The organism is Nocardia sp. NPDC057440, assembly GCF_042802915.1.
Lineage (GTDB): Bacteria > Actinomycetota > Actinomycetes > Mycobacteriales > Mycobacteriaceae > Nocardia.
In genome coordinates this window covers 630,574-687,136 of the sequence record NZ_JBHVDF010000002.1, presented here as the reverse complement: position 1 = coordinate 687,136, position 56,563 = coordinate 630,574, and the positions used below count along the sequence as shown (strand labels likewise).

Genomic DNA, 56,563 nt, shown 5'->3' with positions numbered 1-56,563 from the left:
CCTTCTCCGCGAAGAATTCGTCATCGGCCCAGATCACCGACCCGCCGAGCGGTCGGACCGCCAGGTCCGGCAGCAGCGTGAAGTCCGTGTCGTGCACTACGCCTCCTGTTCGGGCCGGAGCCTGGTTGTTCATCTACGCCTCCTGCGGGATCGGCGTGCGCGAGACCAGCGCTCGCAGCACCTCGCTGGTCAGGTCGCCGAGCTCACCCGCGCCGAGCGCGCCGCAGTGCACGCCGCGTAAGACGGTGGCAGCCAGAGCTTCCGCCGTGGCGGGCTCGTCCATGACCCCGCCGGATCGTCGCTCGAGATAGGCCCGCAGGCGCGGGACCGCGATGGCGGTGGCCTGCCGGAAGAACTCGTAGGTGGCAAGCCAGCGGGTGATCAAATGCCCGGGGTGCATGTCCCAGCCCTGGTAGTACCCGCGGCGCAGCGATCGGGTGACCAGCCGATGATGGTTGCGCAGTGCGGCTTCGGGTTCGGTGTCGGGCACGATCTGGGTGGAGCCGTCACAGATCCACACGCCGGTTTGCGCCGCGGCCACCTGCATGACGGACTTGGCGTAGTCCGCGGCCGGATGATCGAGCGCCTGATCGGGCGCGGCGATACCGCATGCGGCCGTGTAATCGTAGGTGCCGAAATGCAATCCGCTGCAGCGACCATCGGCGAGGCCGATCATCCTCGCTATGGGTGTGCTGCCGTCGGCGGCGATGACGGCCTGTGGACTCTCGATCTGGAGCTCGAAACGCACTGTGCCTTCAGCCAAGCCATAGCCCCGCTCCAAGGCTTCGGAGAGTGCGACGAGGGCCGAAACCTGTTCCGCCGCTCGTATCTTGGGCACAGTGAATACGAAGCCTGCTGGCACGCCGCCCGCCGCGTCGAGCACCAACTCGAGCGTGCGCAAGGCTCTGCGACGTTCAGTGCCCGCAAGACCCTTCGTCCGAATGCCGGAACTGACCGGGCCGCCGGATTGTTCGGCCCAAGCCGACAGCGCCGCGCCCGCGGTCATGGCGGCCTTGTCTTCCTCGTCATCGGAACGGAATCCGTAGCCGTCCTCGAAGTCGATGCGCAGATCCTGGATGGGGTTGCGCTGGAGGCGGTCGCGCACAGCGGGCACGGACTGGGTGCTGTCGAGCTCGGCGAGCAGGTCGTGGTGGCGGTCGAGCAGTTCCGTTGCCGCCGCGCCCCATACCGCGGGCGTCTCGGCGGTGACGCGATCAGCGGACACGTATGCCGTGTGAATCGGCTGCGCCCGGCCGTCGGAGCCTGGATAACGCGCAAGCAGTTCGGTGTCGACCGGGTCGAGCATCGCGTCGATTCGGGCACGAACGTCCTCGGGTAGCCGGGTCACCCCTGTGCTCCTTTCTGAATGACATGCCAGATCCGGTCGGCCGTCATCGGCAACCGGTCCAGTCGTACCCCGACAGCATCGCGGATGGCATTCGCCAGGGCGGGGGCGACCGGGTTGTACGGCGACTCACTCATCGACTTGGCACCGAGCGGGCCCAGGTCATCGGCGGTTTCGGCGAAGTACACCTCAGTGCGGGGCAGGTCGGCGAACTGTGGGATGTGGTAGTGCCGCAAAGTCCGGGTGGTCACCACGCCGTGGTCGCTGCGCATATCCTCGTAGAGCGCGGTGCCGATGGCCTGCGCCGCGCCGCCCTCCACCTGCCCGCGGCACTGCACGGGGTTGAGCACGGTGCCCGCGTCGGCGGCCTGGATGGACTGCAGGATGCGCACCGATCCGGTGTCCGGGTGAACCGCGACCCGGAAGGCGTGCACGTTGAAGCTGACCGAACGTGGGCTGCCGTCATGCTCGCCGCGGCCGGACAGCTCACCATCGGCCAGGAGTTCGGCCGCGACGAGCAGCCGATCACCGCAGCGGACGCCGCCGGGGCGCAGTTCGCATTCGGACGCCGGCCGTCCGGACAGCTCGGACGCTCTGGCCAGCATCCGGTCACGCAGCGACAGCGCCGCCGAGTAGCAGGCTTTGCCCGCCACCGTTATCCCGGTCGATCCGAACGCGCCGGTGTCATGTCCGACCAGATCGGTGTCCGACTGCCGGATCACCACCTGCCGCACCTCGGCATTCAGCGCGGTGGCCGCGAGCTGGGCGTGCACCGTGGTGGTGCCATTGCCGAATTCCGCAGTGCCGACCCGGATCTCGTAGCGCCCGTCGGGCAGCAAGGCGGCCGTGGCTTCGGAGCGATGTCCGCGCGGCGGGATGGTGGCGATCATGGACAGCGCCATGCCCTCGCCGACGCGCCATTCCGGGCCGGGAGCCGCAATACCGTTGCCGCGCAGCAGCGCTCGTTCGGCCAGGTCGATGCACTGGTCAAGGCCGTAGCTGCCGAACATCAGGTCGCTGTCGTCGACTTCCGCGCCGACGAGCCGATCCCCTGGCACCACCACGTTGCGTCGGCGGAACTCGAACGGGTCGATACCGGCGGCCCGCGCCAGCTCGTCCAGCGCCGACTCGACGCCGAAGATGATCTGCCCGAGGCCGTAGCCACGGAATGCGCCCGAAGGAATGTTGTTGGTGTACACCGCCTGCGCGTCGACCCGTTTGGCGGCGCAGCGGTAGACCTCCACCGACTCGCCGACACCGTGGAACATCACTCCCACGCTGTGATTGCCGTAAGCGCCCGCATCGGAGAGCACATCGACGGCGAGGGCGGTCAACGTGCCGTCGGCGTCGGCGCCTGCGGTCACCTCGACGCGCATCGGATGCCTGGTCGTCGCCGCGGTGAACTCGTCGGACCTGGTGAACTCGTACTGAACCGGCCGCCCGGTGCGCAGCACCGCCAAGGCGATGAGATCCTCGGCAAGCATCTCCTGCTTGGCCCCGAATCCGCCGCCGACCCGGGTCGCGAACACCCGCACTCGTTCCCGGGGCAGACCGAAGACTTCGCACAATTCGTCCCGCACCAAGAACGGCACCTGTGTGCTGCACCTGATCACCAGCCTGCTCTGCTCGTCCAACCAGCCGATGCCGCCGTGCGTCTCCAAATGCACATGCTGGGCGCGCGGCGAATGCCACACCCCGTGCACCACATGGGCGGCCGCGTCCAGCGCCGCGGCCACATCACCCACCTCGCCGTGCACCTCGGCGACCAGATTCCGCTGCGCATCCGCGATCCGAGCCGAATTCGGTTTATCACCATGTAGTTTCGGCGCCAGCGGGGTCAGCGCCCGCGCCGGCTCGAAGACCGCGGGCAGCAACTCGTATTGCACCCGCAATGCCCGGCACGCCGCCCTGGCGATATCCAAGCTCTCGGCGACGACAGCGGCTACCCGCTGCCCGACGAAGCGCATGGTCCGGTCGAGCACATAGGTGTCATCGGGATCGTCCATCCGGAACTCATGGCGCGCCGTCGAGAACGCGACATCCGGTGCGTCGGCCCAGGTGAGCACCGCATGCACGCCGGGGAGGCCTTCGGCGGCCGAGGTATCGATCGAGACGATCCGCGCATGTGGGTGCGGACTCGGCAGCACCGCGATATGCAGTGGCGCGGTCGGCGGAGACATCGCCGGGTCGGCCGTGGGGTCGGCATCGCGGGCACGGACATCGAAGGTAAATGCTTCCGTACCGGTCACGACACGAGCGGACGCCGGTGCGGCGGTTCCGGTTCCGATGTGGCCCAAGCCGCGGTCGGGAGATGCACCGGCAGCGGGTGTGCACAGGTCAGCGGCCGCGCCGAAGTCAGCAGCGGCCCGCCGATCAGCGGCCGCATGGGAGTCGGCGGCCGTCCCCAGGCCGGGGGCCGCACCAAGGTCATCGGCCGCACGCAAACCAGCGGCCGATCGCAGGTCAGCGGTGGTGCCGAGGCCAGCGGACGGATCGAGACCGGCAGCCACCCCCGAACCAGCAACTACTCCGAGGTCAGAGGCCGCGGAGTCAACAGCCGGGCGGGGGTCGACCTGGCGCTGGGCGGGGGCGTCGGATCCAGCTTCCGGCGGCACGATGTGCGCTGCTGTGTCGGGCTCGGGGATCGCGGAGGCGGCGGTCAGCGCGTCGGTGACGGCGCGATATCCCGTGCAGCGACAGAGGTTTCCTTTCATCAGCTCCGGTAGGTCGGCCGGGTCGGGCGTTGTCGATCGGCTGCCGCAGCCGAGGCCCGCGGCGGTGACCACCATGCCTGCGGTGCAGAAGCCGCACTGGAAGGCCGCCGCGTCGACGAATTGCTGTTGCACGGGGTGTAGGTCGGTGGTGACGCCGAGGCCGGAGGCCGTGGTGATGGCGCGGTCGGCGGCGCGGTAGGCGGGGATGATGCAGGAGTGGACGGTCATGCCGTCGAGCTGCACCGAGCAGGCTCCGCAGTCACCCGCGTCGCAGCCCTTCTTCACCGCCAGATTGCCGGTTTCGCGCAGCAGGGTGCGCAGGCACTGGCCGGGGCGGGGGTCCGCCTGCACGAGCTTGCCGTCGACCTCGAATTTCATTGTGGCTCACTGATTTCCGCGCACAGCTCCGCGGCGACCTGCATGGCCAGCCTGCCGGTGACGTGGCAGCGCCAGTCCGGTGCGCCGTGCGGATCGTCGAACCAGAGCGCCGGATCGATCGACTCGATGGCCGTGCGCACCTGAGCAGAGCTCGGCGGCTCGGCGAAATCCAGCACAATCGGGCGGTCGGTTGCCCCGGTGACGGTGAGCGCGCACCGATCCCCCGGCTCGCGCCGTCCCATGACCACCGCCCCGGAGCGGCCGAGCGGCGACAAGGCGATTTTCCGGAAAGCAGTGCGCGACAGCAGGCTTCGCGTCGGAATAATGATCGAGCGCAGCACCTCGCCGTGCCGCAACACCTGGACGCCCGGGCCGATTACGAACTCCCGCAACGGGATACGACGATCGGTTCCGTCCGGCGACCACACCAGTGCGATCCCGTCGAGTGCGGTCACCGCGCCGAGTACCCCGCCCGCGGGCAATGCCAAGCACACGTTGCCGCCGACAGTCGCGGTCCGCCAGATCTTGTGTGAGGCGAGCAGCGCCCGGCATCCCTGCGCGAACAGCGCCGTCCCCGGCCACTCGTTGCGCAACGTCGGCGAGCCGAGTTCACGGCCGGGTCCCGCACCGGCGAACTCGGCCAATGTGCAGGTAGCCGCGATCTCCAAGCCTTCCGGCGTCTCCGACAACGCGGCCCAGCCGAGCGCGGTGATGTCGACAAGCCGCTCCAACTGCTCCTGCGGCTCGGAGAACAGGAAAGTGCCCCCGGCGAGAACCCCGCACGAGCCGCCCAGCACCCCGAGGTCAGCCCGCTCCCGCGCCACCGTCACCGCCCGGATCGTATCCAGGTCCACGTCTCACCTCACTCCACTACCGCTGCCGCCACAGTAGAAGCCGAGAGTTGCCGCAGTGTTGCGCGACACCCGCTCCACATTGCGCCACCGTTACCACCACGCCACAGTCCCCGTCCCCGGCTCCCGGCGTGCCCCGCCGTGATTGCGCCACACACCCTCGGCGGCCGTCCCAGATCGCCTCCGTGCAACCAAGCCGACCGCCGGAACCGGACATCATCCAGCCTGCCACCCCACCCTTGTCGCTGCTACCTTCCGGCCACGTCCGCCAGGATGCGTCCACTCCCGCGCAGACTGTGTCTGCCTCAGTCCGCGTTCGCGACGGATGCCACCGATGCCCGGGCTATCCGGCTGCAGATTCGGCCCGCTTCCGCATCGAGTCGCATCCGCTGTGAACGTCACCGCTCCCGCGCAACCGGTCGGATCAGCCCGCCTTCGCGACCAACGCCGCCTGTGCCCGGGCCACCTGGGCTCCGACCGTCTGCTCGTCGACGGTCCGGACCTCATCGTCGCGAACGACCTCGCGTCCGTTCACGATCAGTGCGGCCAGCGGTGGGGCCGAGCCGAGGATCAGCGCGGTGACCGGGTCGTCGATGCCCGCGTGGGCGGGGGTGTCGAGTCGCCACAGGGCCAGGTCGGCGAGTTTGCCCGGTTCGATCGAGCCGATCTCGGTATCGCGGCCGAGTACCCGGGCGCCGCCGATTGTGGCCAGCGCCAAAGCTGTTCGGACACTCAGTGCGCGTGGGCCGCCGATGGCGCGGGCGTACAGCAGGGCGTTGCGTGGCTCCTCGATCATCGAGCTGGACTCGTTACTGGCCGCACCGTCCACACCGAGGCCGACGGCCGCGCCCGCGGCGACCAGGTCGGCGGTGCGGGCGATACCTGCGCCGAGACGGCTGTTGGAGGTGGGGCAGTGCGCGATGCCCGTGCCGGACCGCGCGATAGAGGTGATGGCCGCGTCGTCGAGGTGCACGGCGTGCGCGAACCAGACGTCGGGGCCGATCCAGCCGAGTTGTTCCATGTATTCCGCTGGGGTGCAACCGAACTGCGCAGCACAGAAGTCCTGCTCATCGACGGTCTCGGCCAAATGGGTGTGCAGGCGCACCCCGTAATCGCGGGCGAGCGCGGCGGATTCCCGCATGAGGTCCGTGGTGACCGAGAACGGCGAGCAAGGAGCGAGCGCGATGCGCAGCATCGAATCGAACGACGGATCATGCCAGCGGCCGATCGCCTCCGCGCTCGCGGCCAGCACGATGTCCAGCGATTCCACCACGCGATCCGGTGGCAGCCCCCCGGAACTCGCGCCGAGGTCCATCGAGCCGCGACACGGGTGGAAGCGCAGCCCGACCTCCTCGGCCGCCGCGATTTCCGCGCCGAGCAAGTCACCGCCCTCATGCGGAAAGACGTAGTGGTGGTCGGACGTGGTGGTGCAGCCGGAGCGCGCCAGCGCCGACAACGCTCCGGTCGCCGCGACCCGCACTGCCTGCTCGTCGATGCCCGCCCAGATCGGATAGAGCGTGGTGAGCCACTCGAACAGGGTGTTGTCCGCCGCCAAACCCCGAGTGATCCACTGGTAGAGATGGTGATGGGTGTTCACGAGGCCGGGGGTGAGCAGACAGCCACGCCCGTCGATGCGCGGCGTGCCACCGAAATCGGGGGCGTCACCCGCGGCGACCACGCCTATCCGGTTGCCGTGCACTGTCACATAGCCACGACGAAACTCGGTGCCCGCCGCATCGACCGTCGCGACGGCGCACCCGTCGATGACCAGCGTCGGTTCGCTCATGCCCGCCATGCCGGTCCCCCCTCAGGCGCGTCTTCGCGTGACACCGTGGCGTGGATCAACCCGTAGGGCCGGTCGTCGGCATGGAACACCTCGCCGTGCGTGTCGATCCCGAATCGGCCCAGGTCGTAGTCGAAGTGGTGTTTGTTCGGCGCGGCCAGCCGGATCTCGGCGAGCACCGGATAAGCCTCCAGCGCGGCCGACCCCATCGCGAACAGCGTCTGCTGCAACGCCTTCGAATGCAGTGTCGCGAACGCCTCGACCAACCGGGCGCGGACGCCGGTGTACACCGCGTCCCAATCGACGCCGACGGTGGTCGCGAAGCGCCACTGCACGACCAGCGAGGTGGCCAGCACGCGGTCGTGGGTCGGTGCGAGCACGGTGAATTCGTCGGTGAGGAAATCGGCGAACTCGGAGCCGGTCGACTTCAGGATCACGAGGTCCCGCACGCCACCGATCACCCAGGCCCGCTGGTCGCTGCCCTTGCCCGCGACCGTGACGGCTGCCGTGCGCACCTCGGGGCCCGATCTGGTCCAGGTGTAGTCGTGTTCGCTGCCGTCGACCGAAACCCGCTGCCAGGCATACTCTTCGACTTCGATGCGCGCACTGTCGACTGGCTCGATGTCGTCGACGAAGTGTCCGGCCAACGCGAGCGCATAGTCCTCGATGGTCTGGATCCCCGGCTTCTTCGCATACGCGTAGGCCGTGTGCTTCTGAGTGTCGGTGGGCAGCACCTTCGACTGGTCACCGCTGATGTAGGCGTCGGCGAAATCACCACGCAGCACCGTGGATACGTTCAGGTCGCGGATCTCGTGACGCGCCTGGTCGCGATAGATCCGCACGACGCGGTTCTCGGCCTTGCCGTACCGGTTGTCGGACAGCACGATCGGCCCGGTCAGTTCCATGAATGGATCAGCTCCCTCGATAGGTGGAAAAAGCGAAGGGCGACAGCAACAACGGGACGTGGTAATGCCGCTCCTCGGTAACGACGAACGTGACCGAGACCTCGGGAAAGAACGAATCGACTCGCAGCCGCGCGAAATAGGATCCGGTGTCGAACACCAGCCGGTACGTGCCTGCGGCGAGGGTCCCGCCGAGTGCGCCGATCCGGCCGTCGGCATCGGTCACGCCCGCATCGAGCCGCTCCCGGCCGCCGTGCAGCGCCACCGCGACGCCTGTCGCGGGCACACCACGAACCGCGTCGAGCACATGGGTGCTCAGTGTGCTCATGCGGCGGCACCGAGCATGCGGCACAATCGGATTCGATTGATCTTCGCCAATTCTGTTCGCATCACGCGCCTTTCGGTCTGCGGATCGTTGCCGAGCCTGGCATGCAGCAGTCCGAGCAGCTCGGCCCCGGACTTGCCGGTCGCGCACACCAGGTAGATGTGACCGAACCGCTGCTCGTAGGCGTGGTTGCCCTCGGCGAGCGCGGCCCGTATCGAATCCGTCGCGGTGGCCACGGCGGCCTGCTCACGCGCCGACGCCGCGGTGTCCGGCCGGTCCCCGATCTTTGGGTGCCCGTCGAGTGCGCGGTCGATCTCCGATTCGGGCAGTTCGGCCAGTACCGCATCGGCCGTTTCGAGGAGAACTTCGACGGTGGCGTACGGTCGCCCGGAAGCCACCGCGCGGGCCCACGCGGGCGCCGAGCAACAATCGAGCAATGCCGAGACAGCATCCTTCTCTGATAGCGCGTTGAACGGCGCGAGGCCCACCCCGTTCTGTGTCATCGGTCCAGCATCGAATACGAACAGCCCGGTTGCCACTCGAACGAGAGAGATCGACTCCGGCGTGTCGTGTAGATGCGCCGAGATAATTCGACGGATGCGCACCACCTGCGGGAAACCTGCTGGCAATGGACGCGGACTACCGTTCTCTCTATGGGTGTTCCCAACCACGGCGCCTGCACCGAACACGGCGCCGAAGCAGCACGTGGTGCGGGCCGGGCAGGCGCCGCCGAGTGCGTAGGCATCGTGCTCGCCGCGGGCGCGGGAACGCGCTACGGAATGCCGAAAGTGCTCGCCGAAGACGGCGCCTGGCTGCGTGCGGCAGTGACCGCACTGCGCGATGGCGGCTGCGATCCGATCATCGTGGTGCTCGGCGCGACGGGCCCGTCGCCGGACATCGTCGACCTGCCCCCTGGCGTGCGCCACGTGTGGGCGGCGGATTGGGCCACCGGACTGGGCGCATCGTTCCGGGCCGGGCTGATCGCCGCGGCGGACACCGCCGCCGGGTACGCGGCGATCATGCCGGTGGACACCCCCGATGTCGGAGCCGATGTTGTCGCCAGGGTCACCGCCGCCGCCTTCGCCGCACCGAGCGGCCTGGCTCGCGCTGTGTTCCACGACACACCGGGGCACCCCGTCGTGCTCGCGCACAAGCACTGGACCACGGCGTGTACGGAAGCTGTAGGAGATTCGGGCGCCCGCACCTATTTGTCCGGTAAGAACGATATGGTGTGCGTCACGTGCGACGATTTGGCGACGGGGAACGATCGTGATTACCCGGCCTCGGTCACACGGTGATCGGAGCTAACTGATGCGTGACATTGTCGAAGATTTACTGCGACTATGGCATTCCGGACGTACCGGAGGGCTGGCCACCATCGTGCGCACCATCGGTTCCGGTTCGCTGCCAGTGGGCTCGGCGATCCTGGTCGACGCGAACGGTTCCATCTACGGCTCGGTACTCGGCGGCTCCGTCGAATCGACCATCTACGACGCCGCCGTCGAGGCCGCCCGCACAGGCAGGCGCGGACTACACCGCTTCGGTGTTCCCATCGGTGAGGCAGGCCTGGACTCCGGCGGCATGATCGATGTGTTCATCGAACCGTTCTCTCGCCGGGATTTCCCCGAATTCCCCACTGTCGCAGCCGAAATCGCGGCCCAACGCCGGGTCACCGTATTCACGGTGGTGTGGAATCCGGACGCGGACCTGATCGGCCAGCATCTGGTCACCGACAAGCGGCACGCCACCGAGTTGGTCGCGCTGCCCGAATCGGATCTGTTCGTCGCCTCGTTCCCGCCCCCGCCGCGATTGCTCATTTTCGGCGCCAACGCCTTCGCCGCCGCGCTCACCGTGCAGGCGAACCTGCTCGGCTACCGCGTCACCATCTGCGACTCGCGTGACAACGTCGCCACCCCCGATGCCTTCCCCGGCGCCCAGGTGGTCGTCGACTGGCCGCACCGCTACCTCAACACCCTCTCCGCGGCGGGTGAAATCGACAGCAGCACTGGGATCGTCGTGCTCTCGCACGATCCGAAGTTCGAGATCCCGCTGCTGACAGTCGCATTGCGACTACCCGAGCTCGGCTATCTCGGCGCGATCGGCTCGAGAGCCGCGCACGTCCGGCGCATCGAAGACCTCCAGGCAGGCGGCTTCGACAATGCCACCCTCGCCCGCCTGCACTCCCCCGCCGGACTCGACGTAGGCGCACGGACCGCCGCCGAGGTCGCGGTCTCGATCGCCGCGCAGCTGCTTGCCGCCCGGTCCGGTCGAACCGGACGGCACTTATCCGAAAGCAACGACCCCCTGCACACCGAGCAGGCATTCGCCTAGAGGCGCAGTCGGCCAAGTCCGTCCCCAGACCGCGCATGGCCGGACCGAAAGCCAAGGTACCGCGCACCGCCGGACCGTAGACGGACCTACCGCGCACCGCCGGACCGAAGGCGGACCTACCGCGCACAGCCGGGCCGAATGCCGAGCGAGCGCGCACGGCCGGACCGAATGCGGAGCGAGCGCGCACGGCCGGAGCGAAGGCGGAGGGAGCGCGCACGGCCGGAGCGAATGCGGAGGTACGCCTACTTCAGGCCGGGATTCTCGGCGTACACCTCGCGCAGCACGGACAGATCGAACAGCTGATCGGCCTTGATGTCGATCTTGGCGGTGCGCAGCGCGGCGATGTTCTGCTCGATCAGATGATCGGTCATGCTCAGCAGCCCGTTGGCCGTCGTGTCCTGTGAAATCACCAGACCGTTCTGCGCGACCGCCTCCTTGGTCTGCTCGGCGAGATCGAGCTTCTGATCCTTGCCGTACACCTCGACGGCCAGCCTGGCCGATTCCTCCGGGTTCCCGATGGCATCTTTCCAGCCCTTGATCTCGGCGATCAGGAAGGCCTTGAGCTTGTCGCGCTCCTTGTCGATGGTGGACTGCTTGACCGTCAACGTCTCGGCGACCAGCGGCAGATTGTAATCGGCGAACAAGAAGTGGTTGTTCTCGAATCCCTTGGCGGCCAAGGTAATCGGCTCGTTGGTCACATAGCTGACCCAGCCGTCGACCTCGCCGTTGGCCAGCGGAGTCGGGTCGAATTGCGCGGGCACGATAGTGACATCGCTCGGCTTCATACCGTTGGCGGTCAGCAGCGCGCCGAAGATGAGCTGGTTGGTGTCCTGCACACCGATCTTGCGGCCCTTCATGTCCTGCGGCGTCTTGATCGGCTTGGCCGCGGAGCTGACGATCGCGAAGGGGTTCTTCTGATAGGTGGTCGCGATGATTTTCGCGGGCAGGCCCTCCAGGACCGCGGGCGCGGTGGTCTGCGGCGCCGAGAGGCCGAGCCACACTTTTCCGGTGTCGAGCCCGGCCTCCACCGAGGTGCTCGCGGCGCCGCCCGCGATCAGGTTGACCGACCCGAAACCGGCTTCCTTGAAATAGCCCTTCGAATCGGCGAAGTATTCACCGGCGAATTCGATGTTCTTCAACCAGGAGAGCTGGATGGCGACGGTGCCGTATTTGGAACCGTCGTCGGTCGAGCCGCCCGATGAGCTGCTGGAATCGGAGCCACAGGCGGCCAGCAGCCCGGTACCGCCCAGCACGGCTCCGGCAAGCGCGGAGTAGCGGAGGAACGAACGGCGGTTCAGGTGCTGCGGCCCGAACGAAGAGCGTTGTGCGGGTGTCATGCGCCGAATGTAGGTCGATTCCGTTTCGATTTCTTTACTTTGAGGTTCCGAGCATTGATTTGCCTGAATTTGCGATCAACGGCGACCGGCTTCCGGTCCGAATCGGGCAAGCACGAGATTTTCGATCACTCCGACGATCGCGTACAGGATCACCGACACGATGGTGACGATGACGATCGACGCCCACAGCTTGTTGTACTGGAATGTCGGGATGGCGCGGATCAGGCTCGCGCCGAGACCGGTGCCGCTGCCGAGCCATTCACCCAGCAGAGCCCCGATCAGTGCGCCGGGCACCGAGATTCGGGCCGCGGCGAACACCGAGGGCAGCGCGGCCGGGACCGCGACCATCCGCAACCCGGTCCAGCGCGAGCCGCCGTAAGCGGTCACCAGGTCTATCGCATGCTGTGGCGCGTTGCGCAATCCCGCCATGATCATCACCAGCGCCGGAAAGAACACCACGATCGCGGCCATCACCGTGACACCGGCGAGCCCACGCCCGAACACCAGCACGATGATCGGGGTGAGCGCCACCAGCGGCACCGACCGCAGCAGCATCGCGACCGGCAGGAAGGTCTGCTCGACCGCCGCGAACGACACGAACAGCGCGGCCACCACCAGCGCCGCCCCCATCCCGAGCCCGAACCCGATCGCCGCGTCACGCAGCGTGATCTGCAGATCGTCGAAAATCGCCTGCCGCGCCGTCCCCGCGTTCTCCGAGGTGACGAGGTATTTCCAGATATCGCTCGGTGTCTTGCCGACCCGCGGCCCGACCTGCGGGAACGCCTTCAGGAAGACGTACCAGATGGCGAGCATCAGCAGCAGCGAGGTGAACAGCGGGAACAGGAAACGCCCGATCCGCCGCAGCACGTCGATGGTTCCCGCGGCAGCGCCCGGCCCCGCCGCCCGGGTGTCGGCGGTGACCGCTGTGGCCGTGGCCTCGGTCGGGTTCTGGCCGGCTCGGTCGCTCATCGGGCCTCCTGTGTCGTCCACGGCGCGACCAGCCGGGCGGCCAACGCGACGATCGCGTAGCCGAGTCCGGCCAACGCTGCGGCGGCGAGTGCCATCCCCCAGGTGCGCGGCACGTTGTACGCGGTTTGGGCGGCGGTCAGCGCGACCCCGATGCCGCTGTCCACCCCACCGAGGTATTCACCGATGATCGCGCCGAGCACGGCGGAGGGCGCGGCGATCTTCAACGCCGCGAACGTATTCGGCAGCGCGGCGATCGCCTGCACCCGATACAGCTGCTGCCAGCGCCCGCCGCCGTAGGCACGCACCAGGTCGAGGCTGGTCTGATCGGCCGACCGCAGACCGGTCACCGTTCCGACCATGGTGGTGAAGAAGCAATACATCGCGGCGAGGAACACCGTCGGGGTGCGACCGCCGAAGACCACCAGAATGATCGGTCCGAGCGCGAGCAGCGGCGTGCAGTAGCTGAGGATGGCCAGCTGGGTGGCCAGCGGTTCGATCGGCGGAATCAGCATGATCAGGATGGCCAGCCCGATGGCGAGCGCATTACCCCAGACGAAGCCTTTCAGCGCACCCCATGCCGTGATCCGGAAGTTGGGGCCGTAGAGCGCCCAGCCGTCGTTGTACATGGTGTCCAGCACGTGCCACGGGCTCGGAATGGTGCCGCCCGCCACACCGAGCGCCGCGAGCAGCCACCAGATCGCGATCAGCCCGACGATGCCGAGCAGACCGCCCGCCCGTTTCATGCGACGCCGCCCTTACCCGACTTCCCGAACAGCAGTTCCGAGAGATAGTCGTGCAACTTGTGGAACTCGGGGGTCCGCATCATCTCGGGGGTGCGCGGGCGCGGCAGATCGATTTCCACCAGCTCGAGCACGCGACCGGGCCGCGGGCTCATCACCGCGACCACATCGGAGAGGAATACCGCCTCCGCGATGCCGTGCGTGACCATCAGCGTGGTCGCGGGCTTCTCGGTCCAGATCCGCAGCAGCTCCAGATTGAGGCGCTGCCTTGTCATGTCGTCCAGCGCGCCGAACGGCTCGTCCAGCAGCAGCACCGTCGGCTTCACCACCAGCGCCCTAGCGATCGAGACTCGTTGCCGCATACCGCCGGACAGCTGCGCGGGTTTGGCCTTCTCGAAGCCGTCCAGCCCGACCAGCCGGACCAGGTCGGCGATCTGGTCCGGGTCGGGTTTGAGACCCGCGACCTGCAGCGGCAGCTTGATATTGGACTCCACCGAGCGCCACGGCAGCAGCGCCGAATCCTGGAAGGCGATGCCGAGCTCATGATGACCGCGCAACTCGGCGGGCGTCTCACCATCGATGAGCGCCTTACCCGCCGTCGGCGTCTCCAATCCGGCCAGGATGCGCAACACCGTCGACTTGCCGCACCCCGACGGCCCGAGCAGCGAAAGAAACGCACCCTGCTCGGTATGCAGATCCACCGAATCCAATGCGTGCACTGTGCGCCTGCCGACGCGGAAGGTCTTCGTCAACCCGCTGATGTGGATGCCCGTCCCCCCGATGGGCTCCTGCTCGCCGGTCTCGCTCGCCGTGCTCATATGACAAACCCTAGGAGCAGGTCGTTGCACGGATATTGCGAATCGCCACCCCAGATTGCGCAATCGTTACGCGCGGCTCGTCCGGGCCGTGTTCATTCGAATCCGGCTGAACGCAATACCGCCGTGCGGATGAGAATCCGCCCGCCGACGGTTACACCGGTCGTGAACCCGATGTATGCGCTGCTCGACGCCAAGCTGCATATCGCAGGCTCGGAGATCCTGTGGCGCGAGGTGATCGGCAATGGCTTCGGTCTGGCCTCGGCGATCGGCGGCATGCGGCGGCGGGTCTGGGCCTGGCCCATCGGGATCGCGGGCAACGCCCTGTTGTTCACGGTTTTCGTCGGCGGCATCTTCCACACACCTCAGCACTTGAATATGGCGGGCCAGGCCGGCCGCCAGCTGATGTTCGTCGCGGTCAGCGTCTACGGCTGGTGGAGCTGGTACCGCCATGCCCGCATCGAAACCGGGCTGGAACATCGCGGCGTCGAGCCGCGCTGGGCCAGCACGCGCGAGCGATGGCTGCTCGTCGCGGCCATGCTGATCGGCACCGCCGTCTTCGCCCAGCTCTTCGCCCTGATCGGCTCCTATGGGCCGTGGGCCGAAGCGTGGATCTTCGCCGGCTCGGTGCTCGCCACCTACGGCATGGCCCGTGGCCTCGCCGAATTCTGGCTCATCTGGATCGCCGTCGACCTGGTCGGGGTACCGCTGCTGCTGAAGGCCGGCTACTACCCGTCGGCGACGCTGTATCTGGTCTATGCGGGTTTCGTTGCCTGGGGCTTCGTCGTGTGGGCGCGAACGTTGCGTCCGGTCGTCGAGCCGACGCACCCGCATGACGCGGTGCCGCTCACGCGTCTTCCGTAGCCGCAGTCGCTTCGCCCGGACCCGAGGCAAATTTCTTCGCCAACTCCGATGAGTCTGCACGCCGGCGCAGGTAAGTACTCGCGAAACCCCTTCGGAGGAGGAATTCGCGATGAACATGACCGCCGGTCAGCGCTGGGTACTGGCGCTGACCTCGCTTTCCGCATTGATGATCACCCTCGATTCCCTGATCGTCACCACGGCGCTGCACGCGATCCAGCTCGATCTGCACGCGTCGATCGCCGAGCTGGAATGGACGATGAACGCCTACACCCTGAGTTTCGCGGTGCTGCTGATGGCAGGCGCGGCGCTCGGAGACCGCTTGGGTCGCAGGCGGGTGCTCGCGACCGGGCTGATCGCATTCAGCGTGGCCTCTGCCGGGTGCGCGCTGGCACCGAGCCTGGGCTGGCTGATCGCGGCGCGAGCCGCGCAGGGCGCAGGCGCCGCGGCCGTGCTGCCGGTGGCCATGGCGTTGCTGTCGGCGACGTTCCGGCCGGAGCAGCGGACGCGGGCGCTCGGATTATTCGCCGCCGTAACCGGATTGGCCACCCTCGGCGGTCCACTGGTCGGCGGAGCGGTGGTGCAGGGCTTGGCCTGGCAATGGATCTTCTGGCTGAACATCCCGATCGTCGCGGTGCTCGTCCCGCTGGTGCGCACGCGGCTTTCCGAAAGTTTCGGCGCCGCGCGCACACTGGACTACCTCGGCATCGCGCTGGTGAGCGTCGCCGCGCTCGGCCTGGTGTGGGGCCTGATTCGGGGCAACGAGTCCGGTTGGGTCAGCGCCGAAGTAGTCGGCGCGTTCGTCGTCGGCGCGGTGGGGCTGTTCGGGTTCGTCCGCTGGGAGTTGCGCACCGGCACACCGCTGATACCGATGCGGTTCTTCTCGTCCCGAGCCTTCTCCGCAGGAAATGCGGTGGGATTCTTACTGTTTGCCACGGTCTTCAGTGGCGCGTTCTTCTTCGCCCAGTTCCTGCAGGTGGTTCAGCAACAGGGTCCGCTCGGTGCGGGCGTCCGGTTGGCGCCGTGGACGGTGACACTGTTCCTCGTCGCGCCGGTGGCGGGTAAACAGATCAACAGATTCGGCGAACGCCCCCTCATCGTCACCGGATTGCTCATGCAGGGTGTCGGTTTCGGCTGGATCGCGCTCATTGCCGACCCCGATCTGCGCTATCCGGCCATGATCGCGCCGTTCGTGATCATGGGTATCGGCGTGTCCATGGCGATACCTGCGGCGCAGAGTGCGGTGCTGCGCGCCGTGCCCATGTCTGCGGTCGGGGCCGCGTCGGGCACCTTCAACACTGTGCGCCAACTCGGCGGCGCTTTCGGCATTGCCGTGCCCGCAGCGGTCTTCGCGGCAGCGGGAGGGTTCGGATCGGTGCAGACGTTCAGCGACGGATTCGCCGCGGCGATCGGAACAGCGGCAGCGCTCTCGCTCGCAGGTGCGGTGATCGGCCTGCTGATTCCCGGAGGTGCGCCGGTTGCACCGGGTCCGGCCGAATCGTCGAATTCGGCAGGCGCGCCTGCCGCCGCGGGCGGGTCGGTGTCCGCCGACTCGCCGGTCCCCGCTGATAGCACGGGAACCATCGCATGACCCGCATCGACCGACGCGAACCGAGCTCCGGCTCGGTAGGTTGTGCACCCATGACGATCGGTGCGGACTTCGCGGCGCGGACGATGCCCTACCGCCCGGAGCTGCTGGCGCACTGCTATCGGATGCTCGGCTCGATCCACGACGCCGAGGATCTGGTGCAGGAGACCATGTTGCGCGCTTGGCGGGCCGCGGACCGCTTCGACGAGCAGCGCGCCTCGATGCGCACCTGGCTGTACCGGATCGCGACAAATGCCTGCCTGACCGCGCTCGAGCAGCGCGGCAGGCGGGCACTGCCCACCGGGCTCGGCGGACCGAGCGCGCAGCTGCCGAACCGTCCCGAGAAGCACCCCGAGATCTCTTGGCTGGAACCGATTCCCGATGCGCTGCTCGGCACGTCGGCCGACGACCCGGCGACCGTGGTGGCCGCACGCAGCGGCATCCGGCTCGCGTTCATCGCGGCCCTGCAATATCTGCCTGCCCGCCAACGTGCGGTACTGATCCTTCGTGACGTGCTCGCCTGGTCGGCGGCCGAGGTGGCCGACCTCCTCGAAACCTCCCCCGCCGCAGTCAACAGTGCGCTGCAACGCGCACGCGCCCAGCTCGACAAGGACGCCCCGATGCTCGATCGCATGTCGGAATCCCTGAGTCCGGCCGAACGCGCGATGGTCGACCGCTACATGTCCACCTTCGGCAATGCCGACATGGACGAATTCGCCAAGCTATTGCGCGACGACGTGACACTCGAAATGCCACCCGCCCTGATCTGGTTCGCCGACCGTGCCCACGTCGTCAAGTTCTACGCCGCCAGGTGCGCAACGGACCCGAGCCAGTGGCGCGCCATCCCGACGGCAGCAAACACACAGCCGGCCGTCGCCTACTACCTCCGCGACGAAACCGGTTGCTACCGTGCGCATTCCATCCATACCTTCACGCTGAAGGACTCGGTGATCCATCGAATCACAGTCTTCGTGGACCCAACCCTCTTCCCCCGCTTCGGCCTGCCCGTGGTCCACTGACCACTGAGGTCAGCGATCGCAGCGGCGACACCGGAGCAGCGGGCTGCTCAGCGTCTGTCATAACGTGCTTACAGAATGCGCCACGTGGTCGGGGCATCGGCGCGCAACGCCTCGATCCTTCGCAGGACCTCGGCGGCGGTGGTCGAGCCTGGAGCCGACTTCCGGGCGTTGGTGGTGATCATGCGCAGTTCCCGAAGATCTCGCAGCCATGCGTAGCCCGGCCATTCCCGGATATCGAGCCCATATCCGCGACAGAACTGCTGGTACTCGTCGGGTGGATGATCGAAGCGGCGGCAATGAACTTCGATCGTGACGAGGTCCCATTCGGGCGGACCTATCGCAGCGTTCTCCCAGTCGCACAATACGGCTCGTCCGGATTGCTGATCCCATAGCGCATTTCGATGATGCGCGTCGCCATGGATCACACCGGAGGACAGCTCGTATCGAATCTCGGGTGCCTGCAGGGCCAGTTCTTCTTTTCGGGCGTGCAGCAGCGCGCGATCACCGGCCGACAGGATGGTGCTGGTGTCGATCGAGTTACCAATCGCGACGAGCGTATTGCGAATTTGATTCTCTAACAGTCGGATCGGCGGTCCCGTCGAAACCGAATGAAGCTTGGCCAGTGGCTCGGCAAGGTCTGCTGCGCTGACGATTCCGCTTTGGTCGAGATAACGCCAGAAGGTGACCGGACAACCTGCGATCTGGAGAGGCTGATCGGTGTCGATAAGAGACACGGTCGGCACCGACTCCCGCTCGAGCCATCGCACAAGTCCGACAACATCGATGTGCCCGTTGTGATCGGGCCTACCGATCTTTACAACCACTGGCGTGCTGGCGAGCGCATAGACGGCGTTGGTGTGGTGACGCAGCAAGTTTGCGCCGCCTGCATCCAATCCGGCTATACGGCAAGAGGATTCGAGGACAACTCGTGTTCGGGCGGGGGTGAAGGCGGATTCGGTGAGACGAGCGGGTTCGATGCTTCCCCGTGTCATTGTGCAGTCTCCGTGCTGACGAGTTTCACCAGCCACCGCGCCCGCTGAGCATCAGCTCAATCTCAACAACCCGCCGCTCCAACCGCGCTGAATGAATACCATCCGCAGCCGTCCGAGCTGCCCCGATCGTCTCCTGCGCCGCGTCGAAATCCCGGTTCCGCGCATACGACTCCGCCAACCAAGTCTGATAGAGCGCGACCTCCCGCGCTCTATCCTTCGGATAGCTGTCGATCGCCTGCTGCAACAGTGGCCGGGCGCGCGACGAATCGCCGAGTTCAACGAAGCACCGACCCGCCATCACGTCGATTTCGGACCGGTCCACCCAGTACACCCATTCAGGTTCCTCGACGCCAGCTATCCGACCCTCGTAGGTGTCGTCCACGATGTCGAGGGCGCGCATCGCCCCGTCACGATCACGGGCGCGCGCCGCGGCCCACGCCACTCGCTCGGTAAGCAGCGCGGCCACCACCGGCGTCGCCCCGTGCGCTCCTCTGACCGCGGTCCGGGCAAGAAGGACTGCATCCTCCGGCTGGCCAACGTTCGCGATCTGATAGCTCAAGCTCGAGAGCAGTTGGCCGGTGAGTACGCGATCCCCCGCCTGACTGGCCGCTTTCGCTCCGTCCAAGTAGGTGTGTTGGGCGTGCCCGTAGTACCCGGCATCGCTGGCGACCCAGCCGACGAGCTGTGACAGCTCGCCGGCCGCCACCAGGAGGCGACGGCCGATGTCGTCGGTATAGCTGCATTCGTTGATGACCGTTCGGAGGTCTTCGAGTTCCTTGATGACAAGCGGAAACAGGTCCTTGCCGCCGACCGTGTCGTCGAGATGGCGAAGGTCGATGACACGCTGCTCAACGTCGTTCGCGAGCGAACGCCCAACTCGGCGCCCTACCGCCGAGTGAGTGACCGGGGCGGAATCGGACACCAGCCACTCATGAGCCAGACGGATCGGGTCATCCGGCGGTGCCATCAAGGCTGATATGGGGATGTTCAACGCCCGCGAGTAAGCAACGATGTGCTCCGGCTTCACGTCCCGCTGATCATTCTCCAGCATCCCAAGCATCGATTTGGAGAAGTGAGTCCTGGCCGCGACAGCCGACAGGCTGACCCCTTGCGATTCGCGGGCCAGCCGAAGCAGAGAGCCGGGGTTATCCATGGATCTGCGGTACCGATCTGTGGACGTTTGTGGACGCTGAACTTGTTCTGTGTCAAGCCTTCTGACACGAGACTACTACTCAGTGCACGTCAGCGGCGTTTCGCTCAAGGGTCCCGACGCCGTGCACTGCGCCCGCAGCCTCATGTCGGCCGATTCCCGTGCCCCACATCGGCACGCCGACGTTTGAGGCCGGGCGTGCCCATCGCCGTCGAAACACGGGAGGTCGGCAGATGCCGAGCCAAGAACTACCGAAACGTACCGGGTTTGTCGGGCCGCAGGGGCCGGTCCGTTGCGATGTGCCGACTTATGTGATCGGGCAGTACCTAGAAGCCCTCCAGGCATGGGCGCCCCCTGTACGGCCCGGTGGCGGGGTGTCGTGTCCCCTGCCACTGATGCCAACCGAGGCGGTGCAATGACCCTTACCTGTCGAACTCGTCGGACTCGTTGCGGACGCAAATGGGATCCCAGCACCTTGCCCCGAGTTGCCGATGCCCCGGTCTCAGCCACCGACCACAACTCCGACCGCGACCCATGGGATTGAACTCAATGGAGCACATACCTTTTGGGGATACCCCGACATCCCGCTGCATCTTCTACAGGCGAGTATGCGATCTGCCCGCGACCGTCGACCCACCGAGCCTGGGCCGCATCATCATGAAAGCCACCCACGTCGGAGGGCTCACCATGCCCGCACCGCTGGGCCAATCGGTGAAACATGACATGAGTCAACGCGGAGCCGGCATCGGTCCGATCCTGTCGCATCCACGATCGAACCGCTGGACATTCTTGATCCGACCCGACATACCCGACGATGTGCCGTTGTTCGCTGATCTGTTCCGCCACAACGTATCTGTGGTCCGCGACGGCGGAACAGTGGCGTTGCCGTCACCGACCACGCAATCCGGAGCCATCAGGCAGTGGATCGAACCACCACATGACACCTTCCGCCCCTCCGGCCTCCTGGTCATCGAATCGGTTCGCGCGTGCGTGGGACCGCGCCGGGTGCGGGCGGTGTCACATGCCTGAATGCGGCTGCGGCCCTTCAATCACCGTCTCCATATCAGATATCGCTGCCGATCCGTCGAACAGCGAACCCCATGACTGCTAAAGCGATCGGGGTGCTACTACTAGATGTCAGCGGCCCGCACCTCTTGCGAGACGAACGCGTGATCACCGCGTTGGCCAACCGGCACGGCTACACCCTGATGCGGCTGGTCACGATCGCGCACGACACGTTCATGCCCACCGTTCTGATCGTCACCACAGCACACAAAATGGGCGCCTCCGCAATTATCGCGCCGAGCGCCGACCACATCCAGCACAACGCCCGGGCGATCGCAGTCGTGTGCGACCTGATCACCCCGACCCACCGGATCCCCCGCACATCCCCTGACCGACGAGGAGGCATGTCATGAACACCCCGGACAACGAATACACAGCTGCCCTCAAAGAGTTCCGCCGCGTCTCCGACGCGTTCCACAACGCGGGTGCCCCCCAAATCGGGGAGCTGGCCGACGGTTACAACGCGGCTGCGGCACGCCTGAAAGAGGCGGCAGCCCACCGGTGCAACACAGACGAGCCGACTAGATTCGATGCACCGTGACCCCAGACAGCCAACACGAGAGGAAGTCAGTGGACGACGAACAGATGACGATGGACCTCGGCGTACCTGTTGAGCAGACCGCATGGGGGAAATGGGTCGACCCACAGCGCCGCGCGGCACAAGCCCAGAAGTTCATGGACCACGCAGGCATAAACCGCATTCCTTCGGAGCCATGGCCGGAAGGTTCAACGGAGGTAAAACGCCTCGATCCCGTCGTCGCAGAGTTGTTTCCAGATATGACCGCAGCGACGGCCCCCGAGAATGCTGACATGACCGATGCTTTCATTTGTTTCGTGGGCGAGTGCTTTAACAGATTCGCTGGCGCTGAATGGATCGAATACAAATGGTTCGGTCGTGATTATTCATTTTATGATCACGTGAATCCAGCCCTGCGATTCGACACTTTAGACGAAGATGTAGACACAATATGGGGCCTGATCGAAAGCATGATCGAATACGACTCGGATGCCCATGACGGAATGTTCTCGACAATGGCTTCAATCTTCCGCGAATATGCAGGCTATCACCAAGAGAAGCTTGACAATGAAGCGTCGACCGCTCCGTAAGAGCCGCTGAGACTTTTTGACCATTACGTTTCGTGCACCGGGGGGGTGTGGCTATCTATGCCAGACGAATACGACAGAGACCGAGACCAGGTCCCGAACCATGAGCGCGGCAGGATATTTGAGAACGGCGCTGACCGATTCTTTCGCGACCACGAGAACGGGTATGTTCGGGGGTCTCGCGTATACGAAACTACGAAGGGTCGAATCCAGTTCGACCATGCCAAAGAAGCCCACGGGCAAACGTTCTCCATAGAAGACAAATCTGGTCGCATCGAAGGACAGAAAGACAAAAAGCAACTGAAGGCGTTGCGAGAGATCCTCAAGGACAATGACAAGCATCAGCATATGTTGCGATCTGTCGAAGGCGAGCCGGTAGCGAAGGATCTGCAAAAACTGATCGACGGCTTGATTCGTGATTTCCCTACCCAATTTCAGCACAAGGCGATATCGAGATCCGACGCCCGGGAAATCTGGGCGCGGGGTCTGGAGCTGGAACGAGGGAAACAGATCGAACTGCCCGGCGTCCGGGACAGAGCCCGAGCGGGAAAGGCTCAGGCCCTAGAGCTTCGGCGGGAGAGAATCGCGGAGCTGGCGAGAGCACGGGAGCGTGCCGAGAGGTTCCGCGCGATGGAAGTATTCCGCCAAGCCGCTGCACGTGGCCGGGCGGAAGCACCACAGCAAGTACAGGCCGAGCGTACTCGTCGGGCAGCCGAACCAGCCGTACTTGCCAAGCCAGCACGCGAAGCATCGGAAGCGGCGAAACGTGCCGAACGCGCGCGGGTTGAGCGGGAAGCCGCCGAACGAGTGGCGCGAGAGTTCCCGGTACCCAGTCAGCTCCCGGGGAGGGCCGTCGATGCTGAGGAACCTGATAGGGCACGGGCTGAGCGTGACACCGCCGAGAAGGCTCGCAAGGCACGAGAAGCGGAGCGTCCAGCTCCTGAGCAAGCTGAGAAGGCACGGGAAGCCGAAGCAACGGCGCGGGTACAACAACACCGGGAATTCTTTGCGGCGCAACGTGAACGGGCCGAGCGAGCGGGCATCTTGGATTCGGTACGCGTTGTGCAACTCCAGTGGGATCAGCCGGGGGAACATCGTCAGCTGGAACCGGCGGATCGGGGAGTTACCGACGCTAGTCGTCATCACCACGGGGCCAGGGAACGCGAACGTGTCGAGGAGCGAGAACGTCAGCGCACCCTTGGGCGCGAACCCGACTAGAAGGGTTTGGGGTGCTGCCCACTGAGACTACAAAGCCCCCAAAGCGCCGCCGACCACCTGCCGCCGCAGTGGTCCCCACGGCGTAGAACAGCCCGACGACCGAATGGTCGCCGGGCTGTGCCGAAGAAATCGAAAGCCGTCCGGAATCGGCTACACGACGTCCACCCGCACGCCTGCGGCACGGATCGTCGCGACGGCCGCGGGATCGGCAGCGGAATCCGTGACGAGCACATCGATCTGCTCGATGCCGCAGATCCGGGCCAGCGCGGATCGTTCCAGTTTGTCTGCGGTGGCGACCACCATGACGTAGCCGGAACGGCGCACCATCTCGGTCGTCACCCCGGCCTCGTCGATATGCCTGCATTGCGCGCCGCCCTCGGCGGAGATCGCGTTCACCCCGAGGATCAGCGAATCCAAGCGCAGCTCGGCCAGGGCGCGCTCGGCCAGCGGTCCGTGCAGCTCGTAGGATTCCCGGCGCGCCACCCCACCGAGGCAGATGGTGCGCAGATGCGGGCGCAGCACCATCTCGCCCGCGATATTCAATGCGTTGGTGACGATCGTGAGCAGATCGCCGCCGGCGTTCACCAGATCGGTGCGCCCCGCCAGCGCCCGCGCCACCGCCGTGGTGGTGGTGCCGCCGTTCATGCCGACCACCGCGCTCGGATTGACAAGTGTCGCAGCATGTTCGGCGATCCGCTGCTTGGCCTCGCCGCCGGTCTGCCGATAGCGCGCGGGCAGGTCGTAGGCCACGGTGGTCGCCACAACCCCACCATGCGTCCTGGTGGCCAACTGCTGCTCGGCGAGCGCCGTGAAGTCGCGGCGCACTGTCGCCGGTGATACGCCGAGACGTTCGGCGGCTTCTTCCACCGAGAGCCGCCCCGAGTCGGCGAGCAGCTCGAGCAGCCGATTCCACCGCTGCGGCCGATCTGTCGGTCCGGTCATCTCACCCGATCCCAGTCGAGCGGACGACCTGCTGTTTTTCCAGGCACGCGAACAATATGACCACAGGCACGCTGCCGACCGTAGAGATTCCGGACGGGTATTGCCAAGCTTGGCGACAACCACTCGGCCACTCTCACCCCTTTCCCGGCGTCGCCCGCATGCCGTCCAGCACGATCTCCACCACCCGATGGACGGCCTCGGCATACGACTCGTTCGCTCGGGTGTAGATCTGCAACGTCATCAGCGCGGCCACGTCCTCGGTCTGGATATCCGCGCGCACGGCCCCGGATGCCTTGGCCTGCTCGGTCATTCGCGCGACGAGGTCGACGACCTTGCCGCGCACTTCGCGCAGTCTCGGGTCGGCCTGAATCTCCGCGTGCAGCGCCGGCTCGATGGCCGCGGCAAGTCCGCCCACCTTTCGTTCCACGCATTCGCGCAGGAATCGGCGCAGCGCGGGCCACGCGTCGACCTCCTCCTGCCAGGAAGTGGCGGCGGTCTGCGCCAGGTCCGCGAGGTAGGAGTGGGCGGTCGCGGCGATCAGCGCGTCGCGGTCGGGGAAGTGCCGATACAGCGTGCCGACGCCGACGCCGGCGCGGTCGGCGATCTCTTTCATGGATACGTCGATGCCTTGTTCACGGAATGTCACCAGTGTCGCGGCGATGATCTGGTCGCGATTGTTCCTGGCATCTGCCCGCTTGGCCGGGGTCGTGGCACTCACCTCCCACATTAAGTGGACGAAATCCTTCCGCTTACCGTACCCTCTCCTAATCGGACGAAATTCGTCCGCTTATCCGGAAGGCGTTGCCATGAACAAGACGGTTCTGATCTCGGGCGCAGGCATCGGCGGCTCGACGCTCGCGTTCTGGCTGGCCCGCAGGGGCTTCGAGGTCACGGTGGTCGAACGGGCCGCTGGAGCGCGTTCCAGCGGCAATCCCGTCGACGTCAAAGGGCCCGCGGTCGACGTGGTCGAGCAGATGGGCGTCATGCCGCGACTACGCGCGGCCCGGTCCGATGTCTCCCGGATGAGCTTTGTCGACAGCCGCGGCCTTCCGGTCGCGCACGTCGACCTGAAGGCCTTCCAGGGGTCGGCCGGTGCGCGCGAAGTCGAGGTGCCCAGAGCCGATCTCGCGAACATCCTGCTCGACGCGGGCCGCGAGCAGTACGAGCTCCTGTGGAACGACACCATTACCGATCTCGCCCAAGACCCCGACGGCGTATACGTCACCTTCGCCGCCGCGCAGCCGCGCCGATTCGACCTCGTCGTCGGCGCGGACGGACTGCATTCCGCGGTGCGGCGCTCGACCTTCGGCGCGGAGTCCGAGTTCCTCGCACACCAGGGGATCTACGTCGCGACACTGCGGATCGCCGAACCCTTCGGCAGCGACAGGGAGGTCCTCATCTACAACACACCGGGGCGGGCCCTGGCGGTGCACCCGACGCGCGGCCGGGCGGTTGCCGCATTCATGTTCCGCCACCGAGGCATTCCCGGCTACGACCACCGCGACACCGAGCAGCACAAGCGGACGCTCATCGAAGCGTTCACCGATCAGGGCTGGCGAGTGCCCGAACTGCTGGACCGGGTCCGCGACACCGATGACCTGTTCTTCGACTCCGTCAGCAAGGGCGAGTTGCCGCATTGGTCCGACGGGCGCATCGCGCTGCTCGGCGACGCCGCCTCCTGCGTATCGCTGTTCGGCGACGGCACCACGCTCGCCATCGCCGGTGCCTACACCTTGGCGGAACCACTCACGGCCGATCCCGGCGATCACGAAGCCGCCTTCCGGAACTACGAGCGGCAGCATCGAATATTGGTGGAGCCCAAGCTCAATGGCGTCACCGCCGCGGCGGCCCTCCTGATCCCCGCGACCAGAGCCGGGATCGCGATCCGCAATGCCGCCACCCGGGTGCTGCCCGCGGTCACCGCCGTTCGCGGCCTCCTGCGGCCCGTGGCATGACAGCGGACCGCTCAGGTACGGCTCGGACAGGTCGAGCGACTTTCCGGTGCTGGTGCGCGGCCGACTTCACGGTGGAACAGAAATCAGTTCAAGGCAAGTCCGGAATTGACGAAATACGCGATCTCCTCGCATATCTCATCCAGTGAGATCACCGTATCGGGCAGTGTGTGTACCACCAGCTCCTGCGCAAGCGAGTTCACCGCGCCGATCACCGCGAGCGCGAACAGATCGAAACGCCGCGGCTTCGTTTCGCCCCGTTCGACCGCGCGTTCCGCTTCGCTCATCAGCAGTGCCGAAAGCAGGCGTCGCTGCTGCCTGCGCCAATCCTCCACGGCCGGACTGACTCCGACCACCTCGACATAACAGACCCGCGCGGCGCGCTGATCGTGGCAGGTCACTTCCAGATAGGCGCGGATGCCGTCGACGACCCTTGTCGAGAGCGGTTCGCCCTGCGCCTTTTCCAATGCTTCCAATGCTCGCTCGACCGCATGCGAGGTAACGCGATTGACCAGCGCGATCAACAGAGCCTCGCGGCTGCCCATATCTTCGTAGAAGCTGCGGGTGGAAACGTTGGCGGTGGTGCACAACCGCTCGATCGGGGTCGCGGCATAGCCATGGGTGCCGAACAACTCCAGCGCGGCATCGACGAGCCGTTGCTGCCGCTGCGCTACCCGCTGCTCCTTGGACAAGCCGCCGTAACTGCGACCGTCTCTTGGTTCGTCATCCTGCCGTGCCACGCTTCGATGCTACCGGGCAGGCGCGGCCGAACCTCCGCGCGGACATCCGGCTGAACCCGTCGGCGCCGGGGGTGCGAACCGGCTACCGCTGCCGCCCGATGGCCTACCCGGCAAGGGCTTGGGCCTTGGGCGGCAACAGATCTGAGAGACCCTGCGCGAACTGCGGCTCGGCCACGGCGCTGACCGGATCTGACGAGCCCGCAGGATCTCACCCGGCTGCGCCTGCGCGACGCCGCCGGCTGACGGCCGGAAGAAGTCGTCGAGTTCGGGCGGCAAGGTGAGCAGAGGCGCGGGACCTCGATCGATGCGTCCGGCAGGGCTTGTCGCCGTTCCGGATTCGTCCGCGCCACTTGACACCACTCCATCTGTAGTACTATCTTTCAACCAGTTCACGCAGAGTACTACAACTGAGGTGGTCAAGATATGCGGACGCTTTCGTCTTCTCCACCACCCTGGAACCCGTCGACAACCCGCACGTGGAGATCGTCGACACCGATCCGGTCGAGCTGGTGCGGCGGCTGAAAAAGGAAGAGGGCCTGAACATCTGGCTCTGCGGTGGCGGCAACCTGGCCGGACAGCTCATCGACGAGATCGACCAGCTGATCATCAAGAGCTACCCCGTGATCGCAGGCGACGGCGTGCAGGCCTTCACCGGCAACTTCCAGCCGACGCAGTTCACGGTCACCACGTGCCAGGAGTTCAGCAGCGGCGCGCAAGTCACCTGGTTCGACCGCGCCTGAGCCCCGCGACCCACCAAGGTTACGGCACAACCGATTTCACGAAACCCTTGAAAGGCGGTACCCATATGCGAAAGCAGCACAACACCTTCCCCGCGTGCGAGGCAGCAGGGCGTGAGGGCCGTTGATTGGGTACAGGCTGGCACAGTTCGTCAAGGACATAGCCGATGGACTACGCACCCGCCAGGTACAACGCATAAAAGAGCACCTATCCAACACCTACAGAGGCCCGATAGGCGCGGACGGTCTTCGGGCTGTCAACCATGAGCATGGTGACGGCGACGCGTCGGCCGCCGAACGGCTGACACACGCCATGGACGGCACAGGCCCGGCCCGCGTTATCCGGCAGGATGTCGATGCGGAGTCGCACGCCGGCGATGCCGGTCCCGTGCAGAACCTGTGCCTCCCGCCGCCGGACCGAGCGATGTTGGCCCGGGCCAGACAGAAACTCGAAGTCGAACTGAGGCAACGATTCGGTGAGAATGGACCGACCGCCGAAGACTGGGGCGTCCTATCCAGCGGGCGGCTGTCCCGGCTGGAGCAATACGCCATAATCGACAGAAGAATCGATGAAACAGCGGCTTCGCTCGGCCGAGACAGCGCCGAGGTGCGTGCGCAGATGCGACGAGAACTGAAGGCCGCGGTCGACGGGAAGCCGATCGCTATCCGTGTCCGTGAGGACAAACTTGTGGCCATCCTCGAGGAAGGGCGAATCAGGGGCCTCCGCAACCCGGACGGCGATCGCGCCCATGCTGAAGCCGAGTGGTTCGGCCCACGGGTCCACGAAGACCCACCCGTCTACGGATACGTTGCCGTGGATGGGGTGCGCCCATCGCAACCAAGCATCATCGATGCATTGTCGGAGCTCGACTACGGCGACCATCAGATCTACCTGAAGCCAGAAGAGGTGCGGTCACGAACAACCATCACGGTAGGTGACTCGATGGTGGAAAGGGAGAGTTCAATACCCTCACCCTTGGACAATCCGTCGGAATATTCCTATGGCGCCGGAATGCACGGTATCGCGCCCATAGGCCGCGACTATCTCGGAGCAGATTTTCGCTCTAACGGATTCATCGAAGCCCAGATATCTAGTGTCACAACCGCAGACATCGATTTCATTGGGTTGCACCAGCCACCCGGTGCAGTATTGCGACAGGCGCTGGACCAATCCGGGATAGAATGGCGAATTCTCGACAATCGCACGATTGCGGCGGAGGGCAGCGCCGCAGAACGAGCATCCGCAATCGAACGGACGAATCAGGACCTGGAGCAGGTTCGCTCTGCATGGCCCGCTGTGCGCCAGCATTTCCCATCCCTCGAAGCCCAGCTGTCAAGCGACCTGCACGCACTGCGCGATTCCACCGCAGGTGGTGGACCGGGCGCAGTTTCCGGATAGCTTCACCGGATATCATCCACGAAGAGGGGGTTGCACCGCGACCGCGGCGGCGGTCAACAGCTTCTCCTGGGTCTTCCACGGCAGATGCTCGTAGGTCTGCCACACCAAGATCCCGGCCCGCGCAGGCAGTTCGGCGGCGTTCCGTTGTTCGAGGGTGCGCCGGGCGCACAGGTTCGCGGTGGTGAGGGCGAGGCTGAGTTCGTCAAGCAGGCCGCACAGCAGCCGGAACCACACCCCGGCGTGGACAGCACGGCCGGGCTGTCGCACCGTCCCGGCCGTCAATGCCTGGTGGGTGTAGTTCTCCGGGGTCGCCAGCGGCTCTGAGATTGTAATCGGTTCGGGGTCTTGGTCTTTCAGTTCGATCGCGATCCGGATGAAGTTGCCGGCGGATTCCAAGCGGCAACGGTGTTCAGTGCAGCCCACCGTGAGCGGCCCGTAACTCCTTAGCGTGACTTTTCGCGAAGTTGGGCCAGCGATGCCGGCTAGCAACGGAGAACCAGCTGCCGCGCAATGCATTTCGTAATCGAAGGCTCACCCGCGGGCGCTGAGCGTGACTTTTCGCGTCACTGGCCCTCACGGGCCGAAGAAGTCCATACCCCGCACCCGGACAGCTCGCCACCGACACCGAATCGCCGCGACCGAGTGCTACCCGGCCGCGGCGATTCGTGGTGTGATCCGCTACTTGACGCTGCCCGCGGTGAGGCCCGCCACCAGACGCTTCTCGATGAACGCGAACAAGATGACCACCGGAATGATGCCGACGGTGGAGATGGAGAACACGTACTGCCATGCGGTGTCGTACTGTCCAACGAACTTCGTCAGCGCCACCGACAGCGGCTGATTCTCCGGGGTGGTGAGCACAACCAGGCTGGCCGCGAACTCGTTCCAGCAGGCGACCACGGTGAAGATCGTCGCGGTGACGATGCCCGGCCACACCAGCGGCAGGCTCACCCTGGTCAGGATCTGCCACCGGTTCAGGCCGTCGAGCTGTGCGGCTTCCTCGATCTCGACCGGAATCGCGGCGAAGAAGCTGTGCAGAATCCAGACCGCGAACGACAGGTTGAACGCGGCATTCACCAGGATCATCGCCAGCCAGGTGTCGTTGATGCCGAGGGTGAAGAACTGCCGGATCAGGCCGGTCACCAGCACGGTCGGCTGCAGCATCTGGGTGATGAGCACCAGCCCGAGGAATGCCGCCCTCCCGGGAAAGCGATGGCGGGCGGTGTAATACGCGGCCGGAACGGCCACCACGAGCACCAGCACGGTGGCGAAGACCGAGATGACGATCGTGCTGACCATGTTGTACGGCAGCGGCGTCTCCGGTGTGTCCCACATCGTGCTGTAGTTGCCCGGATGCCAGGACTCCGGCAGGTATGTCGGTGGAATACGCAGGATTTCGGCCCTGCTCTTCAGCGACCCGAGCACCATGACGAGGAACGGGATCAGGAAGATCGCGGCCACCAGCACCCCGACCGCGGTGAGCTCCCAGCGTCGCCGCTTGCCGCGCCCGGCCCTTGTCGACCGAGGCGCTGCGGTGGGCGGGATGTCGACGCCATCGATAGGGATATCGGCCTGTGCCGTCATCGCCTCGCCCTGCCCTCGGTGCTGCCGCGCGCTCATCCGTCGACCTGCTGCGTCGGTTTGACGACCTTCACGTAGATCGCGATGATCACCACGATCAGCGCGAAGTTGAGCACGCTCATCGCGGCGGCGGTGTCGATCTGCTGGTTCTGCCGAATCAGCTTGAACGTCAACGTGGTCGTGGTGTCGGCGGAGAAGCCCGCGATGCTGCCGGTGATCACCTGCAGAATCGGCAGCGAATTGAACACATTGATGATGTTGATGATGGTGGCCACCGCGATCGCCGGACGCAGTTGCGGCAGGGTGAGATACCGGTAGCGCTGCCATGGACTTGCGCCGTCGACCCGGCCCGCCTCGCCGATCTCCGCCGGAATCCCTTGCAGCCCGGCGAGAATCGTGTAGGTAGTGAACGGAATCGAGACGAATACCGCGACCCCCATCGCCACCAGGAAGGCCGGGAGCGGCTGTTTGGTGAAGCCGTAACCACGGTCGAGTAGCCCGATGTCGACGAGGAAGCGGTTGGCGATGCCGACGTCGGGGTCGAGCATGTAGTAGAAGATCGTCGTCGTCATCACCACCGAGGCCGCCCACGGCACCAGGATCGCCATGCGCACCGCGGTGCGCCCCGGAAAGTCCTTGTTCAGGAACTGAGCCAGTGCCGCGGAGAGCACCAGGGTGATCAGCACGACGCAGACCACCCAGATCACCGTGTGCAACAGCACCGAGCCCAGTTCACTGATGTCGAACAGATTGCGGTAGTTGGCCAGCCCGGCGGAGCCGCGATCCTGACCGTAAGCGCTCAGGTCCCGGGTGCTCGTCCAGACCATGTAGCCGACCGGAAAGGCGACGATAGCCGCGATCAACACCAGGGAGGGACCGAGCCACGGTATCGCCCGCAGCACGCTCGCCCGCCCGGACGGCACCTTGGTTCCTGTGCGCCCCACGCTATTTCGCGGCTTCCTGGATGCGCTGCAGCACCTGCGCCGGGTCCGCGCCCTGTGCGATGGTGCCCATCTGCTGACGGATGGCGCCCTGTGCCGCAGCCCATTTCGGGTTGTTGCTCGGGTAGAACTTGGCCACCGGCAGCGTCGCGGCGAAGGCCTTCGTCACCGGGTCACCGGCGAGCTTGGCGGCCGCGCTGTTGGTGATCGGGATGAAGCCCTCGTGCTGCACGAAGTTCGAGTAGGTGTCCGCACCGTAGAAGAAGTCGAGGAACTTCTTGATCGACTCGGTCTTCTTGCCGTCTTTCTTGAACGCCATCAGATGATCGGCGACGCCGAGGGTGACCGGCTCGCCGGACTTGGTCGGCGAGGGCGCGGTCGCGTACTGCAGGCCCGCGTTCTTCGACGCGATCTGGCCGATGGTGGGCGGCAGACCCTCGATCATGCCGATCTTGCCCTGAATGAAGGCGTTGATGACGTCCTTGCGGTCGGTGGCGCCCGGATTGGGCTGGGTCGCACCGGCATCGATGAGTTCGCGCATGGCACGAACACCCTCGAGGTTCTGCGGGGTGTCCACGGTGACCTTGTCGCCTTCGGCCCAGTTGCCGCCCGCGCCGAAGGTCCAGATGGAGGTCTCGCCCTGGGCTTCCTCGCTGCCGAGGGGCAGACCGTAGCCGGAGACGCCGCCGCCGAGCGCCTGGATCTTCTTGGCCGCTTCGGTGAGTTCGGCCCAGGTCTTCGGCGGCGCGGCGACGCCCGCCTTGGCGAACAGGTCGGTGTTGTAGAACAGGGTGCGGGTCGAGGCGAACAGTGGCAGCGCGAACTGCTCGCCGTTCAGCGACGCGTTCTTGGCGAAGCCGGGCTGGATATCCGACAGCACGTTCGGGGAGACGACCTCCGATGCCCCGTAGAGCATGCCGTCACCGGCGAAGCTCGAATAGGCGTCGATGTTCAGGATGTCCGGGGTAGTGGACTTGGATTGCAGCTTGGTCCGCACCACGTCATTGATCGAGTTCCACGACTCCATCTGCAGGTTCACTGTGACGCCGGGGTTGGCCTTTTCGAAGTCGGCGATGATGCCGTCCCACAGCGCCTTCGTGCCGGTGGCGCCGTCGCTGTAGACGGGAGCCAGGAAGTTGATCGTGGAGTCGGAGTCGGCCGAGTCTTTCGAGCCGAACCCACAGGACGAGACGGCGAGGGCGAGGCCGGTGGCCATCGCGATCCCCGCGAGCACGCCGTGGAGTGGTCTTTTCACGAGCAGAACCTTTCAATCTTCACACCCGGCGCCAGCGGACCGCCGATGATGGAGCGAACGTATCGACTGACCAACAATCTAGACCTCAGAGTGATCACATGTGACTGTTTTGCTCGTAAATTTGACATGAACGATCATCGGGTCGATTCTGGAGTGGTGCCGATCTCCGCTCACCCCACCCCCGTGACCCATCTGGCCACCGAGGTCGCCACCCAGCCGGACGACTGGGCGCGCGCCGAAACCATCGCTGCCGAACACCGCGCCGTGCTGCCGCAACCGGGCGAGCGCGTCGCCGTCATCGGCTGCGGTACTTCGCTGTTCATGTCCCGGGCCATCGCGGCGCTGCGCGAGGGCTCCGGCCAGGGCATTACCGACGCCTGGCCCGCCAGCGAGGTCCGTAGCGGTCGCGAATACGACCGCTACCTCGTCATCTGCCGCTCCGGCACCACCACCGAGGTGGTCAACGCCATGCGGGAGATCCCGGCCCACATTCCGCGCACCGTCATCTGCAGCAGCCCGGGCACGCCCGTGCTCGAGCTGGGCGATGCGATCCTGATCGACGAGGTCGACGAGCAATCGGTGGTGCAGACCCGCTTCGCCACCACCGCGCTCGCCATCCTGCGCTGGCATCTCGGCGAGGATCTGAACCCCGCGATAGCCCAGGCCCGCGCCGTCCTCGCCGAAGATCCCGCGGCCGCACTCGCCGAGGTCAGGCACGCCGAGCAAATCAGCTTCGTCGGCATGGGCTTCGCGGCCGCCATCGCCGAGGAAGCGGGCCTCAAACTCCGCGAGTCCTGCCAGTCCTGGACCGAGGCCTACCTGCAGACCGAATACCGCCACGGCCCGATCAGCATCTCCACCCCCGGTCGCGCGGTCTGGGCCTTCGGCCCGCTGGTCCCGAATTTCGAAGCCGACGTCACTGTCACCGGCGCCCACTTCGAACACCGCGATATCGACCCGATGGCCGACCTGGTCCGAGTCCACCGACTCTGCGTCCTGCGCGCCGCCGACCACGACCTCGACCCCGACCATCCCCGCAACCTCAACCGCTCGGTAGTCCTCGACCAGTGACCCTGGCGCCACCATGACCGACTCTCCGACACCGGCCCACGGATCTGTGCTGCTCACACCACCAGAAGTGGCTACCCTGACCGAGATGGGAACGGCGCAATCCACGGCAGGATCACCGGGACCGGACGCCGGGTCACCCCGGCCCGGCCCGCCGGCTCTCGCGCCCGGCGCGGCAGTCGATCCGGGGGACGCCACACCGGATGCCGCACTTCCCGGCGACACGTCGACGCCGGGGACCTCGCTTCCCGAGGATGCCCTGGTACTCGGCATGGATGTCGGTGGGACCACCATGAAAGGCGAGATCACCGACGCGGCCGGAATGGTGCTGACCGCTGCCGTCACTGCCACACCGCAGGGCGAGGCGGCGTTCGAGGCCATGGGTGCGCTCGGGGATCGGCTGCTGGCCGAGCTCACGATGGAACAGCGCGGCCGGGTGGCGCGGGCCGCGGTGCTGTTGCCGGGGATCGTGGACCATGTCCGGTCGATCGCCGTGTTCAGCAGCAATGTCGGCTGGCGGGATGTGCACATCGGCGACCGGTTCATCGAACGCTGGCACATGCCGGTGTTGATCGAGCACGATGTCGCCGTGGCCGGTTGGGCCGAATGGCGGTACGGAGCCGGGCGCGACCACGACAACGTGTGCGTAGTCATTCTCGGCACCGGCATCAGCGGAACCCTGTCCGTCGGTGGCCGACTCGTGCGCAGCGAGTACGGCCAGACCGGCGAGTACGGCCACATCCCGGTTCGCCACGCGGATGGCCTGCGCTGTCCGTGCGGCAACATCGGCTGCGTCGAGACGGTGGCATCCGGGGCGTCCATCGCTCGCGCGTACTCCCGCCGCACTGGAGCCGAGACAGACAGCGCGGCAGACGTTTTCGCACTCCTTGATACCGACCCCGACGCCAAGGCCGTAGTCGACGACGCCATCAGCGCCCTCGCCGACGGTCTGCTCGGCATCATCCATGCCGCCTGCCCCCAACTCATCATCCTCGGCGGCGGACTGGCCGGCGCAGGCGCCGCCCTCACCGAACCCCTGCACCGCACCATCGCCGAACGACTCCGCATAGTCCCCGCACCACGGGTGGTCCTCGGCGAATTCGGCGCACGAGCGGGCCTGGCGGGCGCGGCCCTATTCGCCCGCCGTGGGGCTTTGACATGAAGTCCGACAACACTCGGATGACGCCGTCGGCAGCGGGAGCGCACGGTCGAATAGGCGCCGTGCCACCTGCCGAAAGCGTCGCGGCACCCGAGGGCCGCGCCATGCTCAGGAATCGAGCGGGCGCATGATCCGGCAGGCCCCGGCAGCCGAGTTCGACATTCGCGGGCGGATTGTCTCGGCGGCGCATGCACTCGACGACGGGGTGGTCTCGGTGCGCGGCGAGCGGATCCACGCGGTGCGTCCGGTGACGGAATGGGCTGCGGCGCACCCCGATTCGGCCATGCCGACATTCAGTGGCACGGTGTTGCCCGGGCTGGTCGACATCCACAACCACGGCGGGTTCGGACATCGGTTCGATACCGTCGACCACGCGGAGGCGCGCGCGGCGGCCGAATTTCATCATTCGCGCGGGTCGACGACGGTGCTGGCGAGCGTTGTCACCGGGGCCGCGGCGGACATGGTGGCACAGACGACCATGCTGGCCGAGCTGGCCGCGACCGGAGTGATCGGCGGGATTCATGCCGAGGGACCGTTTTTGTCGTCGGCCCGCTGTGGCGCCCAAGATCCGCGCTACCTGCGCGATCCCGACCTCGAGCTGACCGATCGACTGCTGAGGGCCGCGGGTGGACACCTGCGGGTGATGACGATCGCGCCGGAACTTCCGGGATATCGGGCAGTCGCCGAACGGCTGTCCCGCAACGATGTGACGGTGTCTCTCGGACACAGCGACGCAGCCTTCGACGTGTTCCGGAAGTCATTGCGCCCCAACGGTTTCGGCAGCCTGGTTACGCACCTGGCGAACGGCATGCCGCCGCTGCATCATCGCGAGCCCGGTCCGGTTGCCGCCGCACTGGTCGCCGCGGCGGCCGGTGCGGTGGTGGTCGAACTGATCGGCGATGGGGTCCACGTCGACTCCGGCTTCGCCGCACTGGCTTTCGCGGCCGCGCCGGGGCGGGTCGCGCTGATCACCGACGCGATGCAAGCGGCGGGTATGCCGGATGGCGACTACCAGCTCGGTCCTCAGGCGGTGCGGGTCACCGACGGCGTCGCCAGAGTGGCGAGTGGATCCATCGCAGGGGGTACCGCTCACCTGCTGCGGTGTCTGGCCTGGGCCGTGCGCGATTGCGGCGTCCCGCTGCGCGATGCTGTGATTGCGGCCACTTCCGTTCCGGCCCTTTCGGCCGGATTAGCCGATGTGGGCGATATCTCGACCGACCAGTTCGCGGACCTGTTGATAGTCGATGACAATCTACAGTTGCGCCGGGTGCTCAGACATGGACAGTGGTTGACGTGATCCTCACCGTGACAATGAATCCCGCCTACGACATGACCTATCGTGTCGAGCGTTTCGAACGCGGCCAGGCGCATCGGGTCAGGTCCGTCGAGCAACGCATCGGCGGCAAGGGCATCAACGTGACGCGGGTGCTGAACCAGCTCGGAAAATATTCCCGGGCAACGGGTTTTTCCGACCACGCCTTCGCGGCCGCCGCCGAACTGGAGATGCCGGTCGATTTCGTGCACGCATTGCCGTGGATCCGGCGCACGGTAGTGATCAGCGAATCCGAGGACGGCACCGCGACCGCATTGTGGGAACCCGGTGCGCGCGTGTCGAATCCCCATGCCGTCGAACAGCTCGCCGTGCGAGTGGCAGGCCTACTACCCGGTATCAATGGACTGGTGATCTCCGGATCGCTGCCCGGCGGCGTCTCGGCCAGCCTCCCCGCCGAACTCGCCCGCACGGCCATCGCCGCGGGCGTTCCGACCATCTGCGACGTCGACGGCGAATCCCTGCGCCTCGCCGCCCAGATCCCCGGCGTCATCCTCATGCCGAACACCGAAGAACTCGAACGCCTCACCGGCCGAGTCCCGCTCACACCCGACGAGGTCGCGACCGCCGCGCGGCCACTCATCGATCGAGGAGTGCGCGCCATTATCGCCACCCGCGGCGCCGACGGCATGATCGCGATCACCGAGGCGGGCTCGTGGTACGCGAGCCTCCCCGAACCGATGTCCGGAAACCCTACCGGCGCAGGCGATTCCGCAGCAGCCGCCGTCATATCGGCGCTCACGGAAAGCACCGAACCGGACTGGCCCGCCATCCTCGTCGACGCAGTCGCCACCGCCGCCGCCGCAGTGCTGATCCCGGTGGCGGGCGAAATAGACCGCTGCGCCCGCACCCGGCTCACCCCTACCGTCGGCCTCGAAAAGCTAGTCGAACCCAGCTCGCAGGATTCCTCACCGTGAGACACCGAGCTCCCATGATGACCGGCGCTCCACCTCGCCCGGACTGCGCTCGACGAAAATCCGGTCTCGCGAAGCATCCCGGAGACCGTACCGCCGGACCAGCCGATCACGCCCGACAGCGAGCCAGTTCACCGGCCCGCTGTGCCGTCGGCCGCGGGATGGGCCGAAGACCCACCCTCACCCCATCAGAAGGTGAGCGCACTGCCTATGTACCGGCGTTTCAGGCAGTGCCTGCTTGCGGCGGCCGACCCGAGCTCCAGGAGACCCGACAATGACCCTGACACCCGTCTCCGAACTGATCACCACCGCGCGCCCGGGCGGTCTCGGCGCGTTCAATGTGATCACCCTGGAGCATGCCGAGGCCATCGCCGGTGCGGCTGAATCGGCGAAACTGCCAGTGGTGCTGCAACTTTCGGAGAACACCGTCAGCTACCACGGCAGCATAGCCGCTATCGCGCTCGCGTGTCTGCGGATCGCCGAGGACAGCACCGCGGCCATCGCCGTGCACCTCGACCACGCCACGTCGTTCGACCTCATCAGAGCCGCCGTCGATCTCGGCATCCGGTCGGTCATGTACGACGGCTCCACCCTCGACTACACCGCCAATGTCGAGGCCACCGCGGAAGTGGTGCGCTGGTGCCATGATCACGGAGTCTTCGTCGAGGCCGAATTGGGCGAGGTCGGCGGCAAAGACGGCGCGCACGCGCCCGGCGTCCGCACCGATCCCGACGAGGCTGTCGAGTTCGTCGCGACAACAGGCGTCGACGCCTTGGCCGTGGCAGTCGGCTCCTCGCACGCCATGCACACCCGCACCGCCGAACTGGACAACGACCTCATCGCCCGACTGGCGGCGAAAGTGCCTGTCCCCCTTGTCCTGCACGGCTCCTCCGGCGTCCCCGACGAAGGTCTGCGCGCCGCCGTCGAACACGGCATGACCAAAATCAATATCGCCACTCGACTGAATGTCCTTGCCACCGAAGCAATCCGGGCCACCCTGGCCGGGAGCCCCGGCCTTTCCGACCCGCGCAAGTACCTGGAGCCCGCACGCGCCGCTGTCCAGTCAGAGGTCGAACACCTGCTGCGCCTGCTCGCCGCGTAGTCCACGGCCGGAGCCCCTCCCACACCGGCGTCACCGGTGCGGCAGCCGCCTTCGGCAAGCGCCGCGCAACCGGAAACCACACTCGGCGCCGAGACCACAACGTGAGCGCGTCTTCGATCACTCCGTCAGCCGATCCACCCGAGGCGCTGCGTCGTCGCAGTTCAGGCGCCGTATCCAGCTGGAACCGCCGGAGATCACCACATCCCCAAGCCCGGGAAAGCATGGGCACGGCATCGACATGGGGGAATGATAGGGTGAATTGCCCTTAGTTTAGCTAACTATTTGCTCGTTTCGCCTGTACTGTCTCACCTGATGAAGGAAACACAACTACATGGCTGCCATCCTGCAAATGGGAGAACAGCGCGCTACCGGGACTGTCGCGCCGACCCGGACCCCGCACACAGTGACGACCCTCTGTGCCGCAATCGCTTTCGCTGCCCTATCCGTCGGCGTCTGGCTGGAATTCCTGCGCCCGAATTGGCAGATGTACTGGCACCAGATCGACCTACAGGTCTACATGTGGGGCGGTTCGACCGCGGCGATGCACCCCGAGCTGCTGTACGACGGCCGCGGACCGATGGGCCTGCCCTTCCTCTACCCCGTCTTCGCCGCGTGGATATGCGCCGAGCTGTCACAATTCCCGATCAACTACATCGGGACCGGCATCGTGGTCCTCACCATGGCATCGCTGTCCGTGAGCGTGTGGAGCGCCGCCGCACTCCAGCGGCATCGGCGCGGTCCCGGCATGGTCGCGATGACCATCGCGGTCAGCGCCGCCGCGATCTGGATCGAGCCGGTGCAGCAGGCATTTCAGTTCGGTCAGGTCAGCGTGATTCTCATGGCGCTGGTGCTCGCGGACCTCGCCATCCCCAAGGATCGCCGGTATCGGGGCATCCTGATCGGCATCGCGACCGGCCTCAAACTGACCCCCGCGGTGTTCATCGTCTACCTGCTCATCACACGCCAGTTCAAAGCCGCCGCCGTAGCCGGCGCGACCTTCGCCACCACCGTCGCTATCGGCTTCTGGTATCGCCCGGCCCAGGCGTTCGAGTTCTGGACCACGACCACCTCGTCGCAGAACCGAATCGGCTTCGCCTACGTACAGAACCAGTCGATCAACGGCCTCTTCGGTCGCCTGCAATGGACGACATGGGATAGCAGTGAAGCCTGGCTCCTCGGCGCAGGCTTGCTCGCGATCGCCGGAATAGCCGCTGCCCGTGTCGCCTACCTACGCGGCGACGAACTACTCGGCGCCCTCCTCGCGGCCACCGTCATGCTGCTCGCCTCCCCGATCTCCTGGACCCACTACTGGGTCTGGATCGCCCCAGCCCTGATGTGGATTTTCCACGCGCTGCGCAACCGCCCGCCCAGCATCCGGATAGCCGTCCCCGCCGCCATCTACCTCTTCACCTTCGCGTGGCCGATGCAGGTCGACCGCATCGGCGACTGGGACCCCGACCTCCCGTCGCTCCCCCAGGGCCTGATCTGGTTCGTCCCTCAAACCAACACCCGCGAATTCCACTGGACCCTCCCCCAATTCCTCCTGGGCAACTCCTACACCCTCCTGGCCACCGCCGCCCTACTGGCGGCAATCGTCTATCTACTGCCCCGGAGCCCCCAAGCCTCTCGCTGACACCGCCGCCCCGTCATCACCCGCGCGACAGCAGACGCGGCCGGGTGCGGGTGAGACGTGGCCGCCGCCGGTAGACGCCGCGGAGAATTTTCACTGCTGGGAAGCCATCGAGCTCTGGAAATGAGCTGGTTCAGAGTCGCGAGCACGGCGGCGAATTCACTGGCGCCACCCGAAAGACCGCCAGGTCAAGGCAGAGATCGGAACCACGAACGGCAGTCGTCCACAGCATCGGCCAGGCACGGCCCGGCGATAGACAACGAAAATCGTTTCCGTTAAGTTTGCCCTCCGAAGTCGAGAGCTCAGCGCAGGGCGAGAACGGCAAACGAGATTCGTCGATGCGGCGCTTGTGGATAACGCGCACCGGCGACGGACTCGTTGACGAACCGACCAACGCTGCGCAGTCAGTGCATATCAGAGGTAAGGGCTACATGTATAAGTTCACCCGCGCGACCGTTATTGCTGTGACGGTCGTGAGTGCTGTGGGAATTGGGTCCGCTACGGCGACGGCCGCACCCGCGATGCCGGACCGGCGCACATTGAGTACCGAGATCATGCCAGGGGTGCAGTACACCAGTAGCTCACTGGACCAGTCCGTGGTCATCGAGACCGGGATGTCCACCCTCATCACCCAGGGCGGGCAGTTCCAGGTGCAGGACGCGACCGGCAACACGGTCGCCGGCGTCGCGTCGTTCGCGGTCAAGCCGAAAGCGCTGGAAGCCGTCGAGGCTCCAGTGGAAGTGAAGGCGGCCATCCAAGCGGCGACGCCGGACATGCACCTCGACGACATCAGCGGCGATCCGCGGACCGAGCGGTTCGACACGGCGGTCCAGGCCGCCATCAACGAGTTCGATTTGGCCGTCGGGATGGGAACCCTGGCAGGCGGACTGATCGGTGCGGCCATCGGCTGCGGTGTCGGCGCCGTCGCCGGTGCGGTCTTCGGCGCTCCCATCCTCGATGCCGGCGGCCTCACCCTTATCGCGGGCTGCCTCGCCGGCGCCGGTGTGCTCGGCGGATTGGGCGCCATCGTCGGCGCCGGGGTGCTCGGTGTCCCTGTGGGCATTGCCGCTGCGATCAAGTTCCAGAACACCATGAACCAGCCGTACGACGAGGAAAAGCCGAGCGCCGACAAGGAGTGAATTGACCTCCGATGCCGGTCGGCGGCGCGGGCGAGGGTCCCGCGCCACCGGCCGGCGGGCGGTGGGTCAGGGCAGTGAGCCACCTGGGCCGGGCGGAAGAGAGTGGGTTGGGCCGCTGAGTGAGGCGGGCCGCTTCCGTTGCCGACGAGGTAAGCCTGCTCGGGGGACCTCGAGGGTTACCGCGATCGGGCTGTGGGTCGGCTGGGAACTGCGGCGCTGGGGCAGCCGGGTACCGGCGGCTCGGCATGAACCGCTAGGCACCGCGCGCTATTCGCCTACGGCCGACTACAGGGGAAGCCGGCGACGACCAGGCACAGCGATGACATACCGTGCAGCGGCTCTAGCACTGGCACGCCCCCAGTCGGATGATCGCGACGAAGCTGTCGGCAGCGAGTGGGTGTGGCCGATCAGGCGAGCGACGATGGCGCCGTTCGGATGGCCGCGGTAAAGGCAGCCCACTCGGCTTGCCCGAACTCGAGGGTTGGACGGGCGTCAGGGAGACCCTGATACTTGCTGTCGCGGACGAGAATTCGGTCGCCGTCGAATCGGACTTCTACACACGCGGTGCTGTCATTCGAATACGACGACTTGAACCAGCCCGGCACGCCATCCATATCAGCCGAGCCTACAGCTCACCGAGTTTGCGCTCGATCAACGTTATCGAATCGTCCCGTGGCAGGGCGTGATCGGCGATGGTGTTGGCGTACATAGTACTGAGATGCCTTACCGGCTCGGCGTCTTCGATCAGTCCGAGGTGAACCAATGTCTCGGTCCATCCCACGTCGGGAAGCAGCTTGTTCTCGAATCCGAGCAGGTGGAACGATGCGCCCGCCAGCAGCGCACCGCCGGGCGCATCGAACGGGATGACGCGAATATCGAGCGAATCGCGGTGCTCGTCGACCATCGAGACCAGATGGCGTAGCTGTCCTTTCAAGACCTCGGTACCGCCTGTTCGCTGCGTCAGGGCCGCCTCGCCGACAATCGCGGTGAAGTACAGCGGTTCCGCGCCGGTCAGCCGCTGCTGACGCCGCATGCGTAGGTCCACCCATCGATCGATCTCGACCTGCCGAACTCGCGCAGTATCGTTGGCGATCACCGCACGGGCGTAGTCCTCGGTTTGCAACAGTCCGGGGATCAGGACGCTCGCATAACTCCGAATGTTGTGCGCTCCGTACTCGAGCCCATATAGCCGCGTGACCTCATCCGACAGCAATCCGGCATAGCTCGACCACCACCCGCGCTGCTTGGCGATCTCGCGCAACCGCAGCATCTCGTCGCGTTCGGCGGGGTCGAACTCGAGCAGCGACATCAGCCTCTTCAGCTTGTCCTCGGCCAGGATGCGTTCCTTCTCGACCTTCGACCAGTACGACAGCGTGAAGCCGAGTTCCTTGGCGATGACCGACGCACTGACGTCGAACTCGCTGCGCCTGCGCTTGATTCGGAGCATGAGTTCCCAGCGGGCGACCGTTGGCGAGAGTGGTGCCATCGGCGGATGGTGTCCTTCCAGCTCTGACGATGCGTGGAGATGACCGTACCTCCCAGCAGAGTAGAACGATCAGTAGTGAAATCGATAGGTCCACTTGACTTATCGATAGACAAAACCCTAGGCTTCCTGTGTCTCAGATCACAGGCGGGAGCGTTCCAGCCGGGCCCGCACGGCGCGGCATCGAGGGGGGCGCATGGCTGTGCATGTTGTCGGTCGGGCGTGGATGGTCGGGGATCGGACTGCGCATCAGGCGCGGCGGGTCAGCGATGACGGGTGGGTGGTCTCGTATTTGCGGGGGCGGATGCTTACTACCGAGCAGGCGACGGCCGCGATTCAGGCGGCGGAGTTTGTGGCGGTGATGGATGAGCTCGCGGCGCGGATGGGACTCACGGCGTTGGAGGCTCTGGGGCTTGCTGTCAACGAAGCCCCTTGGGAGACAACGCCGCCACGGCGTGGCATTGCCAAGCTCGGTGGGCGGCATCGGCGTTGAGCGCTGACGGCTTGTTGTACGGGTAGATCGTTGTCCAGCAGCATCATTCGAATGAGGGGGAACCGGTATGGAACCACTGCCGCCGAAAGAAATGGTCTTGGAAGCCTGCCGCAGCCTGCCGCGCGGCGATCATCCGATCCTGGCATCCGCGCACCAACTGGCGGGACTGCACGAACGGCGCGGGTACTGCGCGCTGGGCTCGACAGCCGACATCGATGAGCGGCGAGCGCATTTCGTGCTCACCATCGATCGCTGGATCGCCACCGAAGTTCCGCTTCCGCACGGTGGCGCACACATGCACACCGAGACGGTCGGCACCGTGATCGACAGAATGGCCCAATTCTCTACCTGCGCGTACGCGGCCCTGCGCACCGCACCGGACTGGATCGTCCACGACGCCTGGCAGCGTTTGGCCGAGCTCGCCCTCGGCTACCAGGATCTCGCCTTCGAGGTATCCGCCGGCATCCGCCGCCTCCCCGATCTCGGCGGCCACCGGCCCTACAGCTCCGGTCAGGGCTGGCTCTGAACCACCACCCGAGACCACGGGAGCGCATCCCGCCACCCCGGCTGACCGAAAGCCCAGCCCTGCAACACCTTTGCCACGGTCTCGTGCCCGGACATATCGAACGGGCCTGCCACTCGCGCCGCGAAGTGCCGGTCGGAGCCACCCTCACGGAACTCGATCTGACAACTCATGTTGTCGTTGAGATAGATCTGCATGTAGTGCTGCCCGACCGGCTCGGTATCCAACCGATCCACGATCACGAACCGGTGCCGCAGATTCATCTCGCTCAACAGGTCGAACAACAAGTCCGCAGAAGGGTTTTCCCACGCTTCCCCGCTCGCCGTCTCCACCCGCAACGCCGTATCCATCACCCCGCCGACCCTAACCAGTTCCCCATACTGGCAATACCCAAACATCGGTCTCCACCACAACCACTGCCGACCAACATTCACCCCTTGGCCATGGCCGTTTCGGCCCACCTGCCCGGCGCAACGCCCCGGACCAGTCCACCGAACAGGGCATGCGCGAGATCCCACCCGCGATACGCCGCAGCCGAGCCCCATTTGTCAACGAGGAAATCGGGCTGGAAACGCACTGGTATGCGGCAGCGGCGCGCCGGCGCGGGCAGGATTCGAGCAGCGCGGCCGGTGGCTATTCGCCGGAGGCCGAGTCGGGCCAGGCGTGCGCTTCCAGGCGAGTCCGAACCCGGGCGACGTCTGGTTCTGAGGGCATTTCGTTGGTGGTCTTGGTGATCATGACCTGGATGTCGGTCTTGTCTGTGGGGAGGTCACCGGTGGCTGCCAATTCGACGGCTATCTGGCGGACTTCGTCGTCGGAGAGGCGGCGGCGCAGCAGGGCGAGCAGCGGGATGTAGTCGGATTCCGGGACACCGTCCGGATATCCGGCCCGCAGCCAGTCGATGATCGCGTGCAGAAACGGTGGCATCGGACTGGCTCAATCGGCGTCGGGGAATGGGGTGGCGAGTGGCCAACCGCCTGCGGCGAGGTGCGAGGCAACGCGGGCGACGTCGTGTTCGTCCGGCTGCTCCATCGCGAACCGCGTGATCGCCGTCTCGATATCGGCGTGACTGATCTCGGTGTCCGGGTTTTCGCTCACCAATACCTCGGCGATCGCGACCACCTCGAAATCGGTCAGGTGCCGGTGCAGCACTGCGAACAGAGCGACGTAGTCGGAGCTGGGGATCCCCTGCGGGTAACCGGCGCGCAGCCAGCCGATGACCCGGGCGAGCACATTCGGTCGCCCCTGCGTGGATTTCGGTTGATCTGTCACGATGCGCCCTTCAGGCCTGTCCGAACAGGTGGATACCGAATTTCGCGGCCAGGAATGCCTTGGCGGTGTAGAGGATTCCGGTGATGATCGCGGCGATGATCAACCCGAAGCACACCAGAGCCCCGGCCAGCGCCGGGTAATTGCGTTGGACCGCACCGCCATCCGCGGTGACCGAATCGGCCGCCGACCAGAACCGCACTCCGACGGCGAAGATGATCGGCAAGCCCGCACCGAGCACCAGGCCGGCCACGGTCACCTTCCACAGCGAGTTCAGATTCGTGATGAGCGTGTGCACGGTGCTCCTCCTAATGCCTACTGTGGATAACGGACCGGGAACGATCCACCGGTGCGGCTGTTCGCATGCGACGCCTGAGCGGGGCGGGGTACAGCGCGTTGTTCGACACGTTTCACACCTGGGCGGAACGATTGGATCTGGTACCGGGCCCCTCCGGCGAGGACGCGCCGGAGGGTGGCGACAACCCGTCCGCGGTCACGCCGCCCGGCCTGCCCTCGGCCGAGGCCGATGCGTCCGTCGCGGTAGCAGCGTCTTTCGCAATACCGGAATCGGCGTCCGGCGTGTCGTCTGCCGGCTGCGCCCCGCCGGGCGATTCGATCGGCTCGTCCGCGTCCGGTGTCTGGCCGGGCCATTCGTTGACATTGGTGGTGTCGACGGGGTCGCGCCGCGAGCGCAGGTACATGACGGCCGACAGCGCGATGAGAATCGCGAACACGACGAGCACGCCTGCGAGCCCCCCGATGACGTGCGCGATTGCCCAGCAGATAGCCCCTGCCAGACCCGCGAGCGGCAGCGTGAGCAGCCACGCCACCGCCATTCGACCCATCACGCTCCAGCGGACCTCCGCGCCCTTGCCGAGTCCGGTGCCGAGGATCGAGCCGGTCGCGGTCTGCGTGGTGGACAGGGGCAGACCGAAATGGGCCGAGGTGAGAATGATCGCGGCCGACGAGGATTCGGCGGCCAGCCCCTGCGGAGAGTCGATCTCGACGAGGCCCTTGCCGAGGGTGCGGATGATGCGCCAACCACCCAGGTAGGTGCCCGCCGCGATGGCGACGGCACAGGCCGCCATCACCCACAGCGGCATCTCGTCGTTCTTGGTGAGGGTGCCGTGCGCGACGAGCGCCAGGAAGATGACACCCATCGTCTTCTGTGCGTCATTGGTGCCGTGCGCCAGCGAGACCAGCGAGGCCGAACCGATCTGGCCCCAGCGGAAACCCTCGTCGACTTTGTTCGAATCCGACTTCTTGGTGATCCGATAAACCCCCCAGGTGCCGATGGCCGAAACCAGCGCCGCCACGATCGGGGCGAGCACGGCAGGCAGCACGATCTTGGTGAGCACGCCGTCCGAACCGGATGCCCAGATCACTCCGTTCCAGCCGAGCGCGGCGATGGTCGCGCCGATCAGGCCGCCGAACAGCGCATGCGACGAACTCGAGGGCAGGCCGAACAACCAGGTCAGCAGATTCCACAGAATGCCGCCGACCAGGCCGGCGAAGACGATGATCAACAGGTCCTGGCCGTCGACGCCGCCGAGCCGGACGATGCCCTTGGCCACCGTCGCGGCGACCTCCACCGACAGGAACGCCCCGATGAGGTTGAGCACCGCCGACAGTGCGACCGCCACGCGCGGCCGCAGTGCGCCGGTGGCGATCGAGGTCGCCATCGCGTTCGCAGTGTCGTGGAAGCCGTTGGTGAAATCGAATGCGAGTGCCGTGACGATGACGATCAGAAGAACCAGTAATTCGACGGTCACCTCTCCAGTGTGAAGTACCGGCCATCTGAATTGCGATGCGGTTGCCGTCTGCCGGGACTCGATTTCGATCGGTTACCGTAGGACCTGGCCTCTACCTGCCAAGCGCGAGCAGCCCTCGGCGGTCCACCGTCCGAGCTGGCCTCGCCGAGATAATGACCGCCGGCAAGCTCCCGCGAGGCCCTGCGGCGAACGGCGGCTCACGGCAGCAGGGCGCGAACGGTCTCGATGGTGTCGGCGTCCGCGGGTGCCTTGTCCGGGCGATAGCGAACGACACGGGCGAAGCGCAGGGCGACACCGCCGGGGTAGCGCGGACTTACCTGGACGCCGTCGAGCGCGATCTCGACGACCAGTACCGGCCGCAAATACACGGTCTGGTCGTCGCGGGCGCGCTGGTGGCGCGGAAATTCGGCGGTCTGCCACTGCAGTAGCGCGTCGGTGAGGCCCTTGAACGTCTTGCCGACCATCACTGGTTCGCCGGTCTCCGGATCGCGGGCTCCGAGATGCAGGTTCGACAGGTAACCGGTGCGGCGGCCGTATCCCCACTCGGCGCCGAGCACCAGCAGGTCGAGGGTGTGGGTCGGCTTGATCTTCTGCCAGGCGCGGCCGCGTCGACCGGCCGCGTACGGCGCGTTCAACGATTTGATCATCACGCCCTCGTGCCCGCAGGCGAGCGCTCCGTCGAAGTACTCGGCGGCCGCCTCGGGATCGGGCCGCAGCAGAGCTGGAATGCTGTGTTCGACAGCGACTTTCGTCAGCGCCGTGCGACGCTCGTGCAGCGGGGCGTCCAGCAGGTCCTGGCCGTCGAGGTGCAGGCAGTCGAAGAAGTACGGGTGCAGCAACAGTTCCCTGGTCGAACTCACCTCGGCGAAGCGGCTCATCGTCTCCTGGAACGGGCGCGGCCGACCCGAATCGGTGAGCGCGAGAGTTTCCCCGTCCAGCACCACGCTGGTGCAGTGCAACCGGGAAACCAGGTCGACCAGCTCGGGCACGCTCGCGGTGATATCGCGCAGTGTCCTGGTGAACACCCACACCCGCGATCCCTCGCGATGCACCTGAATCCGGGCACCGTCCATCTTGTGCTCGACAGTCACCTCACCGTCGAATTCGGCCATCGCCTCTTCCAGCGAAGCGCCGGGCGAGGCGAGCATCGGCTGGATGGGGCGACCCAGCTCCAGCCGGAACTCGGTGAGCGCGTCCACTCCGCCGGTCAGCGCGGCGATGGCGGTCACCGGCAGCTGCCCCGACAGCATGTAGGCCCGGCGAACCAGATCCACCGGCACCCGTGCCGCGACGGCGACCGCCTCGCTGACGACCGCGGTCAGCGCACCCTGACGCAGCTCACCGGTCAGCAGCCGGAGCAGGAACACCTGTTCATCGGTGGTCGCCGCGGTCCACAACGCCGTGAGCAGCTCCTTGCGCCGGTTCGCCGACCCCGCGCCCGCGATGCCCGCCACCTCGCTGAGCACGCCATCGACATCCGAAACCGCCAGTGTCGCACCGTCGCTCGGCGCACCGTCCATCGCGGTGAGCGTGCGCCACCCGGTGCCGATGCGGCCCTGCCGTAGCTCGCCGGAGACCCACGCGACCACCGGGGCGAGCTCGTCCGGCGCGGCATCGCACAACAGCCCGGCCAGCGCGGCGATCTTGGTCTTACGGGACCGCGTCGCGCGGACGGTCTCCGAGGTCCGCACGACATCCGAGAACAGCACCACCTGACGGTAACCCGGGGGTGTGACATATCGCTCAGCTCTGCTGCTAATTCACCATTGGCACGGCTGCGAAAGCGGCCATAAACTGGACAGATGGCCAAGACTTACGTCGGGGCGCGGCTTCGTCAGCTGCGGACCGAACGAGGGCTGAGCCAGGTCTCACTCGCCCAGAAGCTGGAGATCTCGGCGAGCTACCTCAACCAGATCGAACACGATGTGCGCCCGCTCACCGTGCCGGTGCTGCTGCGGATCAGCGAGGTTTTCGGCGTCGACGCCACCTTCTTCTCCTCACAGGACGACACCCGGCTCATTGCCGAACTCCAAGAGGTCGTGATGGACCAGGAGCTCGGCATCGAGGCCGACACCCAGGAGATCGCCGACATGGTCTCCGCGCACCCGAGCATGGCGCGCGCGCTGGTCAATATGCACAACCGCTACCGCAACACCTCCGCACAGCTGGCCGCCGCCACCGAGGACCGATTCGCCGACGGCTCCGGCAGCGCGACGATCAGCAAGCCACACGAGGAAGTGCGCGACTTCTTCTATCAGCGGCAGAACTACATCCACGAATTGGATACCGCCGCAGAGGAACTCACCGCCCGCATCCGATTCCACGGCGGCGACATCAACAACGAGATCGCGCGCAGGCTGCGCGCGCACGATGTGCGGATCGTCGAACGCATCGACCTCGGCGAAGGGGTGCTGCACCGGTACGACCCGCAGACCCAGCGACTGGAGATCGCCCCGCACCTGTCCGGCGGACAGCGCACCTTCAAACTCGCCGCCGAATTGGCCTATTTCGAATGCGGCGAGCTGCTCGAAAAGCTGGTCGAGGAGGGCAATTTCGTCTCCGAGGACACCCGCAAACTGGCCATGCTCGGCCTCGCGAACTATTTCGCCGCGGCCACCGTGCTGCCCTACACACATTTCCTCGAGGTCGCCGAGGACTTCCGCTACGACATCGAGCGACTCTCGGCCTTCTTCACCCAAAGCTACGAAACCATCTGCCACCGACTTTCGACTCTGCAACGCCCCAAGCTGCGCGGCGTGCCTTTCTCCTTCGTCCGTGTCGACCGGGCAGGCAATATGTCGAAGCGCCAGTCCGCCACCGGTTTCCACTTCTCCGCCAGCGGCGGCACCTGCCCGCTGTGGAATGTCTACGAGACCTTCGCCTACCCCGGCAAGATCATGACCCAGATCGCCCAGATGCCCGACGGCCGCAAATACCTGTGGGTCGCGCGCACCGTGGAGCGGCGCGCAACCCGATACGGCCAGGCCAGCAAGACATTCGCGATCGGTCTGGGTTGCGAACTGCGGCATGCGAGCCGGGTCGTCTACGCCGACGGGATAGATCTCGACGAGGCGAAGGCCACCCCGATCGGCGCGGGCTGCCGGGTCTGCGAACGCGCCAATTGCCCGCAGCGCGCGTTTCCGCCGCTGGGCAAGGTGCTGGATATCAGCGAGCACCGCAGCTCGGTATCGCCGTACGTGCTCAAGTAGGCCGATACACGTGGTTCGCCACCGCCGCACGGACCTGATGACTCACCCCGCGCGCCGGTGCCGGAACTCGGTGGGCGCACAGTCGATCCGCTGCGCGCAGGTTGTCGCGAGCGTCGCCAACACTCGGCAATAGCACTTCGGCCCAATGCGCAGTCAGGTCGAGCATTCCGGCGGCACATGGTTGTCGTATCCGTAAGCGGCAGAACATAAATCGGTCATAGTGCGGTCGGACGCACTGGAGCTCATCGGCCGGTCGGCCGAAGCCGGAAACGTGCGAACTCGTGGGTACCGACGCGCGGTGAGATGTCAGCCCGATATGACAAGGCCGGGCTGACATCAGCGAAAACCGATGTCGCCCGGGCGGTTATCCTCACGCGGGTTGTGCGCCGACAGGGTCCGGCACCGCGGTCGCGGCCGCGGCCGTGCGCTGGAACCGCATACCGAGCATGGTCAGCCCGAGTGCGGCGACCAGCAGGATAGCCAGCGTCCACGCGAGCATCGAAAAGCCGTGTGGCGCAGCGGCTGCCGCGACGATCGGCCCGACGGTCGCACCGACGTAGAAGCTGAACATGGCGACCGAAGAGGCCGCGGCCCTGGCTTCCCCGCCCAGCTCGCCCGCGCTCTGCAGGACGGCGGGAGCGATGATGCCGAGGCCGCCCACGAGCACGGCGAGCAGCACCGTCAACACCCCGAGGTGTCCGCCTTCGAAGGTGGCGAGCACCATCGCGGCAGCGGCGACGAGCACGCCGAGGACGATCTGACTCGGCTTCGACAGCCGCGCCAGCGGTATCGCGAGCAGCGGCAGCGCGACCATCACCGGGAGCGCACCGGCCCGCAGGGCGAGCAGTTCGCCCGATCCCTCGACGATGCCGGTGAGTTCGATGCCGGTGTAGACCCCGACCATCACCGCCATGCTCAACGCACCGGCGGCAAGCATCGGCAGCAGTGGCTTGATCCGCAGCACCGCGGGAATCGCCGCATAGCTGTGCAGCAGCGGCTTGTCCCGGCCGGTCGGCGCGTCATCGAGCATGACAGCGCGCAGGGCCAGTGCCAGTGCCGTGAAGCCGACGGCGGAACCGACGAACATGGTCCGCCACGGGAACGCGGCGACCACCGCCTGCGAGACGATCTGCGCGAGCACCGTCGCGGCGAGGAACGAGGTGGCCACCGACATGGTGACGACGGCGCGGTGCGCGGGCGCGATGCGAGTGGCGACGTAGGCCATGATCGCCGGTGGGATGGAACCGACGACCAGACCCTGCACGATCCGCAGCCCGACCGCGATCGGCGCGGCGAATGCCAGACCGGTCAATATGGTGACCAGCGCGGCGGCGATCATGCCTGCGACAAGCACCCGCCGGTGGCCGAAGCGGTCCGACAGCGGGCCGAAGAGCACAAAGCCGCCCGCATAGCCGAATGCGAAGGCGCTGATGATCCACGTCATCACCCCCGAGCCGACGTTCCAATCGGCTTTCATGGCTGTGAACAGCGGAATTGGGATGTACATCTGGCCGGTGGCGAGCAGGGCGGACAAGACGAAGACGGGCAGTGTGCGCCCGGTGTGCGCGCGTGGTGACACGCTCCGGGTGTGTGCGACAGCCGGGGTACCGGCCGGAAGCTGAAGCGTCGGCGTTGCCATAGCGATGACAGTACGACCGCCATCAAACCATGTCAACCAAATAGTTGGTTTAATGAAATGGTAAAGTCGCGGCCATGACCGGCACGATGAAGCGCAGCGACGCGACCAAGCAGGCGCTGCTGCGCGCGGCCCGGGACGAATTCGCCGAATACGGCCTTGCGGGCGGCCGAGTCGACCGCATCGCCGAGGCGGCAGGGGTCAACAAGGAACGCATCTACGGCCTGTTCGGCAGCAAGGACAAGCTGTTCGACGTCATCCTCATCGACACATTGCGCGAGTTCATCGACGTGGTGCAGCCGATGGCAGACACCGAACCCGGCGAATATGTCGGCAAGCTCTTCGACTACCACCGCGACAACCCCCAGCTGCTGCGACTGTTGCTCTGGGAATCACTCCATCGTGGGGCCGACGCACACGACATCGACGGCTGGCGCGCCGAGCACTACGTCCAGAAATTCGACCGCGCCCGAGAGCAATTCGGTGTCGACGAACAGCAGGCCGGACTCGTTCTCCTTGCCCTGTGCGGCGTCGCCAACTGGACACACGCGGTCCCGCAGACCACCCGCCTGCTACTCGGCGCTGGCGCCGAGGACTACGAAACGACCAAGCGGTTCATGCAGGAGTTCGCCAGGGCCGCCATGCGACGCGAGCCCCGTGTCGACCCATCGGTCAACGAGTTGACCACCCGTGCGGCGGCCGCGCGCACCGGCACGCTGCAGTCCGCGGCGATCGAGACTCCGATGGCCGCGATCGCGGGAGCGGACGACAACGCCGCGGCGGAGCCGACCGCGCACACCGACCCGGAGGACTTCGGCGACAACGTGGACCGCGCCGCCCAACGGCTACGCGACGCACAGGCCGTCGCCGACGCTGCCCGCGGCGAGCTGGCCGAAGCGCTGCGAGCAGCGCACGCGGAGGGCACGGGGGCCAACCAGTTGGCCCGCCGAGTCGCGGGCGCACTCTCCCGCCCAGTAGTGCTCAAGCTCCTGGCCGACTGACCCCGCCGACACCGGCCCCGGAGTCGCGAGCCATCCCGGGGCCCGTAGGGCTCCCCACCGACCAACTCAGCGAACGCCCGGCCACTCAGCCGCAGGCCCCGCTCGGTAAAGCTCTCGGCAGCCGATCTCGAACCACACGACCGAACCGCCGGTGAGCGTAGCCACCGGCGGTCGAGTCGACGTGTCCCCGAGACCGCGTCAGAACACGGCGACGCCTAGAACGCGGCCTCGTCCATCTCCATGATGTCGTTGTCGATCGCAGCGAGAATGTCCTTGACCGCGGTCAACTCCGGTAGCACATTCTTCGCGAAGAAGCTTGCGACAGCGACCTTTCCGGCATAGAACGGCCGATCCTTGGCCACCGGTTCCGCTGCCAGCGCGGCCGCGGCGATCTCGGCCTGCACCAGCAGACGCCAGCCGATCAGCAGGTCGCCGACGGCGAACAGGAAACGGACCGAACCCAGGCCGACCTTGTACAGCTCGGCCGGGTCCTGCTGCGCGGCCATCAGGTATCCGGTCAGCGTGGCCGCCATCGCCTGCACGTCGGCGAGCGCCGTGGCCAGCAGCGCCCTTTCGGATTCGAAGCGACCGGTCTTCGCATCCAGGAACGCGGCAATCTGCCCGGTGACGTGCCCGATGGCGACGCCCTTGTCGCGAATGATCTTGCGGAAGAAAAAGTCCTGTGCCTGGATCGCCGTGGTGCCCTCGTACAGCGAGTCGATCTTGGCATCGCGGATGTACTGCTCGATCGGGTAGTCCTGCAAGTATCCCGAACCACCCAGTGTCTGCAGCGATTCGGTGAGGTACTGGTAGGCCCGTTCGGAGCCGACACCCTTGACGATCGGCAGCAGCAAATCGTCCACGCGGTGCGCCAATTCGGCATCCGCACCCGAAACCAGCTCTGCCACATCGACATTCTGATGTGCCGCGGTGTACAGATACACCGCACGCAGACCTTCGGCATAGGCCTTCTGCATGGCGAGGCTGCGCCGCACATCCGGGTGGTTGGTGATGGTGACGCGCGGTGCCGCCTTGTCCGACATCTGGGTCAGATCCGCGCCCTGGACCCGCTGCTTGGCGTAGTCGAGCGCGTTCAGGTATCCGGTGGACAGTGTGCCCGCGGACTTGATGCCGACCACCATGCGCGCGTTCTCGATCACCTGGAACATCTGCGCGATGCCGTTGTGCACCGCACCGACCAGCCAGCCCTTGGCGGGAACGTCCGTGGCACCGAAAGTCACTTCGCAAGTGGGCGAGGACTTCAGGCCCATCTTGTGCTCGACGCCGGTCACATACACACCGTTGCGATCGCCCAGCTCGAGCGTCTCGTGATCGAAGAGGAACTTGGGCACATAGAACAGCGAGAGGCCCTTGGTGCCGGGTCCCGCGCCCTCGGGTCGCGCCAGCACGAGGTGGAAGACGTTCTCCGCGGTCTCACCGACATCGCCGCCGGAGATGAAACGCTTGACGCCCTCGATGTGCCAGGAACCGTCCTCCTGCTGGACGGCCTTGGTGCGACCCGCGCCGACATCCGAGCCGGCATCCGGCTCGGTCAGCACCATGGTGCCCTGCCAGCCGCGGTCGTAGCCCTTGGTGGCCCACGCCTTCTGCTCATCGGTGCCGACGTTGTAGAGCACCGAGGCCATCACCGGACCCATATTGAAGAAGCTCGCCGACGGGTTCGCGCTGGTGAGCATCTCGTTGATCGCCCAGATGACCGCAGCGGGCGCGGGCGTACCGCCCATCCCCTCCGGCATCCCGAGCCTGCTCCAATCGGCCTCGCGCACGGCCGCGACGGTCTTGCGCAGCGGCTCCGGCACGGAGACGGAGTAGTTGGCCGGGTCGAAGACCACCGGATCGCGATCCGCCGCGGCGAACGATTCCGCGACGGGGCCCTCGGCGAGACGCTTCACCTCGGTCAGGATCTCGCGCACGGTGTCGGAGTCGAGATCACCGTAGGCACCCGTATCCAGCAGCTTGTCCAGCTGCAACACCTCGAACAAATTGAATTCGATGTCGCGCACGTTCGCCTTGTAGTGACCCACCGTGGTCCTCCTCGATTGACAACTCCGTGGCCAGGCGAGCCACGGGATCGGCTTTCTGACGATGTACAAATGAAGCCTGCCGTACCGCGACGACGCTACGCAACCGTAGCCATTGGGAAGTCTCACAGCCGTTCACCGAGCGGTTACCACAAAGGTTCACACGGCGGAAACACAGGCAACGGACTCGTCATCGGGAGTCATTCCGGCGCAATAACTTCTGTCTAGTGTTCGCACCACGAATACAGCCGCTGTATACATCCCGGTCGACCCACCTGACCGGTGCAAAGGCCCGTGTATTCGCCCGCGACGCACGCAGCGCCGCCGAACACCTGATGAAGTGAGAAGGGTCCTGCCCCATGCCAGATTCCCGTGACATCCATCGGCCACGCATGCATCGCGCGGCAAAAGCGCTGGTCGCCCCGACGGCAGTCGTACTTGCCGGTCTGTTGCTGACCGCCTGTGGCGCCAAGGACGACGACTCGACCAGCGGCTCCAACGCCGCGTCCTGCGTCGACACGTCGAAGGATTCGATCAAGGTCGGTTCCCTGCACTCACTGTCGGGCACGATGGCCATTTCCGAGGTCACCGTCGCCAACTCCACCAAGCTCGCTGTCGACCAGATCAACGCCGCGGGCGGCGTCCTCGGCAAGAAAATCGACCTGGTACTCGAGGACGGCGCTTCCGACCCGAAGACCTTCGCCGAAAAGGCCGAGAAGCTCATCAGCTCCGACTGCGTCGCCGCGGTGTTCGGCGGCTGGACCTCCTCGAGCCGAAAAGCCATGAAGCCGAAGTTCGAGAGCCTGAACTCGCTGCTCTACTACCCCGTCCAGTACGAGGGCCTGGAAGACAGCAAGAACATCTTCTACACCGGCGCGACCACCAACCAGCAGATCATTCCCGCGCTGGACTACCTGAAGCAGAAGGGCATCACCTCCCTGTATCTGGTCGGCAGCGACTACGTCTTCCCGCAGACCGCCAACCGCGAGATCAAGGAATACGCGAAGGCCAACGGCATCGAGATCAAGGGCGAGGACTACACCCCGCTCGGCTCGACCGACTTCTCCACCATCGTGAACAAGGTGCGCACCGCCAAGGCGGGTGCGGTGTTCAACACCCTCAACGGCGACTCCAACGTCGCGTTCTTCCGCGAGTACACCAACGCGGGCCTGAAAGCCGCTGAGATGCCGGTTGTTTCGGTGTCCATCGCCGAGGAAGAGGTCGCGGGCATCGGCGCGCAGAACATCGCGGGGCAGCTGACGGCATGGAACTACTACCAGACCGTCGACACCCCGGTGAACAGGAAGTTCGTCGCGGATTACAAGGCCGCCTTCGGCGCCGACAAGCCGACCTCGGACCCGATGGAAGCCGCGTACGCCTCGGTCTACCTCTGGAAGAACACCGTCGAGAAGGCGAAGTCTTTCGCGGTGGCCGACATTCAGGCCGCGGCCGACGGCGTGAGCTTCGAGGCGCCCGAGGGCCTGGTCACCCTCGACGGCTCCAACCACCACATCACCAAGACCGCCCGCATCGGTGAGATCCGGCCGGACGGACTCATCTACACGGTATGGGATTCGGGCAAAGCCGTCACCCCGGACCCTTACCTGAAGTCCTACGACTGGGCCAAGGGCCTGAAGTAGTCGCTCGGCGCCGGGGGGGGGGGGGGGGGCGGGCGGGGGGGGGCCCCCCCCCGCCCCCGAAAGATTTAAAAAGTTAGTGGTTGTTATAGGCCACAAATAAGAGCGCGCTAGAGGGTGTA

55 protein-coding genes (1 of these 55 cut by a window edge) are annotated in these 56,563 nt (G+C 66.1%); 24 read left to right on the top strand and 31 right to left on the bottom strand.

The features are described 5' to 3' along the window. The 8 genes from alc to uraD form a co-directional block, all read right to left on the bottom strand. Positions 1-133, bottom strand: partial view of an allantoicase gene (gene alc / locus ACFU4Z_RS06495; protein ID WP_379060271.1) — the beginning only. It extends 869 nt beyond the left edge of the window; only the first 133 of its 1,002 coding nucleotides appear in the window; it begins with the start codon at positions 131-133; the stop codon falls past the left edge of the window. After that, complete coding sequence (locus ACFU4Z_RS06490) at positions 134-1,306, bottom strand: DUF6986 family protein (protein ID WP_379060362.1); 1,173 nt, start codon at positions 1,304-1,306, stop codon at positions 134-136. A gap of 38 nt (positions 1,307-1,344) precedes the next feature. Next, positions 1,345-4,437 (bottom strand): molybdopterin-dependent oxidoreductase, encoded by a 3,093-nt coding sequence (locus ACFU4Z_RS06485; protein ID WP_379060269.1) that lies wholly within the window; start codon positions 4,435-4,437, stop codon positions 1,345-1,347. Beyond that, positions 4,434-5,291 (bottom strand): FAD binding domain-containing protein, encoded by an 858-nt coding sequence (locus tag ACFU4Z_RS06480; RefSeq protein ID WP_379060268.1) that lies wholly within the window; start codon positions 5,289-5,291, stop codon positions 4,434-4,436. Before ACFU4Z_RS06480 ends, ACFU4Z_RS06485 begins: the two co-directional genes overlap by 4 nt. A gap of 421 nt (positions 5,292-5,712) precedes the next feature. Continuing rightward, positions 5,713-7,074 (bottom strand): 8-oxoguanine deaminase, encoded by a 1,362-nt coding sequence (locus ACFU4Z_RS06475; RefSeq protein ID WP_379060267.1) that lies wholly within the window; start codon positions 7,072-7,074, stop codon positions 5,713-5,715. Then, the gene (pucL, locus tag ACFU4Z_RS06470; protein WP_379060265.1) at positions 7,071-7,976 is read right to left on the bottom strand and encodes a factor-independent urate hydroxylase; all 906 of its coding nucleotides are present in this window, start codon (positions 7,974-7,976) and stop codon (positions 7,071-7,073) included. The genes ACFU4Z_RS06475 and pucL overlap by 4 nt, the downstream gene beginning before the upstream one ends. A 7-nt stretch (positions 7,977-7,983) precedes the next feature. Next, a complete protein-coding gene (uraH, locus tag ACFU4Z_RS06465; protein ID WP_379060263.1) occupies positions 7,984-8,301 on the bottom strand; it encodes a hydroxyisourate hydrolase in 318 nt (105 codons plus the stop codon). Continuing rightward, the gene (uraD, locus tag ACFU4Z_RS06460; RefSeq protein ID WP_379060262.1) at positions 8,298-8,801 is read right to left on the bottom strand and encodes a 2-oxo-4-hydroxy-4-carboxy-5-ureidoimidazoline decarboxylase; all 504 of its coding nucleotides are present in this window, start codon (positions 8,799-8,801) and stop codon (positions 8,298-8,300) included. Before uraD ends, uraH begins: the two co-directional genes overlap by 4 nt. A 150-nt stretch (positions 8,802-8,951) precedes the next feature. On the opposite strand from uraD, the gene ACFU4Z_RS06455 reads away from it, so the two are divergent. Both ACFU4Z_RS06455 and ACFU4Z_RS06450 read left to right on the top strand, forming a co-directional pair. After that, the gene (locus ACFU4Z_RS06455; RefSeq protein ID WP_379060261.1) at positions 8,952-9,596 is read left to right on the top strand and encodes an NTP transferase domain-containing protein; all 645 of its coding nucleotides are present in this window, start codon (positions 8,952-8,954) and stop codon (positions 9,594-9,596) included. 13 nt (positions 9,597-9,609) lie between these two features. Then, positions 9,610-10,629 carry an XdhC family protein gene (locus ACFU4Z_RS06450; RefSeq protein WP_379060259.1) on the top strand — a complete coding sequence of 340 codons (1,020 nt, stop codon included), beginning with the start codon at positions 9,610-9,612 and terminating at the stop codon, positions 10,627-10,629. 242 nt (positions 10,630-10,871) lie between these two features. Here ACFU4Z_RS06450 and ACFU4Z_RS06445 read toward each other — a convergent pair whose 3' ends face one another. From ACFU4Z_RS06445 to ACFU4Z_RS06430, 4 genes are all read right to left on the bottom strand, one after another. Continuing rightward, complete coding sequence (locus ACFU4Z_RS06445; protein ID WP_379060257.1) at positions 10,872-11,966, bottom strand: ABC transporter substrate-binding protein; 1,095 nt, start codon at positions 11,964-11,966, stop codon at positions 10,872-10,874. Between the two features lie 75 nt (positions 11,967-12,041). Further along, positions 12,042-12,779, bottom strand: a complete 738-nt coding sequence (locus ACFU4Z_RS06440) for an ABC transporter permease (RefSeq protein WP_379060360.1) — start codon at positions 12,777-12,779, stop codon at positions 12,042-12,044. Positions 12,780-12,931: 152 nt separating this feature from the next. Continuing rightward, on the bottom strand, positions 12,932-13,678 hold the full coding sequence (locus ACFU4Z_RS06435) for an ABC transporter permease (protein WP_379060255.1): 747 nt from the start codon (positions 13,676-13,678) through the stop codon (positions 12,932-12,934). Further along, positions 13,675-14,493 (bottom strand): ABC transporter ATP-binding protein, encoded by an 819-nt coding sequence (locus ACFU4Z_RS06430; protein ID WP_379060254.1) that lies wholly within the window; start codon positions 14,491-14,493, stop codon positions 13,675-13,677. Before ACFU4Z_RS06430 ends, ACFU4Z_RS06435 begins: the two co-directional genes overlap by 4 nt. A gap of 162 nt (positions 14,494-14,655) precedes the next feature. On the opposite strand from ACFU4Z_RS06430, the gene pnuC reads away from it, so the two are divergent. From pnuC to ACFU4Z_RS06415, 3 genes are all read left to right on the top strand, one after another. Further along, positions 14,656-15,354, top strand: coding sequence for a nicotinamide riboside transporter PnuC (pnuC, locus tag ACFU4Z_RS06425; protein ID WP_379060358.1), 699 nt, complete (start codon positions 14,656-14,658; stop codon positions 15,352-15,354). 109 nt (positions 15,355-15,463) lie between these two features. Beyond that, entirely contained in the window at positions 15,464-16,942 is a 1,479-nt protein-coding gene (locus ACFU4Z_RS06420) for an MFS transporter (RefSeq protein WP_379060252.1), read from the top strand. A gap of 50 nt (positions 16,943-16,992) precedes the next feature. After that, entirely contained in the window at positions 16,993-17,958 is a 966-nt protein-coding gene (locus tag ACFU4Z_RS06415; RefSeq protein WP_379060250.1) for a sigma-70 family RNA polymerase sigma factor, read from the top strand. 68 nt (positions 17,959-18,026) lie between these two features. Here ACFU4Z_RS06415 and ACFU4Z_RS06410 read toward each other — a convergent pair whose 3' ends face one another. Both ACFU4Z_RS06410 and ACFU4Z_RS06405 read right to left on the bottom strand, forming a co-directional pair. Beyond that, the gene (locus ACFU4Z_RS06410) at positions 18,027-18,851 is read right to left on the bottom strand and encodes a phosphotransferase family protein (protein WP_379060248.1); all 825 of its coding nucleotides are present in this window, start codon (positions 18,849-18,851) and stop codon (positions 18,027-18,029) included. A 124-nt stretch (positions 18,852-18,975) separates the two neighbouring features. Further along, a complete protein-coding gene (locus ACFU4Z_RS06405; RefSeq protein ID WP_379060246.1) occupies positions 18,976-20,103 on the bottom strand; it encodes a helix-turn-helix domain-containing protein in 1,128 nt (375 codons plus the stop codon). A 1,097-nt stretch (positions 20,104-21,200) separates the two neighbouring features. Here ACFU4Z_RS06405 and ACFU4Z_RS06400 point away from each other — a divergent pair. The 4 genes from ACFU4Z_RS06400 to ACFU4Z_RS06385 are packed head-to-tail and all read left to right on the top strand — an operon-like array spanning position 21,201 to position 23,487. Next, on the top strand, positions 21,201-21,518 hold the full coding sequence (locus ACFU4Z_RS06400) for a hypothetical protein (protein ID WP_379060245.1): 318 nt from the start codon (positions 21,201-21,203) through the stop codon (positions 21,516-21,518). Beyond that, entirely contained in the window at positions 21,515-21,706 is a 192-nt protein-coding gene (locus ACFU4Z_RS06395) for a hypothetical protein (RefSeq protein WP_379060244.1), read from the top strand. Before ACFU4Z_RS06400 ends, ACFU4Z_RS06395 begins: the two co-directional genes overlap by 4 nt. 29 nt (positions 21,707-21,735) lie before the next feature. Beyond that, entirely contained in the window at positions 21,736-22,272 is a 537-nt protein-coding gene (locus ACFU4Z_RS06390) for a hypothetical protein (protein ID WP_379060243.1), read from the top strand. Between the two features lie 57 nt (positions 22,273-22,329). Continuing rightward, positions 22,330-23,487: a hypothetical protein gene (locus tag ACFU4Z_RS06385; RefSeq protein ID WP_379060241.1), complete on the top strand. Its 1,158-nt coding sequence runs from the start codon at positions 22,330-22,332 to the stop codon at positions 23,485-23,487. Between the two features lie 150 nt (positions 23,488-23,637). Here the strand turns inward: ACFU4Z_RS06385 and ACFU4Z_RS06380 are convergent, their stop codons facing one another. Further along, the gene (locus ACFU4Z_RS06380) at positions 23,638-24,429 is read right to left on the bottom strand and encodes a DeoR/GlpR family DNA-binding transcription regulator (RefSeq protein ID WP_379060240.1); all 792 of its coding nucleotides are present in this window, start codon (positions 24,427-24,429) and stop codon (positions 23,638-23,640) included. A gap of 133 nt (positions 24,430-24,562) precedes the next feature. Next, on the bottom strand, positions 24,563-25,147 hold the full coding sequence (locus ACFU4Z_RS06375) for a TetR/AcrR family transcriptional regulator (protein WP_379060238.1): 585 nt from the start codon (positions 25,145-25,147) through the stop codon (positions 24,563-24,565). An 88-nt stretch (positions 25,148-25,235) separates the two neighbouring features. On the opposite strand from ACFU4Z_RS06375, the gene ACFU4Z_RS06370 reads away from it, so the two are divergent. Next, positions 25,236-26,384 carry an FAD-dependent monooxygenase gene (locus ACFU4Z_RS06370; protein ID WP_379060237.1) on the top strand — a complete coding sequence of 383 codons (1,149 nt, stop codon included), beginning with the start codon at positions 25,236-25,238 and terminating at the stop codon, positions 26,382-26,384. Between the two features lie 83 nt (positions 26,385-26,467). Here ACFU4Z_RS06370 and ACFU4Z_RS06365 read toward each other — a convergent pair whose 3' ends face one another. Next, positions 26,468-27,121, bottom strand: a complete 654-nt coding sequence (locus ACFU4Z_RS06365; RefSeq protein ID WP_379060236.1) for a TetR/AcrR family transcriptional regulator — start codon at positions 27,119-27,121, stop codon at positions 26,468-26,470. A 407-nt stretch (positions 27,122-27,528) separates the two neighbouring features. Between ACFU4Z_RS06365 and ACFU4Z_RS06360 the strand changes: the two genes are divergently transcribed. Beyond that, positions 27,529-27,861 (top strand): dihydrofolate reductase family protein, encoded by a 333-nt coding sequence (locus tag ACFU4Z_RS06360; protein WP_379060357.1) that lies wholly within the window; start codon positions 27,529-27,531, stop codon positions 27,859-27,861. 310 nt (positions 27,862-28,171) lie between these two features. Next, positions 28,172-29,257: a hypothetical protein gene (locus ACFU4Z_RS06355; protein ID WP_379060234.1), complete on the top strand. Its 1,086-nt coding sequence runs from the start codon at positions 28,172-28,174 to the stop codon at positions 29,255-29,257. A gap of 12 nt (positions 29,258-29,269) precedes the next feature. Here the strand turns inward: ACFU4Z_RS06355 and ACFU4Z_RS06350 are convergent, their stop codons facing one another. From ACFU4Z_RS06350 to ACFU4Z_RS06335, 4 genes are all read right to left on the bottom strand, one after another. Further along, on the bottom strand, positions 29,270-29,653 hold the full coding sequence (locus tag ACFU4Z_RS06350; RefSeq protein ID WP_379060233.1) for a hypothetical protein: 384 nt from the start codon (positions 29,651-29,653) through the stop codon (positions 29,270-29,272). A 282-nt stretch (positions 29,654-29,935) separates the two neighbouring features. Continuing rightward, positions 29,936-30,877 carry a carbohydrate ABC transporter permease gene (locus tag ACFU4Z_RS06345; protein WP_379060231.1) on the bottom strand — a complete coding sequence of 314 codons (942 nt, stop codon included), beginning with the start codon at positions 30,875-30,877 and terminating at the stop codon, positions 29,936-29,938. Further along, a complete protein-coding gene (locus ACFU4Z_RS06340; RefSeq protein ID WP_379060229.1) occupies positions 30,874-31,782 on the bottom strand; it encodes a carbohydrate ABC transporter permease in 909 nt (302 codons plus the stop codon). Before ACFU4Z_RS06340 ends, ACFU4Z_RS06345 begins: the two co-directional genes overlap by 4 nt. A 1-nt stretch (position 31,783) precedes the next feature. After that, positions 31,784-33,034: an extracellular solute-binding protein gene (locus tag ACFU4Z_RS06335; RefSeq protein WP_379060227.1), complete on the bottom strand. Its 1,251-nt coding sequence runs from the start codon at positions 33,032-33,034 to the stop codon at positions 31,784-31,786. A gap of 126 nt (positions 33,035-33,160) precedes the next feature. On the opposite strand from ACFU4Z_RS06335, the gene ACFU4Z_RS06330 reads away from it, so the two are divergent. The 7 genes from ACFU4Z_RS06330 (at position 33,161) to ACFU4Z_RS06300 (ending at position 41,376) form a co-directional block, all read left to right on the top strand. Then, on the top strand, positions 33,161-34,105 hold the full coding sequence (locus ACFU4Z_RS06330) for an SIS domain-containing protein (RefSeq protein WP_379060225.1): 945 nt from the start codon (positions 33,161-33,163) through the stop codon (positions 34,103-34,105). A gap of 85 nt (positions 34,106-34,190) precedes the next feature. Continuing rightward, positions 34,191-35,264: an ROK family protein gene (locus tag ACFU4Z_RS06325; protein WP_379060223.1), complete on the top strand. Its 1,074-nt coding sequence runs from the start codon at positions 34,191-34,193 to the stop codon at positions 35,262-35,264. A 124-nt stretch (positions 35,265-35,388) separates the two neighbouring features. Beyond that, positions 35,389-36,558, top strand: coding sequence for an N-acetylglucosamine-6-phosphate deacetylase (locus ACFU4Z_RS06320; RefSeq protein WP_379060221.1), 1,170 nt, complete (start codon positions 35,389-35,391; stop codon positions 36,556-36,558). Continuing rightward, positions 36,555-37,508, top strand: a complete 954-nt coding sequence (locus ACFU4Z_RS06315) for a 1-phosphofructokinase family hexose kinase (RefSeq protein ID WP_379060220.1) — start codon at positions 36,555-36,557, stop codon at positions 37,506-37,508. Before ACFU4Z_RS06320 ends, ACFU4Z_RS06315 begins: the two co-directional genes overlap by 4 nt. 271 nt (positions 37,509-37,779) lie before the next feature. Further along, positions 37,780-38,607, top strand: coding sequence for a ketose-bisphosphate aldolase (locus ACFU4Z_RS06310; RefSeq protein WP_379060218.1), 828 nt, complete (start codon positions 37,780-37,782; stop codon positions 38,605-38,607). 331 nt (positions 38,608-38,938) lie between these two features. Then, on the top strand, positions 38,939-40,240 hold the full coding sequence (locus tag ACFU4Z_RS06305) for a glycosyltransferase 87 family protein (protein WP_379060215.1): 1,302 nt from the start codon (positions 38,939-38,941) through the stop codon (positions 40,238-40,240). Between the two features lie 470 nt (positions 40,241-40,710). After that, positions 40,711-41,376, top strand: coding sequence for a hypothetical protein (locus ACFU4Z_RS06300; RefSeq protein WP_379060213.1), 666 nt, complete (start codon positions 40,711-40,713; stop codon positions 41,374-41,376). 407 nt (positions 41,377-41,783) lie between these two features. On the opposite strand, the gene ACFU4Z_RS06295 is transcribed toward ACFU4Z_RS06300, so the two are convergent. After that, positions 41,784-41,990: a DUF397 domain-containing protein gene (locus ACFU4Z_RS06295; RefSeq protein ID WP_379060212.1), complete on the bottom strand. Its 207-nt coding sequence runs from the start codon at positions 41,988-41,990 to the stop codon at positions 41,784-41,786. An 11-nt stretch (positions 41,991-42,001) separates the two neighbouring features. After that, on the bottom strand, positions 42,002-42,862 hold the full coding sequence (locus ACFU4Z_RS06290; RefSeq protein ID WP_379060210.1) for a helix-turn-helix domain-containing protein: 861 nt from the start codon (positions 42,860-42,862) through the stop codon (positions 42,002-42,004). 193 nt (positions 42,863-43,055) lie between these two features. On the opposite strand from ACFU4Z_RS06290, the gene ACFU4Z_RS06285 reads away from it, so the two are divergent. Beyond that, positions 43,056-43,352, top strand: a complete 297-nt coding sequence (locus ACFU4Z_RS06285; RefSeq protein ID WP_379060209.1) for a hypothetical protein — start codon at positions 43,056-43,058, stop codon at positions 43,350-43,352. A 67-nt stretch (positions 43,353-43,419) separates the two neighbouring features. After that, positions 43,420-43,878 carry a DUF4254 domain-containing protein gene (locus ACFU4Z_RS06280; RefSeq protein ID WP_379060207.1) on the top strand — a complete coding sequence of 153 codons (459 nt, stop codon included), beginning with the start codon at positions 43,420-43,422 and terminating at the stop codon, positions 43,876-43,878. Here the strand turns inward: ACFU4Z_RS06280 and ACFU4Z_RS06275 are convergent. The 6 genes from ACFU4Z_RS06275 to ACFU4Z_RS06250 form a co-directional block, all read right to left on the bottom strand. Then, positions 43,863-44,228, bottom strand: a complete 366-nt coding sequence (locus ACFU4Z_RS06275) for a hypothetical protein (RefSeq protein ID WP_379060206.1) — start codon at positions 44,226-44,228, stop codon at positions 43,863-43,865. The genes ACFU4Z_RS06280 and ACFU4Z_RS06275 overlap by 16 nt on opposite strands. 280 nt (positions 44,229-44,508) lie before the next feature. Next, positions 44,509-44,802 (bottom strand): DUF3349 domain-containing protein, encoded by a 294-nt coding sequence (locus ACFU4Z_RS06270; RefSeq protein ID WP_379060205.1) that lies wholly within the window; start codon positions 44,800-44,802, stop codon positions 44,509-44,511. 9 nt (positions 44,803-44,811) lie between these two features. Next, on the bottom strand, positions 44,812-45,147 hold the full coding sequence (locus ACFU4Z_RS06265; RefSeq protein ID WP_379060204.1) for a DUF3349 domain-containing protein: 336 nt from the start codon (positions 45,145-45,147) through the stop codon (positions 44,812-44,814). A 10-nt stretch (positions 45,148-45,157) separates the two neighbouring features. Next, entirely contained in the window at positions 45,158-45,442 is a 285-nt protein-coding gene (locus ACFU4Z_RS06260; protein ID WP_379060203.1) for a hypothetical protein, read from the bottom strand. 112 nt (positions 45,443-45,554) lie between these two features. Continuing rightward, entirely contained in the window at positions 45,555-46,916 is a 1,362-nt protein-coding gene (locus ACFU4Z_RS06255; protein ID WP_379060202.1) for an anion permease, read from the bottom strand. Positions 46,917-47,113: 197 nt separating this feature from the next. Next, positions 47,114-48,625 (bottom strand): ATP-dependent DNA ligase, encoded by a 1,512-nt coding sequence (locus ACFU4Z_RS06250; RefSeq protein WP_379060200.1) that lies wholly within the window; start codon positions 48,623-48,625, stop codon positions 47,114-47,116. A gap of 93 nt (positions 48,626-48,718) precedes the next feature. Here ACFU4Z_RS06250 and ramB point away from each other — a divergent pair, with 93 nt between their 5' ends. Then, positions 48,719-50,125 (top strand): acetate metabolism transcriptional regulator RamB, encoded by a 1,407-nt coding sequence (gene ramB / locus ACFU4Z_RS06245; RefSeq protein ID WP_379060199.1) that lies wholly within the window; start codon positions 48,719-48,721, stop codon positions 50,123-50,125. A gap of 370 nt (positions 50,126-50,495) precedes the next feature. Here the strand turns inward: ramB and ACFU4Z_RS06240 are convergent, their stop codons facing one another. Beyond that, the gene (locus ACFU4Z_RS06240) at positions 50,496-51,764 is read right to left on the bottom strand and encodes an MFS transporter (RefSeq protein ID WP_379060197.1); all 1,269 of its coding nucleotides are present in this window, start codon (positions 51,762-51,764) and stop codon (positions 50,496-50,498) included. A gap of 74 nt (positions 51,765-51,838) precedes the next feature. Between ACFU4Z_RS06240 and ACFU4Z_RS06235 the strand changes: the two genes are divergently transcribed. Then, positions 51,839-52,762, top strand: a complete 924-nt coding sequence (locus tag ACFU4Z_RS06235) for a TetR/AcrR family transcriptional regulator (RefSeq protein ID WP_379060195.1) — start codon at positions 51,839-51,841, stop codon at positions 52,760-52,762. A 215-nt stretch (positions 52,763-52,977) separates the two neighbouring features. Here ACFU4Z_RS06235 and ACFU4Z_RS06230 read toward each other — a convergent pair whose 3' ends face one another. Beyond that, complete coding sequence (locus tag ACFU4Z_RS06230) at positions 52,978-54,807, bottom strand: acyl-CoA dehydrogenase (protein ID WP_379060193.1); 1,830 nt, start codon at positions 54,805-54,807, stop codon at positions 52,978-52,980. 356 nt (positions 54,808-55,163) lie between these two features. Here ACFU4Z_RS06230 and urtA point away from each other — a divergent pair, with 356 nt between their 5' ends. Then, positions 55,164-56,444, top strand: coding sequence for an urea ABC transporter substrate-binding protein (gene urtA, locus ACFU4Z_RS06225; RefSeq protein ID WP_379060191.1), 1,281 nt, complete (start codon positions 55,164-55,166; stop codon positions 56,442-56,444). Positions 56,445-56,563 lie beyond the last annotated feature (119 nt).

What these genes read in the sequence shown, in the direction of transcription:
- ACFU4Z_RS06490 (WP_379060362.1), bottom strand. Translation starts at nt 1,306, where the DNA reads ATGCTCGACCCGGTCGACACCGAACTGCTTGCGCGTTATCCAGGCTCC.
- ACFU4Z_RS06485 (WP_379060269.1), bottom strand. Translation starts at nt 4,437, where the DNA reads ATGAAATTCGAGGTCGACGGCAAGCTCGTGCAGGCGGACCCCCGCCCC.
- ACFU4Z_RS06475 (WP_379060267.1), bottom strand. Translation starts at nt 7,074, where the DNA reads ATGAGCGAACCGACGCTGGTCATCGACGGGTGCGCCGTCGCGACGGTC.
- pucL (WP_379060265.1), bottom strand. Translation starts at nt 7,976, where the DNA reads ATGGAACTGACCGGGCCGATCGTGCTGTCCGACAACCGGTACGGCAAG.
- uraH (WP_379060263.1), bottom strand. Translation starts at nt 8,301, where the DNA reads ATGAGCACACTGAGCACCCATGTGCTCGACGCGGTTCGTGGTGTGCCC.
- uraD (WP_379060262.1), bottom strand. Translation starts at nt 8,801, where the DNA reads ATGACACAGAACGGGGTGGGCCTCGCGCCGTTCAACGCGCTATCAGAG.
- ACFU4Z_RS06455 (WP_379060261.1), top strand. Translation starts at nt 8,952, where the DNA reads ATGGGTGTTCCCAACCACGGCGCCTGCACCGAACACGGCGCCGAAGCA.
- ACFU4Z_RS06450 (WP_379060259.1), top strand. Translation starts at nt 9,610, where the DNA reads ATGCGTGACATTGTCGAAGATTTACTGCGACTATGGCATTCCGGACGT.
- ACFU4Z_RS06445 (WP_379060257.1), bottom strand. Translation starts at nt 11,966, where the DNA reads ATGACACCCGCACAACGCTCTTCGTTCGGGCCGCAGCACCTGAACCGC.
- ACFU4Z_RS06440 (WP_379060360.1), bottom strand. Translation starts at nt 12,779, where the DNA reads ATGCTCGCCATCTGGTACGTCTTCCTGAAGGCGTTCCCGCAGGTCGGG.
- ACFU4Z_RS06435 (WP_379060255.1), bottom strand. Translation starts at nt 13,678, where the DNA reads ATGAAACGGGCGGGCGGTCTGCTCGGCATCGTCGGGCTGATCGCGATC.
- ACFU4Z_RS06430 (WP_379060254.1), bottom strand. Translation starts at nt 14,493, where the DNA reads ATGAGCACGGCGAGCGAGACCGGCGAGCAGGAGCCCATCGGGGGGACG.
- ACFU4Z_RS06420 (WP_379060252.1), top strand. Translation starts at nt 15,464, where the DNA reads ATGAACATGACCGCCGGTCAGCGCTGGGTACTGGCGCTGACCTCGCTT.
- ACFU4Z_RS06415 (WP_379060250.1), top strand. Translation starts at nt 16,993, where the DNA reads ATGACGATCGGTGCGGACTTCGCGGCGCGGACGATGCCCTACCGCCCG.
- ACFU4Z_RS06405 (WP_379060246.1), bottom strand. Translation starts at nt 20,103, where the DNA reads ATGGATAACCCCGGCTCTCTGCTTCGGCTGGCCCGCGAATCGCAAGGG.
- ACFU4Z_RS06400 (WP_379060245.1), top strand. Translation starts at nt 21,201, where the DNA reads ATGACTGCTAAAGCGATCGGGGTGCTACTACTAGATGTCAGCGGCCCG.
- ACFU4Z_RS06395 (WP_379060244.1), top strand. Translation starts at nt 21,515, where the DNA reads ATGAACACCCCGGACAACGAATACACAGCTGCCCTCAAAGAGTTCCGC.
- ACFU4Z_RS06385 (WP_379060241.1), top strand. Translation starts at nt 22,330, where the DNA reads ATGCCAGACGAATACGACAGAGACCGAGACCAGGTCCCGAACCATGAG.
- ACFU4Z_RS06380 (WP_379060240.1), bottom strand. Translation starts at nt 24,429, where the DNA reads ATGACCGGACCGACAGATCGGCCGCAGCGGTGGAATCGGCTGCTCGAG.
- ACFU4Z_RS06370 (WP_379060237.1), top strand. Translation starts at nt 25,236, where the DNA reads ATGAACAAGACGGTTCTGATCTCGGGCGCAGGCATCGGCGGCTCGACG.
- ACFU4Z_RS06355 (WP_379060234.1), top strand. Translation starts at nt 28,172, where the DNA reads ATGGACGGCACAGGCCCGGCCCGCGTTATCCGGCAGGATGTCGATGCG.
- ACFU4Z_RS06345 (WP_379060231.1), bottom strand. Translation starts at nt 30,877, where the DNA reads ATGAGCGCGCGGCAGCACCGAGGGCAGGGCGAGGCGATGACGGCACAG.
- ACFU4Z_RS06330 (WP_379060225.1), top strand. Translation starts at nt 33,161, where the DNA reads ATGAACGATCATCGGGTCGATTCTGGAGTGGTGCCGATCTCCGCTCAC.
- ACFU4Z_RS06325 (WP_379060223.1), top strand. Translation starts at nt 34,191, where the DNA reads ATGGGAACGGCGCAATCCACGGCAGGATCACCGGGACCGGACGCCGGG.
- ACFU4Z_RS06320 (WP_379060221.1), top strand. Translation starts at nt 35,389, where the DNA reads ATGATCCGGCAGGCCCCGGCAGCCGAGTTCGACATTCGCGGGCGGATT.
- ACFU4Z_RS06310 (WP_379060218.1), top strand. Translation starts at nt 37,780, where the DNA reads ATGACCCTGACACCCGTCTCCGAACTGATCACCACCGCGCGCCCGGGC.
- ACFU4Z_RS06305 (WP_379060215.1), top strand. Translation starts at nt 38,939, where the DNA reads ATGGCTGCCATCCTGCAAATGGGAGAACAGCGCGCTACCGGGACTGTC.
- ACFU4Z_RS06295 (WP_379060212.1), bottom strand. Translation starts at nt 41,990, where the DNA reads ATGGATGGCGTGCCGGGCTGGTTCAAGTCGTCGTATTCGAATGACAGC.
- ACFU4Z_RS06290 (WP_379060210.1), bottom strand. Translation starts at nt 42,862, where the DNA reads ATGGCACCACTCTCGCCAACGGTCGCCCGCTGGGAACTCATGCTCCGA.
- ACFU4Z_RS06285 (WP_379060209.1), top strand. Translation starts at nt 43,056, where the DNA reads ATGGCTGTGCATGTTGTCGGTCGGGCGTGGATGGTCGGGGATCGGACT.
- ACFU4Z_RS06280 (WP_379060207.1), top strand. Translation starts at nt 43,420, where the DNA reads ATGGAACCACTGCCGCCGAAAGAAATGGTCTTGGAAGCCTGCCGCAGC.
- ACFU4Z_RS06270 (WP_379060205.1), bottom strand. Translation starts at nt 44,802, where the DNA reads ATGCCACCGTTTCTGCACGCGATCATCGACTGGCTGCGGGCCGGATAT.
- ramB (WP_379060199.1), top strand. Translation starts at nt 48,719, where the DNA reads ATGGCCAAGACTTACGTCGGGGCGCGGCTTCGTCAGCTGCGGACCGAA.
- ACFU4Z_RS06240 (WP_379060197.1), bottom strand. Translation starts at nt 51,764, where the DNA reads ATGGCAACGCCGACGCTTCAGCTTCCGGCCGGTACCCCGGCTGTCGCA.
- ACFU4Z_RS06235 (WP_379060195.1), top strand. Translation starts at nt 51,839, where the DNA reads ATGACCGGCACGATGAAGCGCAGCGACGCGACCAAGCAGGCGCTGCTG.
- urtA (WP_379060191.1), top strand. Translation starts at nt 55,164, where the DNA reads ATGCCAGATTCCCGTGACATCCATCGGCCACGCATGCATCGCGCGGCA.